Here is a 55,668-nt window from a genome sequence, read left to right on the forward strand (position 1 = left end):
ATGGAAGTCACGGCGATCAGACTGCACCCTGGCAGCAAGAGTCCGGAGCAACCGGACTTCGCGGTAAGCTGCCGGGACGCCGCCGGGGAGATGATGGAAATGAGTTTCAATGAGGGAGATTTGGGGTTTGGAGCGGATGGCGCCGCGCCGGCGCGATGAGAACCTGTTTACGATCTTGCGAGCAAGAGCGAGACAAGGTGAAAGCAGCTGAGGAAGCGGAATGTACGCCTGGTGCATGAGCATTTTCAAGCGGTTTTCAATGCCCCTTTCTATTCATTCCGCCGACGCACAGCAGACCGTAAACAGGTTCTACAAGGCAGCGGTTAGCGGAACCTGCGTTGGTTCAGGTCCAGCAGTAGGGCGACGGCGATGACAGCCGCCGGAAAACAGCAGAGCGCTGAAAATGCTCCTGGGCTTGGTCGCGCCGTTCCCCTTGGGCGAACAGATGCTGGGCGGCCTGATCCGCGACACGGTGACGGACGAGGAGGACAGCCAGCGGCTGCTGGACGGCAACGCGCGGGCCTTCTTCCATCTATAGCGTGGCTCAGCTCAGCAGCCAGCCCAGCAACAAGCCGCCAAACAACAGCCATTTCAGCGCGTAATAGCCAAGACGGCTCTGCGCCTTGATGCGCTTGCCAAACAGCCGCACCGCCTGCACATAGCGGAACAGGCGGTTGAGCGCGCCGGTGCGGTCACCGTCCTGATTGGGGGAACTGGCGGCGCCCAGCAGCAGGCGGCTGATCAGGCGGTTGACCCACGCCGCAAGCCGGAAGCGCATTGGGCGCTCGATATCGCAGAACAGGATGATGCGCTGCTCAGCGGTGGCGTTTTCCGCGTGGTGCAGATAGGTTTCGTCGAACATCACCGCCTCGCCGTCGCGCCAGCTGTAGCGTTCGCCGTCCACCTCTATGTAGCAGGCCTCGTTTTGCGGTGTGGACAAGCCCAAATGGAAGCGCACCGAACCAGCAAAGGGGTCGCGGTGGCGCACTAGCCGGCTGCCCGGCGGCAAGCTGGCGAACATCGCCGCCTTGACCGAGGGAATGCTTTGCAGCAGCCCGGTGGTGTACGGGCACAGCTTGGCCGCCGACGGGTGCGGCTGGTCGTACCATTTCAGGTAGAAACGCTTCCAGCCGGTCTTGAAAAATGAATTGAAGCCCAGGTCGTCGTAACGATCGGATGCCTTGATCGCGCCGTCGTCGGACAAGGCCAGCGCCTCGGCGCGGATACGTTGCCAGTTATCGTTCAGCGTCCGCAGCTCCGGAAAGCGCTGCAGCGGCAAATAGGGGCGCGCGGGTAGGGTGGAGAACAGGTAGCAGAAGCAGTTGATCGGCGCCATGAAGGTAGAGTGGTCGGTCAGCTGCCGCCAGAACCCCAAGCGTTGACGGCCGCGATAATGGATGTAGACGGTGCAGAGCGCAAAAAGAAGGAGGATGGATAGTTTGATGTACGGCATTTTTGCTCTAGCCCTTGAAATAATATGCTTAATTTCAAACAAAAACAGAATTTAAACGACTGGCCATTGGTTTAGTTGAGTAGGATATGACCAGGTTTGGCGGTCGCCACGCAAAGCGGCTGCCCTCCGCTCCAAAACAGCCGAAACTGGCTGCCGCCGTCGCCCCATACGACCGACGCGGGCCCAGGGCGCTGCCTAGAATGGTTCGAGCGAGAACGGCCCCGCGCCGTCCCCATCAACCATCCGGTTGCTGGGCCGCCTGACCAAGGAGCCTGCCCATGCATTTCACCCATGCGATCACCCGCCTGCCTGCCGACACCGTGGCCGGCGGTTTGACCACCGCCAATATCGGCGCACCGGACCCGGCGCTGACGCGCTCCCAATTCCGCGATTACGTGGATATCCTGTTGCGCCTGGGTTTGACCGTGAGCACCTTGCCGGCACAGCCCGATTTCCCCGACGCCCATTTCGTTGAAGACACCGCGGTGTTGATGCCGGAACTGGCGGTGATCACCCAGCCGGGCGCGCCGGCCCGCCGCGGCGAGGTGAGCAGCATCGCGCCCTTGGTGTCCCGCTTCCGCCACGCGGTGTGGATGAACGGCGACGCGCGCATGGACGGCGGCGATGTCTTGATGATAGACAAGCGTTTCTTCGTCGGCCTGACCAGCCGCACCAACGAGGCCGGGATCAGCCAGTTTGCCGCCGCGGTGGAAAAGTTCGGTTACGTCGTCACCGCGGTGGAAGTCAGCGCCGGCCTGCATTTGAAGTCCATCGTCAACTACGTGGGCCGCAACACGCTGATCTTGTCCGAGGACCGCGCCGACGATCCGGTATTCCACGGTTATCAGCAGATCGTGCTGGCCAAGGACGAGGAATACGCCGGCAACACCTTGTGGATCAACGACACCCTGATCACGCCAAGCGGTTACCCCGACACGTTGCGTAAGCTGAAGACGCTGGGCCTGCCCATCATCGAGACCGACACCAGCGAAATCCGCAAGATGGACGGGGGCTTGACCTGCATGTCCCTGCGTTTCTAAGAACCTGTTTACGATTTGCTGCGCGTCGGCGATACGGCGTTGAAAGCGGCTTCAAAATGCTCATGTACCGTGTGTACACTCCGCTTTTTCAGCCATTTTCGCCTTGTCTCGCTCTAGCTCGCGAGATCGTAAACACGTTCTAAAAGCAGCGTCGTTTCATTCGCCACTGGCCGCAGAGCCGGGGAGATTCAGAACCTGTCGCCGACGCGTAGCCGGCCATGAACAGGCTCTCAAGGAGAAAAAGATGAAAACCATCAAGATTGCGCTTTTGCTGGCGCTGAGCGCAGGCCCTGTACTGGCCAAGGACATCAAGCAGATCCGCTGGGGCGTGGACGGCGGCTACCCGCCGTTCGACGTGCTGGCGCCCAACGGGGAGATCACCGGCTTCGATCCGGACATCGCCAAAGCCGTCTGCGCCGAACTCAAGGCTCGCTGCGTCTTCGTCAAGCAGCCGTTCGACAGCATGATTGCCGCGCTCAACGCCAATAAGTTCGACGCCGTCATCGCCTCGTTGAACGTAACGGCGGAACGGCTAAAACAGGTGGACTTCAGCGATAAATACTACACGTCCGCCTCTCAGCTGGTGGCGCGCAAGGGCAGTCCGTTGCGGCCCACGCCGCAGTCGCTGGCCGGCAAGACGGTGGGCGTGCAGTCCGGCTCGGTGCATGAGCAGTACGCCAAGGCCAATTGGGGGGGCGGCAAGGTGAAGATTGTTACCTACGCCAATCAGGACAACGTCTATCTGGACCTGGCTTCCGGCCGCATCGACGCCGCCTTGCAGGACAATATCCAGGCCGAAACCAGCTTTCTACGCACCGAGCGCGGCAAGCAGTTCGCTTTCGCCGGCTCTAAACTGGGCGAATCCAACCCGGTGGCCATCGCGGTGCGCAAGAGCGATCCGGAACTGAAGGTGGCGATCAACCGCGCCATCGCCGCCATCCGCGCCAACGGGGTGTATGAAGGCGTGCGCAAGAAGTACTTCGGTTTCGATATTTACCACTAAGAACCTGTTCAAGGTCTGCGGCGCTTCGTGAGACTTGCAACGGTGAGGGCAGCTTCGAAATGCTCATGTACCACTTGTACATCCCGCTTTCTTCGCAGTCTTCGCCTTGTCTCCCCCTTGCTCGCTAGGCTTTGAGCCGCGTGCATACGTCCGTTTCCCCGGCCGGCGTCCGCCGGCCGTTTCACAAGGAGGGCGGCCATGGTGGCGTCCTATTTGCCCCTATTGCTGACCGGGGCCTGGCTCAGCCTGCGCGTGGCGCTGGCCGCGCTGGGGCTGGCGCTGCTGTTCGGCCTCGCCAACGCTTGCGTCAAGCTGTTTGGCCCGCGCTGGCTGCGCGCGGCGTCCATTGCCTACACCACGGTGATTCGCGGCATTCCGGAGCTGGTGATGATGTTGCTGCTGTTCTATGGCGGCGAGAAGGTCTTCAATCTGTTGCTGGCGGTGTTGGGGTTGCCCGCGGTGGAGTTCGACAAATTCCTGGCGGGGGTGCTGACCATAGGTTTCATTTTCGGCGCTTATTACACCGAAACTTTCCGCAGTGCTTTCCTGGCGGTGCCGCGCGGCCAGTTGGAGGCCGGCGTCGCTTACGGCATGCGGCCGTGGCAGCTGTTCCGGCGCATCCTGTTTCCGCAGATGCTGCGCCACGCCTTGCCCGGCATCAACAACAACTGGCTGGCGTTGATGAAGTCGGCGGCGCTGGTGTCGTTGATTGGCCTGGAAGACATGGCCTGGCTCGCCGAGCAGGCCGGCCGCGCCACCCAGATGCCTTTCCTGTTCTATTTCCTGGTCTGCCTGGTCTATTTGCTGTTCACCGCCGCTTCCGGGGGCGTGTTCCGCTGGCTGGGGCTGCGTTACAGCCGCGGCTTGCTCTGAGGGGAAAACAATGACGCTCGACGAAATCCTGCGCGCTTTGCCCGGCTATCTGTGGGGAGACGGCGGCCAATGGAGCGGCCTGGCGGTTACCGCAAAGCTGTTCCTGATCTCCGGCGGCTTGGGCATGCTGCTGGCGGTGCTGCTGGCCTTGCTCAGGGTCTACGGCCCGGCGCCGTTGCGATGGGCGGTGGCCGCGTTCAGTTATTTCTTTCGCGGCACGCCCTTGTTCATGCAATTGATGCTGATCTACTACGGCGTGTCGCAATTCAGTTGGGTGATAGACGGCTGGCAGGCGGAAGACCCGTTCTGGCTGCTGTTTCGCGACGCCACCTTCTGCGCCGTGCTCGCTTATGTGTTGAACACCGCGGCCTACGCCCAAGAGATTCTGGCCGGCGCGCTCGCGGCCTATCCGCGGGAGGAAATCATGGCGGCGGAGGCCTTCGGAATGTCGCGGGCGCGAACCATACGCCGCATCGTGCTGCCCGGCGCGCTACGGCGCGCGATACCGGTGCTCAGCAATGAAATGGTGTTTCTGCTGCACGCCACCGCCTTGTCGTCCACGGTGACGCTGCTGGACGTCACCGGTGTGGCGCGCGCCTTGTACGCGGCCACTTACGCGCCGTTTTTCCCGTTCCTGATGGCGGCTGCGATCTACCTGGGCTGCACCTTCGCGTTGCTGGCGAGCTTCCGCCAGGCGGAGCGGCGCTGGCTGAAATTCCTGCAGCCGCGCTCAGCCTAGAGGGGCGGCGCTGCGCTTGATCTCCTGCAGCTCGGTGATGGTGATGATCTTGTCGATCTTGAAGGCGGAACTGGCCAGCCATTGTTCGGCCAGCTCGCGGTACTGCTGGATGTCGCGGCAGCCGATGCGAACCTGAAAATCGAAGCTGCCCGCCACCAGCCAGGCATCCAGCACGGCCTCGCTGCGCTGCAGCTCTTTGATGAAGGCTTGTTGCGACAAGGCGTGATCGGCCAGCGCCACCTGGGCCGCCACGATGACGGGGTAAAGCGGCGCCGGCAATTGCACCACGGCGCGGTAGCCGCGGATCACGCCGGCTTTTTCCAGGCGGCGAACGCGCTCCAGGCAGGGGCGCGGCGTCAGGTTGACCTGCTCGGACAGCCGTTGAAAGGACATGCGGCCGTCTTCTTGCAGGGCGGCGAGAATTTTCAGGTCTATGCGGTCCAGGCTCGGTTTCTTCTCATTCATGGCGGGCTTCGGGATGGGTGGGGCTGTCCGTTGATTTGAGCCTTGGCGGGCGGTGGTGTCAAGGCGGCGCGACCACCATGGGTTTTTCAATTGAACGGCATGAAAAAGGAAGGCGCTTTATGGAAATCGTCAGCCGGGTTTTGCCGCAGGCCAGCATAGGCCTGCGGCGCGAACTACTGAGTCTGCACTACGGCCGGCGCGGCGACGGGCCGAAGGCTTATTTGCAGGCCAGCCTGCACGCCGACGAGCTGCCCGGCATGCTGGTGATCCACCATCTGCGCCGGCTGCTGGACCAGGCCGAGGCGGGCGGCCTGCTGCGCGGCGAAATCGTGCTGGTGCCGGCGGCCAATCCCATCGGCCTGGCCCAGGCCTTGTTACAGCAGCAGCCGGGGCGTTTCGAACTGCGCAGCGGCGAAAACTTCAATCGCCGTTTCACCGATTTCCACCCGCTGCTGCTTGCCGGTTTGGAAGCCGGTCTGGGTCACGATGCCAACGTCAATCTACGGACGGTGCGCGCCCGGATGCGCGCCGCGCTGGACGCGCAAACGCCGGTGACGGAGCTGGACGCTTTGCGTCTGGAGCTAAGCCGGCTGGCGCTGGACAGCGATCTGGTGCTGGACCTGCATTGCGACAGCCAGGCGTTGCTGCATTTATACGCCGACGCGCCGTTTTGGCCGGCGCTGGAGCCGCTGGCGCGTTATCTGGGCGTGGCCGCGGTGGTGTTGAATGAGGCGCCGGGCGGCACGACCTTTGAGGAATCCTGCGGGCAGAGTTGGTGGCGGCTGGCTGGCGAACTGGGGCCGGCGCAACCGCTGCCGCTAGGCTGCGTGGCGGCCACGGTGGAGCTGCGCGGGCAAGGCGATCTGGACCACGGCCAGGCGCGGCGGGACGCGGAGGCGCTGTACGCCTATCTTCAACTCCGGGGCCACATCGGCGGCGCCGCGCCGGCTGTGCCGCCGCCGGTGCCTGAGCCGTGGACCTGGCGAGGCATGGCCAGCGTGAGCGCGCCCACGCCCGGCCTGGTGCTGCGCCATTGCGCGGTTGGGGCGGAGGTCAAGCGCGGCCAAGCGCTGCTGGAACTGATAGACCCGCTGGAAAACCGCGTCACGCCGGTGCTCAGCCCGGCTGCGGGCCTGCTCTACGTCAGTCACCCGCTGCGCTACGCCCAGGCCGGCATGGAGTTGTGCCGCATTCTGGGCCGGGCAGACGCCGGCGCGCGCGTGTCGCTTGCTTGAAAGTTAGCGTCATGTTTACGGCATGGCCGGAACGCGTACTGTCAGTAGAATGATTTGCCGCCCGCGGGCGGCCATGCAACCACCCACCCAAGAGTCGCCCACCATGCAAGCCCAAGCTATCGCCGCCGCAGATGCGGCGCCGCAAGAAAATCTGGAGCCGCTCTGGCTCCGCGCGAGACAAGGCCAACTGGCGCGCGCCGTTGTGATGGTGCGTCCTCACGACTTCGCCTTCAATGAGCAAACCGGGGCAGACAACGTGTTCCAGCACCGGCTGCAACTGCCGGCGGCCCAGATCACCGCGCTGGCGCTGGCCGAATTCGACGCCATGGCGCAGCGGCTGCGCGATCACGGCGTCGAAGTGCTGGTGCTGGAGAAAAGCCCGGACGGCTATCCGACGCCGGACGCCGTGTTTCCCAACAACTGGTTCACCACCAGCGCCGACGGCAGCCTGCACGTCTATCCGATGCACACGCTGAACCGCCGTCGGGAGCGGCGAGTGGAAGAGCTGTGCCAGTTGCTGTTGAACCATGGTTACGACGTGGAGCAAGTGGTGTGGGCCGGCCATCCGCTGGAAGAGGAGTTGATTTTGGAGGGCACCGGGGTGATGGTGTTCGATCACCCGCGCAAGCGTGTGTACGCGGCGCGTTCACAGCGCTGCCACCCGAGCGCCTTGTATCGTTACGCGCGCCGGCGCGGACTGGAGGCGGTACACCTGTTCGATACCGTGGACAGCCGCGGCGTCCCCATCTACCACACCAATGTGATGATGAGCGTGGGCGAGGGCTTCGCGGTGATCTGTTCCGAAAGTCTGCACCGGCCGGAGCAGCGGCGGCAAGTGCTGAGCGCGCTGGGTGAGCATCACGAGGTGATAGATATCAGCCTGGCCCAGGTTGAACGCAGCTTCTGCGGCAATATCCTGCAGCTGCGCGGGGCCGGCGGCCAGCCGCTGATCGCGATGTCGGAGCAGGCTTGGAACGGCTTCACGCCTGCGCAGCAAAAAGTGCTGGAGCGCCACGGCCAGCCGGTGGTGAACCCCATCCCCACCATTGAAGCAGTGGGCGGAGGCAGTTGCCGCTGCATGCTGGCCGAATTGTTTCTGCCGCGCGTCCGCTAGCGGCTGTCCCGGCAACGGCCAGCGACACTCTGTGCTGGCCGTGAGGGAGCGTCAAGGGTTTGGGACAGCTGGCGTAGTTGGGCGGCAGGGGGGACGAAAGTCGATGGGGAAAAGGGAGTCATTGCGGTCTCCAAGTCAGCGCTTGGAAACCTGTCCGGCGATGCTTGGACAGGCGCGTGACAAGGTTGGAAGACGGGCGTACACGATTAAAGACCGGTAACTCACTAGGCGTTCCCTGCCACGGCCTATCCGAATGGACACAGCGTGGCAGCAGACGTGGTTGCGCCAAAGCGGACACAACGAGTCTGTAATCAAGTGTGATTGAGCGTCCAAACCCTGCGCGGCGTGATTGGGCGCTGCGCGACACAAAGGGTACTGAGGCAGGGTGGAGTATCAAGCTGCTGGTTGTGTGGATTTTCCAGGTTGAAGGCGTGGAAGTGCTTGTCTTCGACGCGCAGTGGAGTTCGCATGTCGAGTGCCAAGTTCAAATTCTGCTTGCCTGCATGAGCCGCCACGGCGTAGCCAAGAAACTGTTAATATTCTCGTCATTTTTTAAGGGGAAAAGACATGACGGATATTGACTTCACCGCTGACCACGCCGCGCCGACATATAAATTGAATAGTCCGGCGGCGGTAGCGATTGCTACTTTTATTGGCTCCAGCTTGGCAGGCGCTTGGCTGATGGCGGAAAACTGCAAGATGCTGGGGCAGCGCGATCAGTTGAAGAAGGTCTGGGGTTTGGGTGTCGGCCTGCTGTTTGCGATGCTGGCGCTTAGCCTGGTTTTGCCCGACAGCGTGCCTGGCATGGTTTTTACCGTTGCGCAGACGGTGGTCATGCAAATGCTGGCCAAGCAACGTTTTGAGACGACGCTGGCCGCGCACGGCGCAAGCGGCGGCTTGGTGTTTTCCAAATGGCGGGCAGCCGGAATTGGCCTCTTGTTCGCGCTGGCGCTGCTTGCGGTATTGATCGCCATCATCGCCGCGATGATGCAGTTGAGCGGTTTGACGTTATCGGAGTTGTTGGCAGCGGCCGGCATGTAAGCGTGGCCTAGATGGGTTTCAGGGCGCCGCCCGGCGGCGCCCTGGAGCGGGCTTACTTCACGCTTACGCCGGTAAACTCATAGTCGCCGAACGGGCTGATCTTGAAGCCGATCACTTCCTTGCGCATAGGCTGGTTGACGATGGAGTGGGCGATGGTGGTCCACGGCAGGTCGCGTTTGAAGATAGTTTGCGCCTGCGAGTACAGCTTGGCGCGTTCGGCCTGATCGTTCAGGGTGCGCGCCTTGACCACGAGCGTGTCGAACTCTTTGTCGCAGTAGCGCGAGTAGTTGGAACCGTTCACCGCCTCGCAACTGAGCAGCACGCCCAGGAAGTTGTCCGGGCTGGCGTAATCGCCGGTCCAGCCCATCAGGCCGGCATCGTGCTCGCCGCGCTTCATCCGCTTCAGGTATTCGCCCCATTCATAGGACACGATCTTGGCCTTCACGCCTATCTTGGCCCAGTCCGACTGGATCATCTCCGCCATCAGCTTGGCGTTGGGATTGTACGGCCGTTGCACCGGCATCGCCCACAGGCTGAGCTCGAAGCCGTTGGGGTAACCGGCCTTGGCCAGTAGCGCCTTGGCGGCGGCCACATTGTAGAGCGCGTTCTTCAGGCTCTTGTTGTAGGACCACAGCGAGGACGGGAAGGGATTGCTGGCGGCCTGGCCTTGGCCCTGGTAGACCGCGTCTATGATGGCCTGGCGGTTGATCGCCATGTCCAGCGCTTGACGCACCTCGCGTTTTTTCAGCTGCGGCTTATCCATGTTGTAGCTGAGGTAGCCAATATTGAAGCCGGGCGCGGTCAGCATCTTCAGCTTGGGGTCGGTCTTCATCACCGCCAGATCGCTGGGGCGCGGGTAGGACATGATCTGGCACTCGCCGGCTTTCATCTTCTGGTAGCGCACCGAGGGATCGGTGGCGATGGCGAACACCAGATTGTCCACCTTGACCGCGCCCTTGTCCCAGTACGCCTTGTTGCCGGCGTAGCGGATTTGCGCGTCTTTCTGGTAGCGCTTGAAGATGAAGGGGCCGGTGCCCACCGGCTTTTGGTTGATGTCGGCGGCGCGGCCGACCTTGAGCAGTTGGTCGGCGTATTCCGCGGACAGGATGGAGGCGAAGGGCATGGCGATCTTGATCGCCAGGTCGGCGTCCGGCTCCTTCAGCACGAAGCGCACCGTTTGCGCGTCCACTTTTTCCACCGCGCTGACGTTGCTGGCCAGGCCGGTGTCCACCGCGTAAGGGAATTCCGTGTTGTAGGCTTTGCGGAAGGGGTGGTTCTTGTCGAACATGCGCATGAAGGTGAACACCACGTCGTCGGCGTTGAAGTCGCGCGTCGGCTTGAAATAGTCGGTGGTGTGGAACTTCACGCCCTGGCGCAGCTTGAAGGTGTAGATCTTGCCGTCCGGCGAGGCGCTCCACGAGGTGGCCAGGCTGGGAATGGCCTTGGTCGAGCCTTTTTCAAAGCCCACCAGGCGGTCGAACATGGCGTGGCCGGCGGCGTCGAAGGTGGTGCCGGAGGTGAACTGGGCGGAATCGAAACCGTCCGGGCTGGCTTCGGAACAGTAAACCAGGGTGCCGGCGGCCTGAACGGATACGGCGAAAGCGGCGCAGCAGGCCGCGGCCAACAGTTTCGGTTGGGTCATTTTCATTTCTATTTCCCTATTTGCAGAGCGATGAAGGGCGGCGAGCGCCTTCTTCGAGAGTGCTTGGCAGGCCCTTTAGGGCTTTCTATTTGTTTATCTGTCCAATTCCCGCCGTTTGGCGAACCGACATGCGTTTGGGTGGAGTTCAACGCAGGGAACGGCGGCCGAGGAGGGCGCGGAAGACTTTGCCAGCATATAGATTGTTCGCCCGGCGTCAATCGTGCGCTGCGGCGCGGGCGCGTCCGCATTCGCAATGCGCCGTTTCGATGGCGTCGCTTTATTTTAAAAACCTCATTTAAAAACAGTTATTTGTGTCAGTTTTTTGCCGTTTCTGCGGTGCGGCGACAGGCATAAGATAGGAGAGCCTGCAAAAGGGCGTTTTTGTTTTCTCTTAAGCCAAGGAGAGCCAAATGCAAGCCAGCACGCAAGAAGCGGTGGTCGTGGTCAAACCCCGCAATCCGCGTCCGGTCCTGGTACCGGTTCACTTGTAATCGGGTATCGCGGGGCTGCCGTTTCAGGCGTAAAGCCCTGACCGACCCGGATTCCGCGCCGCCGGCTTGCCGGCGGCCGCGCCTATCTTTCAGAGGAGACGTCCTCGTGTCCCATCCGTCCGATCTCCGTTTTTGCCTGAACGGCGAGGTCATTTCGCAGGCGCCGCTGGTGGTCAAGACCGCCGGCGACGAGGAGTTGGAAATTTCCGCAGGCCTAGCCAACGCGGAGGAGGTCAGCGCGCTGATGGCTAGGCTGGCCGGGGGCTGCAGCCAGTTGGACGCGGAGCGTCTTCTGCCGCGTCAATCCGCCGACGAAGTGCGGCGTCTGCTGGTCAGCCTGGAAAACTATGGTGTCATCCGCCCGCTGGCGCCGGCCCGCGGCAAGACTGGGCTGGAGGTGCTGCTGGAGGTGGAGGACCTGTCCAACCGCCTGTTGTACCAAACGCTGTACCGCAATCCATTCTGGACCCACTGCCAGAACGCCAGCCAGCCGGGGGACATCCCGGAGCGGGTGTTCCATGGCATGGTGATTGAAAACTATCACTTTTTGTTCCGCGAAAGCTATTTCGACGCGCCGGTGCTGTCCTATGTGCCCAATACTCAGGTGCGGCTGGCGATGAACGCTTTCTTCGCCGAGGAATACGGCCACGACGAGCTGCTGTTGCAGGCCTTGAACCGCATCGGCGTCAGCCGCGAGGATCTGGCGCACACCGTGCCCCTGCCGCAGACCATGGCGCTGTGCAACGCGCTGGCGTATTGGTCGCACAACGATCCGCTGTTCTTCTTCACCACGCTGGGCATTCTGGAAGGCAAGGACATTCGTCAGGACTCCTTCCTGGACGCCGCCTACCGTTTGGGTGTGGACGCGGAGTTTCTGCGCCCGGTGAAGGCGCACTCGGACATCAATCTGAAGGGCGAGCACGGCAGCCTGACCCGCAAGATATTTGCGCAGATTCCGGTGGTGGATCAGGAAACGGCACGGCGCTTGTTGGCGCAAACCCATTTGTTCGTCGAACTTTACGACGCTTTCTACAGCGCGGTCTGGCGGCACTATCTGCACGCCGACACCTTGCTGCGCCGCATCGAGCACTACTGAGGAGGCAATATGCACGGACCCAGCACCCATGACCTGTTCCGCTTTCCGGCGCTGCGGCCTGGGGTGGAAATCCAGCAGCAGGACGGCGGCGTGGCCTTGCTGTACCGCGAGCAGTCCTGCGATTTGCAAGTGGCCGACGAAGGCCGTCTGCAATTACTGGCCTTGCTAGACGACCTGCAGCGCGCGCCGGCCAGCATGGCCGCGTTGCGCGCCGCGCATCCCGAACTGGCGGGGACGATTCCCGGTCTGCTGGAAGAGCTGGACCGCCTGGGCCTGGTGACCGAGGCGAGCTTTGAATTGCCGGACGACGCGCTGTCCGGCTGCGAATTCAACACCCGGCTGCGCAACTTGGCGCAGCGGGCGATGCGCAAGCGCGGCCATTCCCGGCTTTACGGCATGTTGTCCGACGGCAGCGCGCCGCGCAATGTGCTGATCGGCTACGCGCTGGAGTATTACTATCTGGTGCGCGCGGCGCCGGGCCTGATCGCTTCGGCGCTGTCGCACGCGGACAGCCGGCAGAATCAGCGCAGCATCCAGCGCTTCCTGGTGTCGGAACTGGATCACGACCAGATGCTGGCGGAAAGCCTGGCGAGCGTGGATATGGAGGTGGAAGGGCTGGACCACCTGCAGCCGCTGCCGTCCACCTTCGCCTTGTGCGCGGCGCTGGGCGTGTTCGCGCGTCAGCATTTGTTGTCGTTCAAGAGTGTGTTGTTTCTGTTCGAAATGCCCGGCGACGAGTTCAACCGCGCGCTGGTGCGTTGCTGCGAGCGCGCCGGGCTGGACAAGGGCTTTTGGGAGCCGCTGCTGCGCCACGCCTACCTTAACGACACGCTGGGGCACGACGACATCACCGCAGAGTTGTTGCAGGACATCAGCGCCATCAGCCGCGAGGAGCAGCTGGTAGTGGAGAAAAACCTGGTGCTGACCATAGAAACCATGGCGTTGCAGGATGAGGAAATCGTTGATTACTACAGCCGGCCGGACGCCTTGATGCCGCGGCTGTATTTGTAAGCCCCCGCAGTAGCCCCCGAGACGGCAGTCAAGGAGAGAGCGATGGAAGCCTGGCAAGTCACCCATTATCGCGCGCCGCATCTGGTGCCGTTCAGCGCTCACCTGGCCGACGACGGCCAGACCGTGGTGCTGGCGGCGGATGCCAAGGAGTACGAAATCCAGTTTTCCGGAGTGGAAGGCGGCCGGGTGCTGGACAGCGTGCTGGCCATGGCCAATCCGGACGCGGAGATTTGGTTTGACATCCACGCCGGTTCGGCGCCGTCCTGGCAGCTGTCGCTGGCGGAGCAACTGGACGCCTTGTCGCTGATCCGGGACGCGCCGGCGGACCCGGCGGCGCTGGAGCGGCAGCGCAGGCAGTGGAGCGAGTTGATCCGGCGCTGCGTAGACAAGTTGTTGGCGGCCACCGCCGCGGACGCGCGCGGCGCTTACGCGCCGGTGGTGCTGAGCATGCTGCGCTTGCTGGATGAGCCGGCGCCGCGGGCCGACGCTTTTTGCATTGACGATGTGGGCGCGCCGGAGTGGCGTGACAATTTCGCGCTGCAAACCTTCTATCTGCAAAAGCTGTATCTCGCCGACAACCTGCCGCAGGCGCTGACGCTGTGGCGGCGGGTGCTCAACGGCTTTGCCGACGGCGCCGGCTTTGTCGGGCTCAGCCGCCGGGAGGCTCGCGCGGAGGAAGACCCCGCCAGCGACGGCTTCTACTGCCTGGCGCATCTGGAAGCCTATTTGCTGTGCCTGGCGGACTTGCTGCTGCTGGCGCCCAAGCCTCAGGCGCGGCGTAGGCTGCTCAGCCGGGAGCCGGCGTCCACGGTGGACAGCGGCGTCAACTTCATGCGTCGCGCCGAGCAGTTTGCGCTGGACGGCCTGGCTCAGCTGGGCGAATCGCGCTACGTAAGCCGGGTGAACGCCGAGGACGCCGGCTTCGGTCCCTTGGTGCAAGGCTTGTTCATCGAGCAATACCATGTCACTCAGCGCTTCGTCGAAATCATCGCGCCGTTGATGACCAAGCGGCTGCGCAGCCCGCTGAAGCAACGCGTTTACCGTTACTTCCAGGAAGAGTTGGGCCATGAGGTCTACGAGCGCGCCACCTGCGAAGCGTTGGGGGTGCCGCCGGCCTGGCTGGATCAGGCGTTGCCGTTGCCGCTGTTTCAGGCCTATGTCGACGCCTTCACCGTGCTGGGCCGCTACGATCCCATCGGCTATCTGAGCTCCATCATGGTGACCGAGGGCATGCTGGGCGTGGACAACCCGGTACACGAGCGGCTGGAATCTCTGGTGGAGTTTCGCGCCGATTACCAGCGCGTGGCCAAGCGCCACGACGATCTCAACGTCGAGCTTAACCACGCGGCGTTGTCGCGGTTGTTCTTCCGCGAAATCAGCGCCTTGTCGCCGCTGACGCAGCAGCGTGCGCTAGCCAATCTGGCGTATCTGCTGGAGCTCAATCTGCGGGCGATGGACCAGGTGGCGGATTTTTACGGCCCGCAGTCGCAACTGGCCGTCTGCTCGCTGGACAGTTATGCCGTCGCCGGCTGAGCGCGAGGCGACGCAAACGGCCTACGCGGCCAGCGTCAACCCGGCTTGGCTGGACGTGTTGCGGCAATGCGGGCTGGACGCCCGGCCGCTGGAGGCAGAGGGCTGCTGGCTGCGGCTGGAGGACGGCCGGCGTTGGCTGGACTTCGTCGCCGGCTACGGCGCGGCGGTATTGGGCCATCGGCCGCAAGCCTTGCTGGCCGGCTTGGCCGAAGACCTGTTCGATCCCGCGCCCAATCTCCATCCGCTGGGGTTTTCCGGCTTGGCCGGCGATCTGGCGGCGGAACTGCTGGCGCTGGCAGGCTTCGCCGACGGCAAGGTCCTGTTCGCCAGCACCGGCGCCGAGGCGGCGGAGGGCGCGCTGAAGCTGGCGCGCATGGCCAGCGGCCGCCGGCGCGCGCTGAGTTTCGACGGCGGCTTCCACGGTCTTACGCTGGAGGCCACCAGCCTGGCGGGCAGCGATTTCTGGCGGCAGGGGCTGCCGAGGAGCGAGGACTGTGCGGTGCTGCCCTGGGGTGATCTGGCCGCGGCTGCGGCCGAGCTGTCGCGCGGCGACGTGGCCGCGGTGCTGTTGGAGCCGGTGCAGGGCAGCGCAGGGGCGCGCGCTTGGCGCGGCGAGGCCTTGTTGGAGCTGGCTGAACTGTGCCGCCGCCATGGCGCGCGGCTGATTTACGACGAGGCCTTGTCCGGCCTGGGCCGCTGCGGCGCCTGGTTTGCTTACCAGGCGCTGGGCGCGCCGGCGCCGGATATGCTGATTGCGGCCAAGGGCCTGAGCGGCGGCGTGCTGCCGGTGTCGGCGCTGTTGTTTCGCGAAGATATTTACCAGGCGGTGTTCGCCCGGCCCGGCTGCGCCAAGATCCACGGTTCCACCTTTGGGGGCAACCGGCTGGCGTTGTGCTGCGGACTGCGCATGCTGAGCCTGCTGCGCCAATTGGACGCGCCGGCGCGGGCGCGGGAGCGCGGCGAAGCTTTGCGGCGACGCTGGCGCGGAGCCGGGCTGGAGGACTTTGAGCTGGAGGGCGTGGGGTTGATGCTGGCGCTGCGCGCCGGCCCGGCGGCGCAAGAGCGGCTGGGCGAGGGCGCGGCCGGCCTGCTGTGGTTGCAATTGCTGCAAGAAGGGGCGCTGACGGCGCCGGCGGCCCACGACGCCGCCGCGTTGCGCTTGCTGCCGCCGCTGAACGTGGCGGAGACGGAGTTGGATTTTTTCCTGAAAGCTTGCCGGCGCGCGATCGCCGCGCTGGAGCAAGAGGCGACGACATCATGAAGATAGGACACGTATTGCTGGCGGTGCTGGTGGCGGCCATCTGGGGCCTCAGCTTCATCGTGGTGAAGATAGGCTTGACCGAGTGCCCGCCGCTTTTGCTGGCGGCCTTGCGCTTCGTGGTGGTGTTCGCCGCCGGGGCCTGGTGGTTTTCGCGGCCGTCCTTGCCCTGGCGCTGGTATTTGCGCGCCGGGCTGTGCCTGGGGGTGATCCAGTTCGCCTGTCTGTTCTCCGCCATCAAGCTGGGCATGCCGGCCGGCATCGTGTCGGTGCTGGCCCAGTTGCAGGTGTTCATCACTTTGCTGCTGGCCAGCCTATTGCTGGGCGAGACGCGATCCAGGTTGCAAAAGGCGGTGATGGCGCTGGCGCTGCTGGGCGTGCTGCTATTGGGCTACGCTCGTTATCATGACGCCTTGCCCTTGCTGCCGCTGGCGCTGGCCTTGATCGGCTCGGCCGGCTTCGCCTGGGGCAATGTGGAGCTCAAGCGGGCCGGCAAGGTGGACATGTTCGCCTTCACCGTATGGATGAGCCTGGTGCCGCCGCTGCCTCTGCTGCTGCTGTCCTTCGCGCTGGAGGGCGGCCCGGCGGCGGCTTGGGCCGCGTTGGCCGGCTTCGGCTGGACCGCCACGCTGGCGCTGTTGTTCCTGGCCTTGATCGGCACGCTGTTCGCGCTGGGCAGTTGGGGCAAACTGCTTAGCCTGTATCCGGCCACGCTGGTGGCGCCGTTTTCGCTGCTCAGCCCGGTGTTCGGCCTGCTGGGCGGCTATTTGATCCTGAACGAGCGCTACGACGCGCTCAGCATCGTCGCGTCGGCCTTGATCGTGGCGGCGCTGGCGCTGAACACCTACGCGGGCAAACTGGGCGTCTTGCGCGCATGGCTGGCGCGGGTCCACCTGAGCAAGGGAGCCGCGCCGCGATGAGAAAGCCGGAACTGGACATCTCCACCGACAAGCACAGGCTGGACGTGGCGCTGATCCATGCTTTTCTGCATGATCACGCCCCCTGGGCGAAGGGCATTCCTCGCGCCACCGTGGAGCAGGCGATTGCCGGCTCGCTGTGCTTCGGCGCGTATCTGGACGGACGGCAGGTGGGCTTTGCCCGCGTGGTGACCGATCTGGCCACCTTCGGTTATCTATGCGATGTGTTCGTGGTGCCGGAATGCCGCGGGCGGGGTTATGCGCGGCAGTTGATGCAATGCGTCGCCGCCGAGCCGGCCTTGGCCAGGCTGCGGCGCATCGTATTGGTGACTTCCAACGCGCATCCGGTGTACCGGCCGTTCGGCTTCGCCGCGTTGGAGCATCCGGAACGCTATATGGAGCTGCACCGGCCGGATGTCTATCAGGGCTAGCCGGCCAGCGCGTCCAGAGACTCCGGCAAGACCTGGCCTCCATCAACGATCAGAGTTTGGCCGGTGATGAATCCCGCCTCCTTGCTGGCGAAGAACAGCGCGGCGTTGGCGATGTCGTCGACGCTGCCCAGCCGCCGCAGCGGCACCGCCGCGGCCATTTTGTCCAGGTAGTCCTCGCCCAGCTCGCGTAAACCTTCGGTCAGCACATTGCCCGGCAGCACCGCGTTGATGGTGATGTCGTCACGCGCCAGCTCCAGCGCCGCGCTGCGCATGAAGCCCAGTTGCGCCGCCTTGCTGGCGCCGTAATGGCTCCAGCCGGCGTAGCCGGTGACCGGGCCGGTGATGGAGGAGGTCAGGATAATGCGGCCGTATTCAGCTTGACGCAGATAGGGCAGCGCCGCCTGCACGCAGAGGAAGTTGCCGCGCACATTGGTGTGCTGCACCTGGTCCCACTCCTGCGCGCTCATGCTCTCCAGCGGCGCGGACGGGAACACGCCCGCATTGCAGCACAGCACGTCCAAGCCGTTTTGCGTCGCGGTGTCCGCCATCAGGCGGGCGACATCCTCGGGGCGGCCCACGTCGGCGATATGGCCGGATGCGTTCCGGCCTTCGGCGCGCAGGAGGGCCAGCGCGGCGTCCAGCTTGTCCCGGCTGCGGCCGCTGATGGCCACGCGCGCGCCGGCGCGGGCGAAAGCCCGGGCCAGGCCCAGGCCGATGCCGGCGGTGCCGCCGGTGATGAGTACGGTTTTGTCCTTAAGCGGGGTCAACATGGGTAGGTCTCCTTGAACGAGTGAGAAGAGAGGCGATGGCGTTTGTTTGAACCTGTTTTCAATCTGCTGCGCGTCGGCGATACGGTGTTGAAACCCGCTTCGAAATGCGGATGTACCACTTGTACATTCCGCTTTCTCAGCCGTTTTCGCCTTGTCTCGCCCTTGCTCGCGAGGCTTTGAACAGGCTCTTAGCGCAGTTCGGGGTGGCCGCGCAGCCGCTCCGCCATCAAGTCGATGAAGGTCCGGGTTTTGGCCGAGGCCAGTCTGCCTTCTTGATGCAGGATGTGGATGGGCTGGCTGGCGTCGTCGTATTCGGCCAGCACCTGTTGCAATTGGCCGGCGGCCAATTGCGGCGCCACTTGGTAAGACAGCAGGCGGGTAAGGCCCAGGCCCGCCACCGCCGCGGCGATGGCCGCCTCGTTGTTGCTGACGATGAGCCTGGGCTTGAGACGCACGCTCAGCGGTTTGCCGCCGTCGCTGAAACGCCATTCGTGGCTGGAGCCCACGCCGCGAGAGGCGATCAGCGAGTGCCGCTGCAAGTCCGCCGGCGAGCGCGGCGCGCCGCGCTGAGCGAGATAGGCCGGCGCCGCGCAGACCACCCGCCGCACTTGGCCTACGCGCAGAGCGTTCAGGTTGGAGTCCGGCAAATCGCCGATGCGGACGGCCACGTCCACGCCTTCTTCCAGAAGGTTGACCACGCGGTCCAGCAGCAAGGCGTCCACCGTCACCTCGGGATGGCGCAGCAGGTAGTCATTGATCCCAGGCATCACGTAGCGCAGGCCGAACAGCGCCGGCGCGGTGATGGTCAGCAAGCCGCGCGGCGGCGCATTCCCGCCGGAGGCGGCTTCGTCGGCCTCGTCCGCCGCGGCGATCACACGGCGAGCGTCTTCCAGATAGCGCTGGCCGGCCTCGGTAACGCGCACATGCCGCGTGCTGCGGTTGAGCAGGCGGGCTTGCAGCCGCGCCTCCAACGCCGCCACCGCGCGCGTAGCCGCCGGCGGCGACATGCCCAGTTTACGCGCCGCGCCGGCGAAGCTTTCCGCTTCCGCCACCGCGATGAATACAGTCATCAAATGCAATCGATCCATATTTTTTGCCGTGATTGTTGCAACGGACGAAACAGCGCATTCTGGCTTCGGGGCCGGGCGGCGGCAAGTGGCCGTTGGGACGGCGCGGGCGGCCCCAACGCGCGCGTACCTTATAGGGCTGGGCGAAGGAGCGCGGCCAAATTATCTATTTTGTTTGATGTGAACAAAAAGAAAGATTGCTTTTTCAATGCTTTGCCCTTTCTCTTTAAGTGTTGTCGTGAACATTAGAAAATTTGCATGTTCGATACAAACAGTGTTATAACTTATTAGGTTTTTCATCAGGCGCACACCGCGCCACTCAAAATCGACGGTTTCGCGCCGTCGAGCCTCGCGTTTAAACGCACCTCATGTCCGGCCCGCGCCGGATGTCTATTTACTGGCAGCTCTCTAGTTGTCGCGATCATTACAGCGGATCGCCGTGGCCTTGCCGGCCATTGCTTTCGCCAAGGAGGACGCAGATGCACAAAAGAGCGTTTAGCAAGCGCAGCATGATCGGGCTGATCCTGGTCGCCGTAGCGGCGGCGGGATTGATTTACGGTGTAAGCCCAGCCGTATGGACCGAGTACCGGGAAGATCTAATCTACCTGGGCCGGCAACATCTTTATCTGGTGGGCGTCTCCATGGCGCTGGCCCTGGCCGTGGGCTTGCCCAGCGGCGTGTTGCTCAGCCGCCAGCGGCTGCGGGGCAGCGCCGAGCACTGGATGCAGATTTTCAATATTGGCAACACGTTGCCGCCCATGGCGGTGTTGGCGCTGGCGATGGCCCTGATCGGCATCGGCGACGCGCCGGCCATCGTGGCGCTGTTCCTGGCGTCATTGCTGCCCATTGTGCGCAACACCTACGCCGGCCTGGCCGGCCTGCAGCCGGCGCTGCTGGAAGCCGCCGACGCGCTGGGCATGACCCCGCGTCAACGGTTGTGGCGGGTGGAACTGCCCAACGCCTTGCCGGTGATACTGACCGGCGTGCGGGTGGCGCTGGCCTTGAACGTCGGCACCGCGCCGCTGGCCTTCCTGATTGGCGCCAGCAGCTACGGTGAGCTGATCTTCCCCGGCATCTATCTGAACAACCATACCGCGCTGCTGCTGGGCGCCGGCGGCACCGCGCTGATCGCGCTGACGCTGGACATGACGCTGGCCGGCCTGGGCCGTCTGGCCGCCGCCCGCGGCTTGGCCTGATTCGAATACCCCCCTGTCGCCCGTTCCGGCGGGCGCTCGCACGGAGGACATCTATGACTCAAGCACTTTTCTTCTCGCCCTGGCGCAAGCTGGCGCGTCGCGCGCTGACGCTGGCGGCCTTGCTGAGCGCCGCGCCGGCCTTTGCCGCCGGCCTGGTGTTGGGCAGCAAGAACTTCACCGAACAGCACCTGCTGTCCGATATCACCACGCAGTATCTGGGCAGCAAGGGTTACCAGGTCACGCAAAAGGCGGACCTGGCGACGGTGATCCTGCGCAACGCGCTGGAGAACCGCCAACTGGATCTGGTGTGGGACTACACTGGCACCGGCCTGATCATTCATCACGGCATCCAGAAGAAAATGAGCAACGAGGAGGCTTACGCCACGGTCAAGAAGCTGGACGAGCCCCTGGGGTTGATCTGGCTGAACCCGGCTCCGCTCAACAACACCTACGCGCTGGCGATGAAACGCGAGCGCGCCGAGGCCGAGGGCGTGCGCACGCTGTCCGATCTGGCGCGGCGGGTCAATGAAAACAACGGCGGCTCCAAGCGCTGGCAGTTGGGTTTCGACATGGAGTTCGCCGGACGTCCTGACGGCCTCAAGCCGATGCAGCAGCTCTACGGCATGGAGTTGAGCCGTCCGCAAATCCGTCAGATGGATCCGGGCCTGGTGTACAACGCCATCCGCGACGGCTTCGTCGACGCCGGCCTGGTCTACACCACCGACGGCCGCGTAAAAGGCTTTGATCTGGTGGTGCTGCAGGACGACATGGGTTATTTCCCGGCCTACGCCGCCACGCCGGTGGTGCGCCGCGACACGCTGGAGCGCAACCCCGGCCTCGCCGACGAACTGAACAAGCTGGCGGCGTTGCTGGACAACGACACCATGTCCGAGCTCAACGCCAAGGTGGACATCGAACACCGTCCGGTGAAGGAAGTCGCCAGCGAGTTCCTGCGCCAGCGCGGCCTGATCTAAAGGAGGCCGCATGGAAACCCTATTGCAAACCTGCCAGTTCATCTGGCAAAACCTGCCGCAAATCGCGGTTTTGGCCGAGCAGCACCTGAGACTGGTGGGCATCGCCGTTGGGCTGGCGGTGCTGCTGGGCGTGCCTTTGGGCGTGCTGATCGTGCGCTTCCAGGCGCTGGCCGGCCTGGTGCTGGGCCTGGCCACCGTGGTGCTGACCATTCCGGCCATCGCCTTGTTCGGCTTGATGGTGCCGCTGTTTTCCATGATCGGGCAGGGCATCGGCGCGGTGCCGGCCATCACCGCCGCCTTCCTGTATTCCCTGTTGCCCATCGTGCGCAACACCCATACCGCGCTGACGCATCTTGAACCCGGCGTGCGCGAGGCCGGCCGCGGCCTGGGGCTGACCTTCTGGCAGCGCTTGCGCTGGGTGGAACTGCCGCTGGCCACGCCGCTGATCTTTGCCGGCATCCGCACCGCGGTGGTGCTGAACATCGGCGTGATGGCGATAGCCGCCATCGTCGGCGCCGGCGGCTTGGGCACTCTGATATTGCACGGCATCAGCCAGAGCGACATTCGCAAGCTGATTGCCGGCGCGGTGGCGGTGAGCGTGCTCGCCGTCGCGATGGATTGGTTGCTGCTGCGCGCTCAGCGCGCGCTGACCCCGAAAGGAATTCGTTGATGATTGAACTGCAAAACCTCTGCAAGCAATTTACCCAGAAAAACGGCCAGGTCTTCCAGGCGGTGGACAATGTCAATCTGCATGTGCCGGAAGGCGAGATCTGCGTGTTGTTGGGCCCGTCCGGCTGCGGCAAGACCACCACGATGAAAATGATCAACCGCTTGATCGAACCCACGTCCGGCAAGGTCTTGATCAACGGCGAGGACACCGCCGGCATCGACAGCGTGACGCTGCGCCGCCAGATCGGCTACGTGATCCAGCAAATCGGCCTGTTCCCCAATATGACCATTGAGGACAACATCACCGTGGTGCCGCGGATGCTGGGCTGGGACAAGAAGCGCTGCCGCGAGCGCGCGCGCGAACTGATGAGCATGGTGGCCCTGGATCCCAACCGCTTCCTGCAGCGTTATCCGCGCGAGATGTCCGGCGGCCAGCAACAGCGCATCGGCGTGATCCGCGCGCTGGCGGCCGACGCGCCGGTCTTGCTGATGGACGAACCCTTCGGCGCGGTGGACCCGATCAACCGTGAGCAGATCCAGAACGAGTTCCTGCAAATGCAGCGGCAGTTGGGCAAGACCGTGATGCTGGTCAGCCACGATATCGACGAAGCGATCAAGCTGGGAGACCGCATCGCGGTGTTCCGTCAGGGCCGCATGGTGCAGTGCGCCGGCTCCGACGAGATTCTGGCGCGTCCCGCGGACGATTTCGTCGCCAGCTTCGTTGGCCAGGACCGCACGCTCAAGCGCCTGCTGCTGGTGCAGGCCGGCGAAGTGGCCGATCAGCAGGAAACGCTGACCGCGCGTCTGGATACGCCGCTGGCGGCCGCTTACGCCCTGATGGACGACAACGACCTGATGCATTTGACCGTGGTGGACGAAGACGGCCAGCCGCTGGGCTTTGTCCGTCGCCGCGACGCGCGCGGCGCGGACGGCGTGTGCGCGGACAAGATCAAGCCGGTGAGCGTGACCGCGGCGGCGGGCGAGAACCTGCGCGTGGTGCTGTCCCGCTTGTACGAGCACAACCTGACCTGGATGCCGGTGCTGGACGGGGACGGCCGCTATAACGGCGAAGTGTCGCAAGACTACATTGCCGGTTATTTGAATTCGGGCCGCACCTCGGCGCGCGGCGCGCGTCAGACAGCCCGCTGACGCGGGCGGGCGGAGAGTCAGACCGACGGCTCTCCGTCCGCCGGGTCCGCTTCCCGCACGTGGGTCAGTAAATCGCCTGGCTGGCAGCCCAACTGCCGGCACAGCGCGTCCAGCGTATCCAGGCGCAGGCTTTTGACTTTGCCCAGTTTCAGTAGCGACAGATTATGCGGCGTGATGTCGATGGCCCGCGCCAGATCCTTGGATTTGATCTTGCGTTGCGCCAGCATGATGTCCAGCGTGATCACAATAGCCATGCCGGTCTCCCCAGGGCTTGTAATGTCTTTTCCAACAGCGGCTTATCAGGCTTATGGGGGAAAACATACTCCGCTACGCCGCTTCATGGCAATGCGGACGGTTGCGCTTGCGCTGAGTAGTTTTACCCATGGGCAAGCGGGGTGGCCGGTCCTATGTTGGTAAGGCGGTGTTGCATATCCACTGCGCCCGGAATATGGGCGGATGCGGCCAAATCATCGTCATGCGGTAATTAATCATTGTTTTTGTCTGTTTGAGTGGAAACCGGTGGATTCACGCGCGGGCCGGCTGCTCGCCGCGCTTGTCTAACCCGATTCCGGCTCCTTATAGTGATGGCCATGCAGATGTTCAGCGCCGCGGCGACAGCGGACAAAGAGGGGGCTCTTGGCATTTTTTGCGGCATATGGCCGCGCAGGAAGTGGAGGACGCGGACCATGGCGATCCGGACAGTAAGTGAGTTGCGCAAGCGGGCTGCGGCCGGCGAAACCCTGGATTTTCTGTTTTTCTGGGGGCATAGACCTAAACATGAACACAGTGTTTGCAAGAGCTGTTTGAGTCAGTGGTTCCCCGCTGGTTTTGAACTTGACGGAGTGGGGTATGCCAGCGCCGAGCATTACATGATGGCGGAAAAAGCGCGTTTGTTCGAAGACGGGGAGATTCGGAGCGGGATACTGGCCGCGGCCACGCCGGCCGAGGCCAAGGCCTTGGGACGCCAAGTGCGGGGCTTCGACAGCGCCTTGTGGCGGCAGTGCAGCTGCGAGGTGGTGATGCGGGGCAATCTGGCCAAGTTCGTGCAAAACCCGGCGCTGGGGGACTTTCTGCGCGGCACCGGCGACGCCATTCTGGTGGAGGCCAGCCCGGTGGACTGCGTCTGGGGCATAGGCTGGGCCGAGGACGACCCGCAGGCCAGTCTGCCGGACATGTGGGACGGCAGCAATCTGCTGGGCTTTGTGCTGATGGAAGTGCGCGAGCGCTTGCGCTAGCGCCGGCGGCGAACAAGAAAAACCCCCTGTCGGTTTCGACAGGGGGTTTTTGTTTGGCGCGCGCTTACCGCTGTTCGGCGTGGTAGGCGGTGACGCGTTCCACTTCTTCCTTGGAGCCCAGGAACACCGCCACCCGCTCGTGCAGCTTCTGCGGCTGGATGTCCATGATGCGCTGATGGCCGTTGGTGGCCGCGCCGCCGGCCTGTTCCACCACGAAGGCCATCGGGTTGCCTTCGTACATCAGGCGCAGCTTGCCGGCCTGATCCGGGGTGCGCGCGTCGCGCGGGTACATGAAGATGCCGCCGCGGGTCAGGATGCGATGCACCTCGGCCACCATGGACGCCACCCAGCGCATATTGAAATCGCGGCCGCGCGGTCCGGTGCTGCCGGCCAGCAGTTCGTCTACATAGCGTTTCACCGGCGCGTCCCAGTGACGCATATTGGACATGTTGATGGCGAATTCGCCGGTGCTTTCCGGCACTTTCATGTCCGGGTGAGTCAGCACGAAAGAGCCTTGTTCGCGGTCCAGCGTGAAGCCGTGGACGCCGCTGCCGAAGGTCAGCACCAATAGAGTTTGCGGGCCGTACACGGTGTAGCCGGCGGCCACTTGCTCAGTGCCGGGCTGAAGGAAAGCGCTCTCGGTGGCGTGGTCGATGCCCTGGGGGCAGCGCAGGATGGAGAAGATGGTGCCCACCGAGATGTTGACGTCGATGTTGGATGAGCCGTCCAGCGGATCGAACATCAACAGGTACTCGCCCTTCGGGTATTCGCCGGGGATGTGGTAAGGCAGCTCCATTTCCTCGGAGGCCATCGCCGCCAGGCTGCCGCCCCATTCATTGGCGTCCAGCAGGTAGTCGTTGGCGATCACGTCCAGCTTTTTCTGCGCCTCGCCCTGTATGTTGCCGGTGCCGGCTTCGCCCAGCACGTCGGCCAGCGCGCCCTTGTTTACCGAATAGCTGATGGCCTTGCAGGCGCGGCCAACGGTTTCGATCAGCAGGCGCAGCTCGGGCGGCAGCGTGCCGGCCTTGCGTTGCTGTTCGATCAAAAAGCGGGAGAGGGTGATGCGGCTCATGGCAATCCTTAGCTTTGGGTGGGTGCGCGAAACAAATGCTCGATATGCCGGCTGCGCCGGCTTGACCGCCTTATTATAACGGATAAGCGTCTTGAGGTCGTCATGCCCCTGGCGGCGCGGCGGGGGGCGGAAATGGCCGGCAGGCGACGCGTGAAACGGCTATGAATAAAATCGGGTTCACGCGGTACGGGGAAAGATCATGGCTAAGGGTTTATTGGCGCTGCTATTGCTGCTGGCGGCATGGCAGGCGCGGGCGATCACCATTTACACCGAAGACTGGCCTCCCATCACTTTCCAACACAACGGCGTGCCGGACGGCATGGCGGTGGAAGTGGTGCGTGAAGTCCAGGCGCGGATGCACGACAACAGCGCCATCGACGTGGTGCCCTGGGCGCGCGGCTATAAGGAGTTGCTGACTACGCCGGGGGTGATGCTGTTCACCGTGGGGCGCAACGACACACGGGAGAAGCAGATGACGCTGTTGGGGCCCATCGCCATTTCTCAGACCGTGTTGCTGGCGCGAAAGGGCGAAGCGGCCGGCTTGCTGGCCTTGGGCAACGGCATCTATCACCGGCCGGTGGGCGCTTACCGCGGCAGCATTTTCGCCGACGCGGCGATTGCGGCCGGTTTTGTGGAGGTGGACCTGGCGCCTACCCCGCAGATCACCGCGCAGAAGCTGCTGGTGGGCCGCTACGATATGTGGTCGGAAGGCGGGTTTGTCGTCGCATCGGTACTGAAAGACATCCATCAGCCGCCGGAAGCGGTGGAAGTGGTGCGAGTGCTGGAAACGCTGGAGTTGTATCTGGCGTTTTCCCGCGGCACCTCGGCGGCGGAGGTGAAGCGCTGGCAGACCGCGTTCAGCGCCGTCAAGAAAGACGGGAGCTTTAAACGCATCTACAACAAATGGCTGCCGCGCGACGTTGCGCCTATGGATGTCAAACTGATTGGTCTGCAGCCTGGTTCCGGGCGTTGATCTCGTTCATGCTCGCGCGGCTTTGAACATGCGTTCAGATTGCGTCGGGGCGGGTGGCCTCGTTCTCCAGCCAGCGGCAGAACGCGGCAACGGCGGCATCCTCCGCCGCCGCGCGCGGCGCCACCCAGCAGTAATCGCGCACCGTGGCCACCGGCGCCGGCAACGGCGACAGCAGCACGCCCGCGTCTATCTGCGCCTGTGCCATTGGCATGGGGCCCAGCACCACCCCCAGGCCGTCCATCGCCGCCTGCAAGGCCAGCGAGAAACTATCGAAGTGCAGGGCGCTGGCCGGTTTCAGCCCCGGCACTCCGGCCAAGGTCAGCCAGCGCGGCCAGGCGGTGGGGCGGGTGTCGGCGTAGAGCAGGGTGTGGCGCGCCAGATCCGCCGGGCTGGCGATGGGCGCGGCGGTCAGCAGCGCCGGGCTGCACAGCGGAAGCTCCCATTCTTTCAGGAAGGGCTTGGCGATATGGCCGGGCCAATCGCCGGGGCCGCGGCGGATGGCGATGTCGAACGGGCTGTCCAGCCGGCTGATGTCGCGGTCCGATGTGGCCAGGTGCAGTTCCAGTTCCGGAAACTGCTCGCGAAAACGGCTCAGCCGCGGCAGCAGCCAGTACATGGCGAAGGTGGGCGTGGAATTGATGCTGACCCGGCGCCGGCTATCCGCTTGCAGCAGTTGGGAAGTGGCGTTGGCGATCAGGTCCAGGCCGTCTTGCACTTGCACCAGATAGCGCCAGCCGGGGTCGGTCAGCTTGACCCTGCCGCCGCTGCGCTCGAACAGCGGCACGCCCAGCCAATCCTCCAATTGCTTGATCTGCTTGCTCACAGCCCCATGGGTGACGAAGAGTTCGCCAGCGGCGGCGGAAAAGCTCTCCAGCCGGGCCGCTGCCTCAAAAATACGCAGAGTGTTGAGAGGGGGGTAAGTGCTCATGCTGTGATTTTAACTCACAATCTATGTTGCGATAACTCGTTTGAAAGCGGACGGCTAACAGCGTAATCTTCAGGCATGAAATCAAGGCCGCGCCAATGGGTGTTGCAGCGCGGCCTTGGTGGCCGCAGCCATAGCCTTACCCCATTGTCCCGCAGCGTCGGAGTCCCGGCCTTGCCGGGGACGCTGCCAACAACCCAAGCCATAAAGGTCTAAAGTCATGCTGGAAGCTTACCGTCAACACGTGGCCGAGCGCGCCGCGCTGGGCATTCCGCCGCTGCCGCTGTCCGCCAAGCAAGTGGAAGCGCTGGTGGAACTGCTGAAAAATCCGCCCAAGGGCGAAGAAAGCACCCTGGTTGAACTGATCACCCATCGCGTGCCGCCGGGCGTGGACGACGCCGCCAAGGTCAAGGCTTCCTTCCTGGCCGCCGTGGCCGAGGGCGACGTCCAATCCCCGCTGATCTCCCGCGAGCTGGCCACCCAGTTGCTGGGCACCATGCTGGGCGGCTACAACATCAAGCCGCTGATCGACCTGCTGGACGACGCCGCCGTGGCCCAGATCGCCGCGGACGGCCTGAAGAAAACCCTGCTGATGTTCGACGCCTTCCACGACGTGAAGGAAAAAATGGACAAGGGCAACGCCTTCGCCAAGCAGGTGGTGGAGTCCTGGGCCAACGCCGAATGGTTCACCAGCCGCCCGGCGGTGGCTGAGAAGATCACTGTCACCGTGTTCAAGGTCACCGGCGAAACCAATACCGACGACTTGTCCCCGGCGCCGGACGCCTGGAGCCGCCCGGACATCCCGCTGCATTATCTCGCCATGCTGAAAAACGCCCGTCCCGGCATCACTCCGGAAGAAGACGGCAAGCGCGGCCCGATGCAGTTCATCGAGGACCTGAAGAAAAAAGGCCACCTGGTTGCCTACGTAGGCGACGTGGTGGGCACCGGCTCCAGCCGCAAATCCGCCACCAACAGCGTGATCTGGGGCACGGGCGAAGACATCCCCTACGTGCCGAACAAACGCTTCGGCGGCGTGTGCCTGGGCGGCAAGATCGCCCCCATCTTCTTCAACACCCAGGAAGACTCCGGCGCGCTGCCGATCGAAGTGGACGTGTCCAAGATGGAGATGGGCGACGTCATCGACATCTACCCGTATGAAGGCAAGATCGAGAAGGCCGGTCAGAAGATCGCGGACTTCGCGCTCAAGTCCGAAGTGATTCTGGACGAAGTGCGCGCCGGCGGCCGCATCAACCTGATCATCGGCCGCGGCCTGACGGGCAAGGCGCGTGAAGCGCTGGGCCTGCCGGCGTCCACCGAGTTCCGTCTGCCCAAATCCCCGGTTGATTCCGGCAAGGGCTTCAGCCTGGCTCAGAAAATGGTTGGCCGCGCCTGTGGCCTGCCGGAAGGCCAGGGCGTGCGCCCGGGCACTTACTGCGAACCGAAGATGACGACCGTCGGCTCGCAGGACACCACCGGCCCGATGACCCGCGACGAACTGAAAGACCTGGCCTGCCTGGGCTTCTCCGCCGACCTGGTGATGCAGTCCTTCTGCCACACCGCCGCTTATCCCAAGCCGGTGGACGTGAAGATGCACAAAGAACTGCCGGCCTTCATCTCCACCCGCGGCGGCGTGTCGCTGCGTCCGGGCGACGGCGTGATCCACAGCTGGCTGAATCGACTGCTGCTGCCGGACACCGTGGGCACCGGCGGCGACAGCCACACCCGTTTCCCGATCGGCATCTCCTTCCCGGCCGGCTCCGGCCTGGTGGCCTTCGCCGCCGCCACCGGCGTGATGCCGCTGGACATGCCTGAATCGGTGCTGGTGCGCTTCAAGGGCAAGATGCAGCCAGGCGTGACCCTGCGCGATCTGGTCAACGCCATCCCGCTGTACGCGATCAAGCAAGGCCTGCTGACCGTGGCCAAAGCCGGTAAGAAAAACGTCTTCTCCGGCCGGATTCTGGAAATCGAAGGCCTGCCGGAGTTGAAGGTGGAGCAAGCCTTCGAGCTGTCCGACGCCTCCGCCGAGCGCTCCGCCGCCGGCTGCACGGTGCACTTGGACAAGGCGCCCATCATCGAATACATGACCTCCAACATCACCCTGATGAAGACCATGATCGCCAACGGCTATCAGGACGCCCGCACGCTGGAGCGCCGCATCAAGGCGATGGAAGCCTGGATCGCCAACCCGCAGTTGCTGAAGGGCGACGCCGACGCGGAATACGCGGCGGTGATTGAAATTGACCTGGCCGACATCCACGAGCCCATCGTGGCTTGCCCGAACGACCCGGACGACGTGAAAACCCTGTCCGACGTGGCCGGCGCCAAGATCGACGAAGTGTTCATCGGCTCTTGCATGACCAATATCGGTCACTTCCGCGCCGCTTCCAAGCTGCTGGAAGGCAAGCGCGACATCCCGGTAAAACTGTGGGTAGCGCCGCCAACCAAGATGGACGCCGAACAGCTGACCGCGGAAGGCCATTACGGCACCTTCGGCACCGCTGGCGCGCGGATGGAAATGCCGGGCTGCTCGCTGTGCATGGGCAACCAGGCGCAGGTGAAGGAGGGCGCCACCGTGATGTCCACCTCCACTCGCAACTTCCCCAACCGTCTGGGCAAGAACTCCAATGTTTACCTGGGTTCCGCCGAACTGGCCGCGATCTGCTCCCGTCTGGGCCGCATCCCGACCAAGGAGGAATACATGGCCGACATCGGCGTGCTCAATCAGAAGGCCAGCGAAGTTTACCGCTACATGAACTTCAACGAGATCGCCGATTACCAAGAGCTGGCGGACACCGTGAAGGTGTAATCAAATCAATGATTTGATTGTCTGAGTCCTGGAGAGGCGTCCGGAGCGTATCATTGAATACCCCTGGACGTACCCCCAAAAGAATACCCCGCGCAAGCGGGGTATTTTTATTGGATGCAAGCCTGATTTAGCGCAGCGGCATTCGATAGAACACCACTCTCTCCGTCTCCTCGAAGCCCAAGCGGGCATGCATGCTTTGTGAGGCGAGATTGTCCAGCGGCGCGTCGGACGCTAGTTCCATGCAGTCGTGCTCCAGGCCCCAAGCTTGTACCGCCGTCACCAATTGTCGGGCGATGCCGTTTCGCCGGCAGGCGGGCAACACGAAAATGCCTTCCAGGAAGGCGACCGGGCTGTTGGCGCAACCATTGACGTAGTCGTGCCGGATCGCGGCATCGGCGAAGCCCACGGCCTGGCCGGCGGCGTCCCGCGCCAGGAAGGCGGCAAGATGGCCCGACGCGAGAATGGCCTCGCCGTCTTGGTAGTGGCTGGTGGGGGCATGGTGCGGCCAGAGTTGTTGGCGCAGCGCCACCCAGTCTGGCAGGGCGGCGCGGTCCAGTTTTTGAATCGGCATCGGTATTCCTGTGCCGGCGCGGAGGCGCCGGGAAAAACAAAGGGCCGGCATGGCCGGCCCGCTGTGTGGTCGAAGGCGGCGTGTCAATCGGCTTCGCCGCAGAGCTCGCAAGGTTGATCTGTTTCGCCATGGATGGCCAGGATGCCGACATCGCTGGCGCAGTGCTCGCAGAGGGTGAGCAAGGCTTGGGTGTTTTCCAAGGACTCTTGGCTCATGCTGCTCACAACTCGATACTGTTGCATGTCTCAGCCTTTCATTGCTTGGATGGAGCCCGTACCCTAAACCGTTATGGCGCGGGTCGCCATACTCAGATAGGACAGGTTGCAGGCGGCGGCGTGTCATAAAAGCGTCACTGAACGCCGCCGCGGTTTATCAGGCGGTGGTCAGCACCACCACCGAGGAAATCACGACCGCCATGCCCACCCAGCCCAGCGGCTTGAGCCGCTGGCCAAAAAAGATGCGCGCGCCGATGGCGGTGCCGATGATGCCCAGCGCGCCCCACAGCGCGTAAGCCACGGCAAGGTCGATGCCCCGCACCGCCTGGCCCAGAAGGGCGAATGCCACCCAAACCATGGCGATGGCGCCGAAGCCCCAGGCCTTGTTGCGGAAGCCGTTGGACTTTTCCAGCATCAGGTTGGCGGCCACTTCGATCAGGGCCGAGGACACCACGAATAAATAGAATACGGTTTTCATGCGCTTTGCTCCTGGGCTTGTTCATCGGCTTCGCCGGACACCACGCAGGCAATGCCCGCCACGGACAGACCCAGTCCGATGATTTCCTGAGTCAGCAAGGTTTCGCCAAACAGATAGACCCCGATCAAGGCCAGGCCGGCCAGGCCCAGGGCTTCCCAGGCGGCGTAAGCCACGCCCACGGAGATGGTGCGGATGGCGAGAGACAGGAAGTAATAGGACAGCGCCAATGCCGCCGCCATTACGCCATAGCCCCAGTAGCTTTCGGTGCGGGCGGCGTAAGCCATGAAGGATGTGCCCAAGATCTCCGTGCCGATGGCCACCAACAGAAAAGCCCAGCCCAGCCAGGGGTGGGGAGAAGATTGAGTTTGCATGCTACGCTCCTGTGATTGGAAATCCGGAAGCCACATGCGCTAGAGGCGCAACAACGCTCCGCGAAAAGCGCGGATGACGCCGTCAGCAAAGACAGTCGGTCGCTTAGACCGCCCCGTAAAACCGTTTGGGGCAGAAGGGTTGTTTATCGCATTGAAGCGCAAGATAAGCGCCAAAATGGCGTGGCGCTTATGGTGGCTGTTTGAAATTTTGAACAAATATAACACATCGCTAATGGATGTTCAATTTAATTGATAGCAAAAACTTTCAAATGCTATTTGCAAGCAGCCAGCCGGACGTTGTAGCGGCGCGCCAGACGAGGCAACGTGCCGTCGTGGCACAGCGCGTTCAAGGCTTGGTTGAAGTCCGCCACCATGCCCGGTTTGACTGACTTTAACGGGAAACCGTAGAGGTAGGTCAGCGGTTGGATGGTGGCCAGCGGGCGGAGGCCGCTCAGCGCTTCGCGGCGGATGATATAGCGAGTAACGTCTTCATTGGCAAAAGCCACCGCGTCCGAGCCGTAACGCATGGCGGCCAATTTCTTTAACACTGTTTCCTGGTTGTTTTCCACGGAAATGTTCATATTGGGCAGGCCGGCAATCAGCTTGTCCAAGGCGTTCTGCGTCACCGATGGGCCGTATACCGCAATGCGGTGGTTTTGCAGATCCTGCGCTTGCTGGTAGCGGAAGGTGGAGCTGGCGGTGGCGAACAGGCCGTAGCTGCTGTTGTACACCGGCGCGCTCAAGGCCAGCGATATCCTGCGCTCCGGCGTGTCCTGGACTGGAAAGATGCCGTCCACCTTGCCTTCCTCTGCCAGCAACAAGGCGCGGCGCCACACCATGGCCTGAACTTCGCAACTCCAGTTCAGCCGCTGGCATACCGCCACCAGCGTGTCCACCATCAGGCCCTGCGGCAGGGGTTTGTCGGTCACTTCTATGAAAGGCGGGAAATCCTGGGTGACGAAGTGCAGGGTGGCCGCGTCGACATGGAGCGGCAGAGACAAGGCCAGCGCGGCGCTGCTCAGCAATTTCAGCATGTGCGGGCTTCTCCCCAATGAACGGCGCTGGACCGGCGGCCAGGTTCGGATGCCTTGTTACATTATGGTTGAGTTTCCATGCCGGTTTAACGCTTTATCGGCCAGCCAGGCGCTTTCTTGATGCGGAGAGCGGGGAGCCGCCTGGCCGGCGCGACTTGAAACGCGTTCACGATCTTGCAAGCAAGAGCGAGACAAGGCGAAAACGGCAGAGAAAGCGGAGTGTACACGCGGTACATGAGCATTTCGAAGCCGTAATCACCGTGTCGCGTCTCACGAAGCACAGCGGACCGTGAACAGTTTCTTAATAGCCCATCGTGGCGCCGTCCGGGTTCCGCGGGTCGGAGTAACCGTACAAGCCGCCGTCGCGCAGTTGTATGGTTTGGGTCCGGCCCATGCTGGGCTTGAGCGAGATCTTGTAACCTTGCTCGCGCAACAGCCGCAGCGTGTCCGGACTCAGGCCTTTTTCCACTCTCAGCTCATCCGGCAGCCACTGGTGGTGAACTCGCGGCGTGGAGGCGGCTTCGGCCGGATTCATGCCGAAATCGATGGCGTTGACGATGGTTTGCAAAGTGGTTGTGATGATGCGAGCGCCGCCAGGGCTGCCGGTCACCAGCCAGGGTTTGCCGTTTTTCAGCACCAGCGTTGGGGACATCGACGACAAGGGCCGTTTGCCGGCCGCCACTGCGTTGGCGTCGCCGCCGATCAGGCCAAAGGCGTTGGGCACGCCCGGCTTGACGGAAAAGTCGTCCATCTCGTTATTGAGCAAAATGCCGGTGCCGCCGGCAATGATGCCGCTGCCGAAGTTCAGGTTCAGCGTGTAAGTCACCGCCACCGCGTTGCCTTGCTTGTCCACAATGGAGTAGTGGGTGGTCTGGTCGCTTTCATAGGGCTGCGGCTTGCCGGGCTTGATCTCGGCGGCGGGCCTGGCCTTGACCGGGTCTATCGTTGTTGCCAATTGGTCGGCGTAGCGCTTGGAAGTCAGTCCGGCCTGCGGCACTTTGACGAAAGCCGGGTCGCCCAGGTATTCGGAGCGGTCGGCGTAGGCCAGCTTCATCGCCTCGGCCAGATAGTGGATGGTTTGCGCGCTGTTGGGGCCGTAATCGGCCAGCGGATAGCGTTCCAGCAAATTCAGGATCTGGACGATGTGGATGCCGCCGGAGCTGGGGGGCGGCATGGACACCACTTGGTAGCCGCGGTAGCTGCCGCTGACCGGCGCGCGCTCTTCCACCTTGTAGCCAGCGAGGTCAGCCTTGTTGATCAGGCCGCCGTGGCGCGCCATTTCCGCCACGATCTTGTCGGCGATGCTGCCCTGATAAAAGGCTTTTGGCCCTTGTTTCGCGATCAGGCGCAGAGATTGTCCCAAATCGCGTTGCACCAGCTTTTCGCCTGCGCGCAGCGGGCGGCCGTCGCGGAAAAACACCGCACGGCTGCTGTCCCATCGGCCCAGATTGTCTTTTTCCACTTCCAGCATTTCCGCCAGCGTCTGCGACACCGCGAAGCCTTGCTCTGCCAACTTCACCGCCGGAGCAATCACCTTGGCCAGCGGCAGGCTGCCCCAGCGTTGCTGGGCGTGAGCCAGCCCGGCCACCGTGCCGGGCACGCCCACCGCCAGGTGGGTGTACAGCGACCGGCCGTCAACCACCTTGCCCTGAGCATCCAGATACATGTCGCGGCTGGCCTTGGCCGGCGCGATCTCGCGGAAATCCAGCGCAATGTTGCGGCCGCTCTTGGCGTCGTGCAAAACCATAAAGCCGCCGCCGCCCAGGTTGCCGGCGTTGGGCAGCGTCACCGCCAGCGCAAAGCCCACGGCCACCGCGGCGTCTACCGCGTTGCCGCCCTGGCGCAGGATGTCCAAGCCCACTTGGGTGGCCAGGCCTTGCTCGGTGGCCACCATGCCGTTGCGAGCGTAGACCGGGTGGAAAACATCGTAGTCGTAATCGTATTTGACTTGCGGCGCCGCCGGCGGGCTCAGCGCCAGGGCGGGGGCGTTGAAGCCCAGGCTCAAGCTTAGGGCCAGGGCGCTCAGCAGCAGTCTTGGGCGGGGACGGAATGGCGTCATGATAGTTCTCCTTTGTTGTTTGTGTTTTATGAATGTTGTGATTGCGAGAACATTCTACGGTGCCGGCGCAAGTCGCAAAAGCCTGATTTTCCATGCCAAATGATTTGAAAACTCCAAGGAAGCAAGCCTATAAAGAATCGAGCTTCATAAGTGATGAATCTAGGGGGTTACCATGAGCATATCCCAGCGCTTGCTGCTGACCTTGGCGGTTGCCTTGCTCGGCTTGTTCGTTGTCGGCGGCTTCGGGCTGCTCCAACTGCATCGCGCCAACGAACGCTTCGATTATCTGCAGATCAATTCCTTTCCCAGCATCCAAACTTTGGATCAGGCCCTGCAAGCGCAAACCGATATGCGGGTGCTGACCTATCGCCACGGCATCAGCGAAGACGCCAAGGTCAAGGCGGACATCGAAGCCAGCATCGCCGAGCTGGACAAGCAGATGGACACGGCGTTGGATCGTTATCAGAAAGAACTGGTGTCCGACGACGAAGACCGGCGGCTGATAGAAAAGGACCGCGCGGACATACGGGTCTACCGCCAGCAGCGCGACAGCGTGTTCAAGATTTCGCGCGAGCAGCCGCCGGAAATCACCCGCAAGGAGCTGGTGAACGGGCCACTGCTGCCCGTGGCCAAGGCCGTGGTCAAGGACATCAAGGACCACATCGACTACAACTACAAGCTAGCCAAGCAGCTGTCCGCGGACAACGCCGTGGCCTACGAGCAGGCCTTCGTCTCCTCGCTGGTGGCCATCGTGGCCGCCTTGATCCTCAGCGGCGCGCTGGGCATCGCCTTGTTCCGCAGCATCCGCAGCAGCCTCAACCAGATAGGCGAAACCCTGGATCAGGTCAGCGCCAGCAAGGACTTCCGTCTACGCGCCCAAGTCTTGCGCAAGGATGAGATTGGCCGCACCGCCGCGGCGTTCAACCGCTTGCTGGAAGACCTGCAACACAGCTTCCGGGGCATACGCGACAACATTTCCGAGATAGACAAAGCCACCTCCGGCCTGGCGGCCAACACCAATCAGATTGCGCGCAGCTCGGAGGTGCAGAGCGAATCCGCCGGAGCCATGGCGGCGGCGGTGGAACAGATGACGGTGAGCATCAACCATGTGGCCAGCAACGCGGTGGAGGCGCGCACCCAGGCGCAGCAGGCGGGCAGCATGGCCAACGAGGGCGGGCAGGTGATTTCCGCCACCGTGCTCGGCATTTCCGAGGTGGCGGGCGCGATCAGCGACGCCTCGCATCGCATTGGGCAATTGAAGGAGGATAGCGCCACCATCGCCTCGGTCATGGGAGTAATCAAGGACATTGCCGATCAGACCAACCTCTTGGCCCTGAACGCGGCGATCGAGGCGGCGCGCGCCGGTGAAACCGGCCGAGGCTTCGCGGTGGTGGCGGACGAAGTCCGCAAACTGGCCGAACGCACCGCCAGCTCCACCACGGAAATCGCCACCATCATCAACAAGATGCAAAGCAGCACGTTGGAAGCGGTGCAAAGCATGGAAAAAGTGGTGGAACAAGTGCATCAGGAAACCGACAACGCCCGCGAAGCCAGCAATGTGATTGAAAAGATTCAGGACAGCAGCGGCCAGGCGATGGAGCTGGTCAAGGACATTTCCGGCAGCATCAACGAGCAAAGCAGCGCCAGCAATACCATTGCTCAGAAGGTGGAGCAGATCGCGCAGATGGCGGAAGAGAACGCGTCCGCCTCCAGCGCCTCGGCGGACGCGGCGGAGCAATTGCAACAGCAGGCCAAAAACATCCTGGACACCGTGACCCAATATCAAGTGTAAAGCCGCGCCGCCGCTGATTTGTATGTTAAGTGGATATTCTTATTTAGTACTTTATTCTGTTTTCTCGCTATGCCTATAACAAAGCTACATGCGGCATCGGGTGAAGAAACGGAGAATAAGGATGAATATCTCACAGCGGCTTATGCTGACCTTGATGGTGGCCATGCTGGCCTTGATCGGCGTCGGCAGTTACGGCCTGTGGCAATTGCACAGCGCCAATGAACGTTTCAACTATTTGAAAAACAACACGTTCCCCAGCATACAAGCGCTGGATCAGGGCTTGCAGGCCTTAACCAAGATACGCGTCGCCGCGTATCGCCACGGCATCGCCGTCGACGCCAAACGCAAGGCGGAGGCCGAGGCGCAGATCGCCGAAAGCGATAAAGCGCTGGATCAGGTGTTGGCCGTTTATGAAAAAGACCTGCTGTCCAATGACGCGGACCGCAAGCTGTTGCAGCAGGACCGGGCGGATCTGCAAACCTACCGTAATAACCGGGAGAGCTTTTTGAAAGCTTCGCGCGAGCATCCGGGCGCGGAGGCGCAAGCGATGTTGGTGGCAGGGCCGGTTCCGGACTCCGCCAAGGCGCTGGCCAAGGACCTCAACGACCATATCGACTTCAACTACGCATTGGCCGACAGCCTTTCAAAAGACAATGCCGCCGCTTACAGCATGGCCTTCGGCAGCTCCGTGGCGGTGATCGCGGCTTGTTTATTACTGAGCGGCGGCCTGGGCTGGCTGTTGTTCAGCCATATCCGTCTGAGCCTGCATCAGATTCGCTCCACCATGTTCAATGTGAACCAGCAAAAAGACTTCACCTTGCGGGCGCCGGTGGGGCGCATGGACGAGGTGGGGGAAACCGCATCCGCCTTCAACCAATTGCTGGAGAATCTGCAACGCAGCTTCCGTGACATCCGCGATAGCATCGGCGCCATTGACGGCGCGATGTCCGGCCTGGCCAACAACACCCATGAGATTGCCCGCAGTTCGGAAATGCAAAGCGAATCCGCCGCGGCGATGGCGGCGGCGGTGGAGCAGATGACGGTGAGCATTAATCATGTCGCCTCCAGTGCGCAGGAGGCGCGGGGTCAGTCGCAACAGGCCGGCGAGATGGCGACCGAAGGCGGCCAAGTGATCTCCGCCACCGTGCGCGGCATCACCGAGGTGGCCGGCGCGATCACCGACGCCGCGCAGCGCATTGGACAATTGAAAGAAGACAGCGCCACTATCGCCTCGGTGATGGGTGTGATCAAGGACATCGCGGATCAAACCAATCTGCTGGCTCTGAACGCGGCAATCGAAGCGGCGCGCGCCGGCGAGATGGGACGCGGCTTCGCCGTGGTGGCGGACGAAGTGCGCAAGCTGGCGGAACGCACCGCCAGTTCCACCACCGAAATCGCCGCCATCATCAACAAGATGCAGGGCAGCACGATGGAAGCGGTGCAGAGCATGGAAAAAGTGGTGGAACAAGTGCACCAGGAAACCGACAACGCCCGCGCCGCCAACGACGCCATAGACCAGATACGGAACAGCAGCGGCAAGGCGATGGAACTGGTGCGCGATATTTCCAACAGCATTGCGGAACAGAGCGTGGCCAGCAACACCATTGCTCAGCGCGTGGAGCAGATTGCCCAGATGGCGGAGGAAAACTCTTCGGCGTCCAGCGGCTCTGCGGACGCCGCTGGGCAGTTGAGCCAGCAAGCGCGGGTGATTTTGCAGACGGTGTCGGCTTATCAGGTGTAAGGGCGGCCCGCCCGTCAACACGTTCCAAGGGCGGCGCGGCGGAAACGCCGGCGCCGCCCTTGGACGAAGCCGCAGGCCTATTCAAGGCCTTGGCGGAGTTGCGCGTCAGGCTTATTCAGCTTGCTGCTTTTCGGCCTTGTCCCGCTTGGCGCGTTTTTGTTCCTTCTTCTTGGTCGGCTTGTCGGTCATCGGATGCTTCAGCACCTTGGCGGCCAGCTTTCTAGCCGATTTAGTGGCCTTCTTCTGTCCGCGTACCTTGTCCGCCAACGCCGCCAGTTTTTTTGCGGCGCGTTTGATCTTGGCCATTCAGACTCTCCTTTACGGATTGATGAATCGAACCCCCATGGTACTGCGTGGGGGGGAATAAACACCGGGCCTTTCAGATCGTTGACAGCGGGGAGATGAACGCGAATGCAGTTAGAACCTGATTACGATCTGCCGCGCGTCGTGAAGCGTTTACGGTGAGCGCGTCTTCAAAATGCTCATGTATCACGCGTGCATTCCGCTTTCTCAGCTGTTTTCGCCTTGTCTCGCGTGATCGTAAACACGTTTTTAGGGGCGCGGAAACCAGGGGGGAGGTGAAAATGACAAGCATTTCGGCTGGGCGAGTCACCCGCCTGTGGTTTTTATCCGGCACCAAGAGGGAGGGTGAATGGATCAAACAGGTGACTCGCGCAGCCGCCTTGCCAGCGTTGCACAGACAAGGATTTCAGGCTTTTTACCATAGATTGCCCACGCCAGCTATCGTCACATTCCCTATTGTGGCGTCGAGGAGTGGCCCGGACAAGGATGATCCGGGCGCTAAGAGCTTGTTCAAAGCCTGCCGCGCATCGGCCGGATGGTTTAGACAAGGGCGTTGAAACCGTCTTCGAAATGCTCATGCACCACTCGACCATTCCGCTTTCTCAGCCGTTTTCGCCTTTGCGCGCGAGATCGTAATCACGTGCTTAGGGGCGTTGGGCTTGCGCCTCCGCGTCGCTTTCGTGCACATGGGTGCCGACGGCGATCAGCACTTCCAGTTGATCGAAGAAACCTGCCCAGGCGCCGCGTTGCGGGCTGAAATCGAACAAGTTCATATCATGGGCGATGCGAGAGAGCAGGCCGTGGCCGGCGTGGTCCGGGTATTGGCGGAACAGATCAACCAGCGCACTGCCGTAGCGTTCGCCCAGCGCGTAGGCCTCCGAAAAGTCCCGGCACCGAGGTACGCGCCAGTAATGCGGATGGCTGCGGTCCGGCGAGGAGCCTACAAAGGGCAGTTTGGCTTCGCGGGCCTCCAGCAAGCGGTAGAAGGCGCGCAGTTCTTCTTTGGATTTACTCATGGCGGGCCTCCTGGTTGAAACAGGCAAGCGCCGATGCGGGGGAAAACCGGGAAACGGAGCGGGATACGCGCCTAATGGATGTCGACATTGCTACCTCCTCAAGCGGATGCCGGCCTGGCCGCGGGGCGCGGCTAGGCGGGCGCATGACAAGGTTGGACTACCGGACGATACCCCGAAACCGGCGCACCCATGGGGTGCCCTCGCCATGGCCCGCCCGAATAGGCAAAGCAGTAGCGAGACAGAGCGCGGTGAGGCCGCAGTCTGCCGGGGTATCGTGTATCGGGAGTCCAAGCCCGAGCGCCGCAGTTGCAGCGGCGCGGGGCTATTGTTGGCGAGGCGGGCGCGTGCTGTCAATGCAGGGACGGCAAGGATGAAAAAACCGCCCCGCGGACCAGGCCGGCGGGGCGGGGGATGAAGCCGCTTGATTGTAGAACCTGTTTTCCGCCGACGCGCAGCGGATGGTAAGCCGGTTCTTAAAGTTTGAAGGCGAGGGTGGTCTGCTGTAGCCGCTCCGCTACCACCGCCAGCTCGCGGGTGGCTTGAGAGAATACATCTACCGCTATGCCGTTTTCCTTGGACATTTGGGCGATGGCCTCCACGCGGCCGGCCAGATCGGTGCTGGCCTGGCGCTGCTCCTGCATTGCCATGGCGATGTCGCTGATGGCGCCTACCACGCCTTCCGCGCTTTGTTCCACCGAGCTAATGGTGGTGGACACATGTTCCGAGGACTCCACGACCTGGCTGACGATGTGGCGGCTGTTGCGCATGCTGTCCACCGCCTCCTTGGCCCCGGCCTGGATCTTGGCAATCATCTGAGTGATTTCGGTGGCGGAGCCGGTGGTGCGTTCCGCCAGCTTGCGCACTTCGTCCGCCACCACGGCGAAGCCTCGGCCCTGTTCGCCGGCCCGCGCGGCCTCAATGGCGGCGTTGAGCGCCAAGAGATTGGTCTGGTCCGCCACTTCCTTGATGACGGTGGCGATGCTGCTGATCATCTGCGCCTGCTCGGACAAGGATTCCAGGTTGTTGGCGGAAGCGGCCACGCTGTCGTTGACCTTGCGCACCTGTTGGGTGGAGTCCTGCACTTCCTTATTGCCTATCTTGGCCTGGCTGCCGGCTTCGCTGGCCTGGGAGTCCGCCAGCGAGGCGTTATTGGAGCATTGGTCGATGCTGACGGTCAGCTCTTCGATTGACGCGGCGGCGCTGGAGGTGGCGTTGACCTGCTGGCCGATGCTGGCGCTGACTTGTTCGGTGGAGGCGGCCAGTTGCTCGGCGGTGGCGGCCACGCTGGAAGCGGAATTGATGATGTCGCCCACGGTAACGCGTAGTTTTTTCTGGGTGTCGGACAGCGATTGCATCATCTGGGCCACTTCGTCCTTGCCCTGTACTTCGATCTCGCCGGTCAGGTCGCCGCTGCCCAGCTGGAACAGTGCCGCCATGCCTTTTTTCAGGCTGCCGACGATGCCGTTTTGAATCATCACGCCCAAGGCCAGCAGCACGATGATGGCGGCTACCAGCACGCCGATGACCACGTTGCGCGCGCGTTCATATTTGGCCGCGGCGTCTTTCAAAGCCTGGTCAGCCGACTTGACGTTGATGTCGACGATCTGGCTCATGATGTCGTCGGCGATCTGGAATTTGGGCCGGCATTCGGTACGCATCACTTCCAGCGCCTTTTTGTTGCTGACGCCGTCGCCGGTATCGGCGTAACTGAGGTCGCGCGCTTTTTTACAGGCTTCCTCCATGGCCGGCCAGGCGGCGTCAAAGCGCTTAAGCGCGTCCACTTCCGGCGGGGTGAGTACGGTTTTGCGATAGAGGTCCATCAGCCGGTTCATTTCCGCTACGTACTTGCTGCGGTTGGCCGAGCCTTCGTCCTTGCGCTTTTTGTCGGGTTCGGAAATGAAGCGATAGTCGGAGCGGCTGACATAGATGGCGTATTGGTTGGCCACCGCCACCCAGTAGACGGACATCAATAAATTGTCGTGCATATCAATGGTGAGGTCGTTCATATCCGACGTGCTTCTGACGCCCACTCCACCAATAATCACGCTGGCCAGCACGCCAAGCACGATCAGCCCAAATATCTTGACCTTGATGCTGAACTGCGCAAGAAAGTTTCCCATCACTCGCTCCCTAAACTTCCGCCGATGACCACACATTGTTTTCTAGCTACTGTTATAAGTGTGTAGTGCAGCTGTATGCATCTTGCAATGCTTGATGTTGGATATTTTTCAGTAGCTCAATACTTATTAAAATAATTGTTTTGAGTGACCAGCATGAGTGGGCGCGAAGATTGAAATTACGCCGTCAGCGCTTATCTTTGAAACTGAGGCGCGGACAATGGGCGTGGGGAACGGGGCTTGCGGCCGGTGGTCTGAGTTAGCTTGTTCACGGGGCAGTTAAAAGCGGCGGGCCGAGCGCCCGCCCGATAAAGAAGCATATCCTATGAAAGCCATTACCGTAGCCACTTACAACATCCACAAGGGCATGTCGCCGCTGAACCGCCATGTGCGGCTGGGCGATATGGCTTCCGCGCTGGAGTCCATCGACGCCGATGTGCTGTTCTTGCAGGAGGTGCAAGGCAAGAACATCGAGCGCGCCTTGCAGCATGCAAGCTGGCCCAAGCTGCCGCAGCATCATTTCCTGGCGCGCCGGCTGGATCACAAGGCGGCTTACGGCCTGAACGCGGCGTATGAGCACGGCCATCACGGCAATGCCTTGCTGACGCGTTTCCCCATCAATACCTGGTGCAACCGCGATATTTCGGTCAACCGCTTCGAAAGCCGCGGCCTGCTACATTGCCAACTGACGCCGGCGGGCTGGAAGCGGCCGGTGGTGACGCTGTGCGGCCATTTCAATTTGCTGGCGCGGGACCGGCGCAAGCAGTTCCTGGACCTGGCGCGTTATGTGCGCGAGAACGTGCCGGAGGATGCGCCGCTGATTTTGGCCGGCGATTTCAACGATTGGCGGGAGGAAGCCACCGACCATCTGATGGACAGCTTGGGCTTGGTGGAGGTGTTCGATCAGTTGTTTGGCCGCCATGCGCGCAGCTTTCCGGCGCGGATGCCGATGCTGCCCTTGGACCGGATCTACGTGCGCGGGTTGAAGCCCCTGGAGGCGGAGGTGCTGAAGGGCGCGCCGTGGTCCCGTTTGTCCGATCATCTGCCGCTGTCCGCCAGCCTGGTGCCGGCTTAAAACCTGTTCACGAAGCGCGGCAGGCTTTGAACGGGTTCTGAGGGCCGGCGCTATTTTCTGAACGTCAAAACCAACAGGGCTCCGCAATGCGGAGCCCTGTTGGTTTGCGTGGAGCCGGGTTCAGAGATGGAAGCGTTCCACCACGTTTTTGAGCTTGCTGGCGTGGCCGTTCAGTTCGCTGAGGGTGGCGCTGGCGTCTTGCGCCACTTCCGAGGTGCTGCGGGTCATGCCGTTGATGTGCTCGGTGGTGTGGGCAATATTGCCCACGGCGGTGGATTGCTCGCGGGTGGCGTGGGTGATCTGGGTAAAGGTGTCCACCACTTGCCGCATCAGGCCGCCGATGTTTTCGATCTCGCTGGCCGCGCCCTGGGCCAGGTCCACGCTCTGGTCCACGGTGGAGCGGGCTTGCTGCATGCTGGCGACGGTGCCGGCGGTTTGCTGGCGCATGCCTTCGGTCATATTGGTGATTTCGGTGGTGGCCTGGGCGGTGCGCTCGGCCAGCTTGCGCACTTCGTCGGCCACCACGGCGAAGCCGCGGCCCATTTCCCCGGCGCGGGCCGCTTCGATGGCGGCGTTGAGCGCCAGCAGGTTGGTTTGATCGGCGATGTCTTTGATCACGTTGACGATGGAGCTGATCTCCTCGGAACGGGTGCCCAGGGAATGCAAGGTGTCGCTGAGGGTGGACATGGCCTGGGAAAGTTTGCCCACTTCGGCGGACACTTGGTGCATGGCCTGGCGGCCGCGTTCGGCGCTGTTATTGGCCTGGGAGATGATGGCGTTGGCGTCGGCGGTGGTGTCGGCCACATGGGTGACGCTGACGGTGATTTGCTCAATGGTGGCGGCGCTGGAGCTGATGGCTTGGTTGACCTGGTCCGCGTCTTCGCTGATCCGGCTGGTGGTCTGGTGCAGAGAGCCGACGGCGCTGACCAGTTCTCCGGCGTTGTTGTTGACTTCGCCTATCAGCCGGCGCAGCCGCTGGTTCATCACGCCGATTTGCCCCAGCGCGCTGGCTTCCGGCGCTTTGGGCACCTCCACCGCTAGGTTGCCGGAAGCGATTTCCTGCAGCACGCCTTCAATTTCAGTGACGGAGCCGCCCAGCTGGGTATGGATCTGGCGGCGACCCAGCAGGATCAGCAGCAGGATTTCGCCCACCAGCAGCACGATGGCGGTAAGGAACTGCAACTGGGCATTGGACAGCCTGTCCTTGGCCTGCGCCAGAGCGGCGTTGGTGCGCTGGTCCAGCAACACGAAGAAGTCGTCGATGGGCTTCATGATCTGGGCTTTGAATTGGTGGTATTCCTTGCTGTGCACCAGTTTGCGCGCCAGTTCCATGTCCGGCTGTCCGCTGACGGTGTACTGGCCCTGGGCGTCGGCGAACTTGCCTTTGACCGCGTTCATCGCCCGCACTTCCAGCTTGACCAGACCGTCGGAATTAGCTTGAGCCTCTTTGAGCTTGGCGAACTCGGCGTCGGTGAAACCGGCTTGTTGCATCAGGGTTTGCAAGGGCACGGTTTCGCTGTCCGGCCTGGGTTTTTCCTGGCCGGCGGCGACAAAGTCCCAGTAGATGCGGTTGTATTCCTGCGGGCGCGGCGCCTTGCCGTTGCGGATGTCCAGCACGCGGTTGTATTGCTGCTCATAGCCGGGGTCGCCGGTGACGACATAGGTGCGGCCCAGCCGGGTCAGGTCGTCCGAGCTTTGTCGCAGCTCGGAAGCCAGCAGGTAGGAGTGGTAGCGGCTTTCGCTGGCGGCGCTCATCACGTCCACCGCCTGGCGCATGGAAACAAAGGTGTAGATCACGCCGATAAAGGTGAGCGCGATGAGCAGCAGCAGGCCGGTGATGGCCTGATTTGCGCGTAGGTTTTTCATGTTGGAGATGTCCTCTCAGTGCGGCTGAACGATGTGTTGATGGCCGGTCAATGACGGGGCGCATGGCCCGCGGGGACGCGGCCGGCGGCGCTGGTTTCTCCTCTTGCAGGGGGAGCGGGGGCGGCATGGAAGCGCTGGATCTGGGCGTGTACTTGGTCCGCATGGCCGCGGCTGTCCGCCGAGATGGCGGCGAGCTCTTCCACCAGGCTGGCGTTTTGTTGGGTGGCGGCGCTCAGTTGCTGGATGGTGGCGTTGATTTGGCCGACGCCTTGCGCTTGCTCATTGGCGGCGATGGCGATTTCCCGGATCAGGCTGGCGGTTTTTCCGCTGGAAGCAACGATGGCGGCGAGTTGCGCGCCGGCTTGCCCGGCAAGCTGAACGCCGCTTGTGGTCATGCCGCTGATTTCCCTGGCGGCTACCTGGCTGCGTTCCGCCAGCTTGCGCACTTCCTGGGCCACGACGGTGAAGCCGTTGCCTTGCGCGCCGGCGCGGGCGGCCTCGATGGCGGCGTTGAGCGCCAGCAGGTTGGTTTGGTAGGCGATGTCGTCGATTACCGAGATGTGTTCGGCGATGCGCTCCATGCTGCGCACGGTGCGTTCGACGATTTCGCCGCCCTGGCGCGCGTCGTCCGCGGCCTGGGCCGCCATGGTTTCGGTGAGCGTGGCGTTGTGGCTGCTTTGGTTGATGGCGGAGGAGATCTGTTCCAGCGAGCAAGCGGCCTCGGCCAGGCCGGCCGCCTGTCCGCTGGTATTGAGGGAGAGTTGCTGGGAGCTGTGGCTGATCTGGGCCGACATCATCGACAGATGGCCGGCGCCGCGCTGGGAGTCCGCTATCGCGCGGCTCAGCGTGGTGACGGTCTGGAGTATGGCCTCCGCCAGGCTGTCCGCCGGGTAACCGCCCGCATCAGTTGGGTGACGCGCAGCGGCTCGTCTCCCAGCATGGCGAACAGGCGGCGGTAAATGCTCCAGAACATCAGCAGACCCAGCGCGCAGCAGGCCAGCATCAGCCCGATGACGATGGCCAGCCATAAGCCAGCCTGGGTTTGAGCCTGGGCGACGGCTTGGTTGGTGCGCTGTTCCATCAACTGGTAGAACGCGTCAACCGGCTGCATGATGGCGGCTTTGTCCAGATGATATTGACGGTCATGCAGGATGCGTCTGGCCAGCTCGGGGTCGGGCGGCCCTTGCCGGGTGAAGCCGCCCTGGCCGTCGGCGAAGCGCCCCTTCATCGCGTTCATCGCCACGGTTTCGGTTTTGACCAGACGATCCGAATTGGCCTGGGCCAGCCCGAGCTTGTCGAATTCCTGCTGAGTGAAACCGGCCTGCCGCATCAGCTGTTGCAGGGGGACGGCCGGGCCGTCCGGCTGCGGCTTGCTGTCGTTAGCGGCCATGAAGTCCCAATAGATGCGATTGTAGTGCTCAGGGCGCGGCAGCTGGCCGTTGCGGATGGCCAGCACGGCCCAGTATTGCCGTTCATAGCGAGGGTCCCCTGTTTCCGCGTAGGTGCGAACCAGGCGGGTGAGGTCGTCCGAGCTTTGTCGCAGCTCGTTGGCCAAGAGGTAGCTTTGATTGCGTTGCGATTCCACCTGGGCTTGCAGGCCCAACTCATGCCGCAGGCGCAGGGTGCAGAGCAGGAGCAGCAGCAAGAGCACGGCGAAGACGCCGGCGCTGGCCGTCAGCAGGGATTTGATGCTCAGTTTCATAGGCCTCCCGCCATGCTGCATTTGCCCTGTCCGCGCCGCCGCGCGCCAGGACTGGTTACTGTTTTGTATAAAACAATCTGTTTCTTGACTACTTTTAGTGTGGACACTTAAGTAAAAACATTGAGTGAACACCCGCTTGGCGTTTGGTCTGGGGGCGGAATGACCTTGCATGTCGAAACCGGCGAGGGTTGGGCCAAGGCCAGCCTGAGCGGCGAATTGAGCATTTACACGGCGGAGCAACTGAAAAGCGACTTGCTGCCGCTGCTGGCGCACGAGGCGGTGTCGCTGAGTTTTGCCGGGGTGACGGAGGTGGACGGCTGCGCGGTGCAATTGCTGCTGGCGTTTGGGCGGGAGTTGCGGCAGCTGGAACTGCTGGCGGACAACCCCTTGGTCAGCGAGGCGTTTCAGTTGCTGGGCGTGGCCTTGGCCGCGCCGCCGGCGGGAGGCGAGGATGGACTGGAGTAAGGCCAGGGCGATTTTCCTGGAGGAATCCCGCGAGCTGTGCGACGCGCTGGAAGGCGCGCTGCTGGACCCCGCGGTGTTTCCCTCCGACGCCGAAACCTTCAACCTGTTGCTGCGCACCGCGCACACCATCAAGGGCTCCGCAGGTACTTTCGGTTTCGACGCGCTGGTGGCTTTCGCCCATGCGATGGAGAGCGTGCTGGAATGGCTGCGCCGCGGCAAGCTTGCGTTGGGCGAAGACCTGGTCAGCCTGTTATTGAGCTGCAACGATCATTTACGACGAATGCTGGAGGCGGTGGAGGCATCCGCGCTGGATGCGGAGCCGGTTTGGCCGGATGGGGCCCCGCTGTTGCAGCGTTTGCAGCTGTTCCTGCTGGACGGGGCGGCCTGCGCGGTGGCAGGCGAAGACGCGCTGGACGCCGCCGCCACGCCGCTATGGCAATTGTCGCTGCGTTTTTATCCCGATTTGTTCCGAGACGGCTTTGATCCGTTGTCCTGCTTGCGCTTTCTTAGCCAGTTGGGCGTGCTGCGAGAGGTGGAGTTGGTCTGGCCCCCGCTGCCGGCCTTCGCGGAGTTGGAGCCGACGGATTGTTTCATCGGCCTGGAGTTGAGCCTGGAGTCCAAGGCCGGCCTTGAGCAGGTTCGCGATGCTTTCGAGTTTGTGGCCGAGGGCAGCTTGCTGGGCATTCTGCCGCCTCACGCGCCGCTGGCGGCGTTCCGCTCGCTGGCGGAGCGCCTGGGCGAGTCGATAGAGCCGCAGCTGTCGCGCTGGGTGGCACGCGGGGCCTTGACGGCGGCGGAGGCGGAGCGGGTGCGCGAGGCGCCCTGGCGGGCGAGGGCGGAGAGCGAGGCGCGCGGCGAGCCGGGTGCGGCGACGGGCAGGGCTGCCCGCGGCGACAGTCACTATATCCGGGTGGAGGCCGGCAAGCTGGACCGGCTGATCAACCGGGTGGGCGAGCTGGTGATTGCGTCCGCAGGCACCAAGCTGATTGCGCAGAACCGTTGCGACGCCGAGCTGTTGGAGTCGGTGGCCATCATCAACACGCTGGTGGAAAGCATACGCGACGACGCGCTGACCTTGCGCATGGTGCCGGTGGATGAGGTGTTCTGCCGTTTCCCGCGCATGGTGCGTGAGGTGTCGCGGCAATTGGGCAAATCCATACAGCTGACGATTCAAGGCGCGGACACCGAGATCGACAAATCCATGGTGGAGCGCTTGACTGATCCGCTGATGCACTTGGTGCGCAACGCGGTGGATCACGGGCTGGAGACGGCGGCGGAGCGGCGGGAGGCCGGCAAGCCGGAAACGGGCAAGGTGACGTTGAACGCCTTTCACGACGCCGGATCGGTGGTGGTGGAGATCCGGGACGACGGCCGCGGCATAGACCGCGACAAGGTACTGGCCAAGGCGCTGGAGCGCGGTTTGCTGAGCGAGGGCCGCCAGTTGAGCGAGCAGGAAACCCTGCAGCTGATTTTCCTGCCCGGCTTTTCCACCGCACACGCTTTGAGCGATCTGTCCGGCCGCGGCATGGGTCTGGACGTGGTGAAGCGCAATATCGAGCTCTTGCGCGGCGAGATCGAAATCTTTTCCCTGCCGGGCCAAGGTACGACGTTCCGGCTGCGGCTGCCTCTGACGCTGGCCATCATCGACGGCTTCCGGGTGGAGGTGAACGATTCGTCGCTGGTGATGCCGCTGGACATGATGATCGAGTGCGTGGACATGCCGGAGGAGGCCATGCGGCAGAACGCGCGTCAGATCAATGTGCGCGGCGATTGGCTGCCGTTCGTGTCCTTGCGCGAGCTGTTCAATCTGCCGCCGGCCGCGCAGCCGGAGTACGTGGTGATTGTGCACTACGGGGAAAACCGCGCCGGCGTGGTGGTGGACCGTTTGATGGGAGAAGTACAGGCGGTGATCAAACCCTTGGGCGAGATTTTCCGATCGCTGCGCGGCATCAGCGGCTCCACTATCCTGGGCAACGGCAAGCCGGCGCTGGTGCTGGATATTCCGCAGTTGATTCATCACGCCTGCCGCCGCGAGCGCAGGCGGATTCGCCAGTCCAGCGAGGCGCAGGCGAGCGACGTTATTTAGCGCGCTTGCGCGCGCCGGGAGGTAGGCCATGCAGTGGTTTCACAATGCGCAGGTCAAGACCAAGCTGGGTCTTTCGTTTGGCGTGGTGCTGTGCTTTTTGCTGGCGCTGGGCTTTGTCAGCTACACCGCCACCGAGCGCATCACCATGGTGATGGTGAATCTGTTCGATAATCAGCTGACGCCGATAAAAGATATCGGCAACGCGGCGCGCTACGCCATGGCGAGCAACCGCTCCTTGTACCGCTATATCGCCGAAACGGATACCAAGATGATGGACGCGGTGGAGCTGGAAATGGCGGGCTTTGACAAAAGCATGAACGCCAGCCTGGACACTTACCGCAAGACGGATTTGACGCCGCCGGAGGTGGACGCGCTGCGTCGCTTTGACGCCGCCTGGGCCATTTACCAGCCCTACGCCACCGAGGTGAAACGGTTGTCTTACACCGACCGCGGCGACGGCGAGAACAACAAGCTGGCGCTGAAGCTGATGGCGGAGAAGGGCTGGCCAGCCTTTCAGGCCGTAGACGCGGTGCTGACCGAACTGGTGAACCTGAACGCCAAGCTGGCCGACAACTCATTGGTGGAAACCAAGGTCATCAGCACGGACGCCTTGCGGATGTTGGTGGGCATCGCGGTGGCGGCGGTATTGTTGAGCATTGCGCTGGGGGTGATGGTGACGCGCAGCCTGCTCAAGCAACTGGGCGGGGACCCCTCCTATACGGTGCAGGTGGTGAGCCGGGTGGCGGCAGGGGATTTGTCCGTGCCGGTGAAGCTGCATCCGGACGACACCTCCAGCCTGTTGTATTCGATCAAGTCCATGGCGCACCGATTGTCCGAGACGCTGTCCGAGGTCAGCGCGATGTCGGAGGCGATAGGCTCGGCGTCCGAAGAGGTGTCGTCCACCGCCAATTCCCTGGCGCAAACCTCGTCCGAGCTGTCGTCCAGCATTGAGCAGACCAGCGCCTCGGTGGAGGAGATGGCGGCCACGGTGACGCAGAACGCTGACAATGCGCGCGTAACCGAGGGCATTGCGTCCAAGTCCGCGTCCAGCGCGACTCAGGGCGGTAGCGCGGTTAGCGATATGGTGCACGCGATGAAGGAGATCGCGTCGCGGATCACGGTGATCAACGATATCGCCAACAAAACGGATTTGTTGGCCATCAACGCGGCGATCGAGGCGGCGCGCGCCGGCGAGCACGGCAAGGGTTTCGCCACGGTGGCGGTGGAGGTGAGAAAGCTGGCGGAGCGCAGCCAGGTGGCGGCCAGGGAGATAGGCGATCTGGCCAGCCGTTCCGTGAGCGTGGCGGAAAAGGCCGGCACGCTATTGCAAGAGATGCTGCCCGGCATAGACCAGACCGCCAGCCTGGTGCAGGAGATTTCCGCCGCCTCGCGCGAGCAGCGCTCCGGCATCGATCAGATCAACAGCGCGGTGACGCAGATCAGCAGCGGCATGCAGTCCTCGGCCACTTCCGCCGAGGAGTTAAGCTCCACCTCCGAGGAATTGAGCTCCGCGGCGATGCAGTTGCAGGAGCTGATGCAGCAATTCAAGCTGCGCAATACCCGAGGGCGCAAGTCCCGCATGGTGCACATTGGCCACTTGCACGCCGGCAAGGCCGCGCCGCCCCCGCCGATGGACGACGATGACGATCTGGACCTGAGCGTGGACGAGGATAAGTTCTCCAAGTATTGAGAGGAGCGCGGCGATGAGAAACAGCGAGCAGCCGGCCGGCCAGGACAGCGGGGGCCAGAAATTCCATTGCGTCACTTTCATCCTGGGCGAGGATTTGTTTGGCATCCAGATCAACTTCATCCGGGAAATCATCGAGTTCGACGGCATCACCGAGGTGCCGATGATGCCCAATTTCGTGCGCGGCATCATCAATCTGCGCGGCGCGGTGGTGCCGGTGATCGATTTGTCGGTGCGCTTCGGCCGCGGCCAAACCGCCCTGAAGGCGTCCACCTGCGTGGCCATTTTGTCGCTGCCGGGACTGGAGGGCGGTTACGCGGACATCGGCATCCTGCTGGATTCGGTGTGCGAGGTGCTGGAGATCCCGCAAAGCGAGATCGACCCCTCGCCCAGCTTCGGCTCCAATATCCGCAGCGACTTCATACAGGGCATCGCCACCATCAATCAGCGCTTCGCCATTTTGCTGAATGTGCGCCAGGCGCTGTCGGTGTCCGAGCTCAGCGAGATGGCGGAGGCGGTGACTCAACAGTTTCTGAGCGACGACATCGAGGCGCTATAGATGCTTGCCCTGGAGGAGTCGCTGCTTGCCACGCCCTTGCTGACGGATGGGGAGTTTTTCCAGCTGCGCCGCTTCATCTACCAGACCGCCGGCATCTCCATGCCGGTGAGCAAGCGTTCGCTGATTCAGTCCCGGCTGGCCAAGCGCATCCGCCATTTGCGCCTGAACAGCTACGCGGCTTACTGGCGCTTGATTTCGGACCCGGCCAACGAGGCGGAACGGCAATATGCGATCAATCTGCTGTCCACCAACGAAACCTATTTTTTCCGGGAACCTGAGCATTTTTTCTGGCTGCGGCAAAAAGCGACGCGCCTGCAGGGCAACGGCGAGTTCCGGGTGTGGTCCGCGGCCTGTTCCACTGGCGAGGAACCGTACACGGTGGCGATGGTTTTGGCGGAGGCGCTGGGCTTGCAGGGCAACTGGCGGGTGTACGCCTCCGACATCAACACCCGGGTTACCCTCCTGGCCCGGCGCGCGGTCTACTCGGTGGAGCGCGCGCGCAAGACTCCGCCGGAACTGTGGCGGCGTTATTTTCTGCGCGGCCGCGACGAATACGCCGGCATGGTGAGAGTGGCGCCGGCGCTGGCGAAGAAGGTGAGCTTCTCCAATTTGAACCTGCTGCACGCTTCTCACTTCGCCCATAGCCATTTCGATGTGATTTTCCTGCGCAATGTGCTGATTTACTTCGACGAGGCCACCAAGCTGAGAGTGCTGCTGTCGCTGTGCGACAAACTGCGGCAGGGCGGGCATTTGATCATCGGACATTCGGAATCCATCCGGCACCTGACGCTGCCTCTGGCGCAAGAGGCGCCGTCGCGTTACCGGCTGGATTCTCACCTTGCGAGCGGAAGAATCGATGAGCATCAATGTTCTGATAGTTGACGACTCCGCGGTGGCGCGCGAGATGCTGAGCCAAATGCTGGCCACCGCGCCGGACATCAAGCTGCTGGGCGCGTCGCCGGACCCCATTTACGCGATGAATCGGATGAAAATCCGCTGGCCGGACGTGATCATTCTGGATCTGGCGATGCCGCGAATGGACGGGCTGACCTTTTTGCGTCAGGTGATGGCGGAGCGGCCCACGCCGGTGGTTGTTTGCTCGGCCTTGACCACCGAGGGCGCGCGGGTGTCGCTGGAGGCGATGAGCGCCGGCGCGGTGTCCGTGTTGCTCAAGCCGCTGGTCAACGCGAAGACGAATTTCGCCGAGAACGCCAAACGGCTGGTGGACGAGGTGTACGCGGCGGCGGGGGTGAGGGTGGAAGCGCTGAAGCAAGCGGCGCCGTCCGGCTATCCGGCGCCCAAGCTGACCGCCGACGCCATCCTGGACGCGCCGCCGGAGCGCCGCCGGCCGGCGCAGGGCACGGAGCGCGTTATCGCGCTGGGCGCGTCCACCGGCGGCACCCAGGCGCTGGAGTTCCTGCTGCAACGCTTGCCGCCGCACTGCCCGGGCATGGCGGTGGTGCAGCACATGCCTGAGGGGTTTACGTCTATCTTCGCCAGCCGCCTCAATGAACTGGCCCAGGTGGAGGTGAGGGAGGCGAGAAACGGCGACGTGGTCAGCGCCGGCAAGGTGTTGATTGCGCCGGGGGGCCAGCATTTGTTGCTGCACCGCCGGCAGAAACAGTTTGTGGCCGAGGTCAAGGGCGGGCCGCCGGTGTCGCGGCACCGGCCATCGGTGGACGTGCTGTTTCGTTCGGTGGCCGTGAGCGCCGGGGCGAATGCGGTGGGGGTGATTCTTACCGGCATGGGGGACGACGGCGCGCGCGGCATGCGCGAGATGCACGACGCCGGCGCGCGCACGCTGGCCCAGGACGAGGCCTCCTGCGTGGTGTTTGGCATGCCGCAGGCGGCCATTGCTCGCGGCGGGGTGGACGAGGTGATGTCTTTGGAGCGCTTGGCGAGGTTGTTGCAGGGTTTGCGCGCCTGAGAGCCTGTTGACGATCGTAAACACGTTCTGAGACCCGTGAAGCTGCTTGCCACCCGCCGGGCGTCGGGGATACGCAGGGCCTGAAGATAGATACAGCGGCGATAGGTGTTTTTACGTAAACACCATGGTTTGCCGACGCTTATTTATAAAATATCCTTTAAAAACAAAGCGGGGACGAGTCGCTTTATCTGGAGAAAAAGCGATTATGCACTTGCTATGTGCAAACTACCAAAGCCCCTCGCATTGATTCGCGTTTAATTGGCGTTATCATCACTTTCCATATTCAGCGCTCGCCGCCGCAACGGGCCGCATGTCCCCGCGCGCCGCCGCCTGTCTATCTTTCCCCGCTCGCTCCGCACCACTTTGCGGCGTCGTCATCGCCTCTTGTCGATTACTGAATGATCCACTGCCTGGACTTGCGGCGCCGGTCCGGCGCGTCCCGGATACACCGCCGGCGGGGAGTTGTTTTTGGAATGAATGTCGAGGGAATGCATCCGTATGAGTGTCTTGAACAAGGACTGGGGCTTGCGGGCCAAACTATCCGCCGCTTTTACTTTGGTGAGCTTGCTGATTGTGGCGGTTTATTCGATCTACGCCTATCGCAGCACCGTGGACTCCGAAATGAAAGGCGTGGATCAGACCTTGCTGACCGCCGCCTACGCGGCGCGCCAGATGGTGGGCGAGAATTTCCACGATCAATTGCCGGACAGCAATCCCAATAGTCAGGTCACCACCAAGCAACTGACCGATTTTGCGAGGGACAGCGGCTTGGCTTACGCGTATTCCACCATTCAGCGCGGCGGCCGCGTGCTGTACACCAGTTCTTCCGCCAGCCCGAACGAGGTGAAGTCCGGTCAGTACCAGCAGTGGTTCCTGGCGGAATACAAGGATGTGCCGACCGGCCTGGCCGCGGCCTTCAATAGCGGCAGCGTCCAGTACGAGGAGTACCAGGGCGAGTTCGGCCTGTTCCGTTCGGTGTTCGTGCCGTTCACCTCGGCCAGCGGCATGCGCTACGTGGTGGGAGTGGACACCTCCTTGCAAAAAGTGGAGGCCTTGCGCACTCAGGTGTTGTGGCAAAGCGGGGCGGTGGGCCTGGGCCTGTTGCTGATGTCCCAGCTGGTGGCCTTGCTGTTGGCCAATCGCATGGTGCAGCCGGTGAATGAGTTGAACGTGGCCTTGCAACAGCTGGCCGGCGGCGACTGGAACCTGGCGCGCAGCATGCCGGTGCGCAGCCGAGACGAAGTGGGCCGAATCGCGTCTTCGTTCAACACCTTCATGGAGGCGCTGCGTCAGCGCCTGCTGGAGATCCGCGGCGAATCCGACGCGGTGCAGAGCGAGTCCCAGCATATAGATCAACTGGTGGGCGGCGTGGCCGCGCGTTCCGGTCAGCAGGCGGAAGACGTGCGCGGCAGCGCGGCGGCGGTGGAAGAGCTGGCGGTGAGCATCGCCCATGTCTCGGAAATCGCCGAGGACGCGGCCAAGCTGATGTCTTCGTTCGAAGGACAGACCCAGACCACGGTGCAATACATTCAGAACGCGGTGGAGGGCATGCGGACGGTGCAGCAGGAAGTGACCCAGCTGGCGGGCAAACTGGATCAGCTGGATTCGCGCACCAATGAGATCAATATGATTGTGGCGGTGATCAAGGATATCGCCGATCAAACCAATCTCTTGGCTCTGAACGCGGCGATCGAGGCGGCGCGGGCCGGCGAACAGGGACGCGGTTTCGCGGTGGTGGCCGATGAGGTGCGCAAGCTGTCCGAGCGCACGGCCAATGCGACGGTGGAGATAGGTTCGATGATTGATTCCGTGCAGCAGGATTCCGCTTCCGCCATCTCCGGCATGCGCGCGGCGGTGAACCGCGTGGACGCCAGCGTCAATCACGCCGGCGAGGCCCAGGACACCTTGCAGGGCTTCTCGGTGCAGATTCAAGGCGTGTCGCGCGGCATGGGCGATATCTCCGCGGCGGTGCGCGAGCAGGCCAACGCCTCCCAGCACTTGGCCGGCAGTGTGGAGTCGGTCAGCAGCTCGGCCGAGGAAAACCGGCTTGCGGCGGAAGAAGCGCAGCAAGGCGTGGTCAATCTGTTGGAGCGCGGGGTGTCGCTGCGCGGGGTGGTGCAGCAGTTCACTCTCTAGAACCTGTTTACGATCTACCGCGCGTCGGCGAACTGATGAAAACGGTTTCAGGTCGCCGCCGGCAAGCCAGCCGCCCTCCGGGGCGGTTTTCTTTTTGTTCTCGAAATGACATTGACTTAAAATGCCTTGTCGCAATAGCAAAAGGAGGCAGGCGATGAGCCAGGAGCCGCCGCACGCCGGCGCGGATTCGACGCGCGGGCCTTTGATCATCGTCGCCTCCAGCGGCACCGGCGGGGACATGCAGCCTTTCATCGCGCTGGCGCGCGGTTTGAGCGCTCGCGGTCACCGCG

53 protein-coding genes (2 of these 53 only partly in view) are annotated in these 55,668 nt (G+C 62.9%); 33 read left to right on the top strand and 20 right to left on the bottom strand.

Annotated elements, in window-relative coordinates; translation table 11 throughout:
- Together DXT74_RS14395 and DXT74_RS23045 are read left to right on the top strand one after the other, a co-directional pair.
- Positions 1-159, top strand: the final stretch of a protein-coding gene (locus DXT74_RS14395; RefSeq protein WP_194426293.1) for a hypothetical protein. The gene continues 420 nt to the left of window position 1, outside the view; only the last 159 of its 579 coding nucleotides appear in the window; its start codon lies off the left edge, out of view; it ends in the stop codon at positions 157-159.
- 244 nt (positions 160-403) lie between these two features.
- A complete protein-coding gene (locus DXT74_RS23045; RefSeq protein WP_255524767.1) occupies positions 404-538 on the top strand; it encodes a hypothetical protein in 135 nt (44 codons plus the stop codon).
- A 6-nt stretch (positions 539-544) separates the two neighbouring features.
- On the opposite strand, the gene DXT74_RS14400 is transcribed toward DXT74_RS23045, so the two are convergent.
- Positions 545-1,453 (bottom strand): aspartyl/asparaginyl beta-hydroxylase domain-containing protein, encoded by a 909-nt coding sequence (locus DXT74_RS14400; RefSeq protein ID WP_196783765.1) that lies wholly within the window; start codon positions 1,451-1,453, stop codon positions 545-547.
- Positions 1,454-1,731: 278 nt separating this feature from the next.
- Here DXT74_RS14400 and DXT74_RS14405 point away from each other — a divergent pair, with 278 nt between their 5' ends.
- The 4 genes from DXT74_RS14405 (at position 1,732) to DXT74_RS14420 (ending at position 5,108) form a co-directional block, all read left to right on the top strand.
- Entirely contained in the window at positions 1,732-2,493 is a 762-nt protein-coding gene (locus DXT74_RS14405; protein ID WP_043631687.1) for a dimethylarginine dimethylaminohydrolase family protein, read from the top strand.
- Between the two features lie 244 nt (positions 2,494-2,737).
- A complete protein-coding gene (locus tag DXT74_RS14410; protein ID WP_194426294.1) occupies positions 2,738-3,496 on the top strand; it encodes a transporter substrate-binding domain-containing protein in 759 nt (252 codons plus the stop codon).
- Positions 3,497-3,694: 198 nt separating this feature from the next.
- Positions 3,695-4,369 carry an ABC transporter permease gene (locus tag DXT74_RS14415; RefSeq protein ID WP_081555805.1) on the top strand — a complete coding sequence of 225 codons (675 nt, stop codon included), beginning with the start codon at positions 3,695-3,697 and terminating at the stop codon, positions 4,367-4,369.
- 10 nt (positions 4,370-4,379) lie between these two features.
- Complete coding sequence (locus tag DXT74_RS14420; RefSeq protein ID WP_019101900.1) at positions 4,380-5,108, top strand: ABC transporter permease; 729 nt, start codon at positions 4,380-4,382, stop codon at positions 5,106-5,108.
- Here DXT74_RS14420 and DXT74_RS14425 read toward each other — a convergent pair.
- Complete coding sequence (locus DXT74_RS14425; protein ID WP_194426295.1) at positions 5,100-5,573, bottom strand: Lrp/AsnC family transcriptional regulator; 474 nt, start codon at positions 5,571-5,573, stop codon at positions 5,100-5,102. The two genes, DXT74_RS14420 and DXT74_RS14425, sit on opposite strands and share 9 nt — an antisense overlap.
- A gap of 119 nt (positions 5,574-5,692) precedes the next feature.
- On the opposite strand from DXT74_RS14425, the gene DXT74_RS14430 reads away from it, so the two are divergent.
- The 3 genes from DXT74_RS14430 (at position 5,693) to DXT74_RS14440 (ending at position 8,963) form a co-directional block, all read left to right on the top strand.
- Positions 5,693-6,808, top strand: a complete 1,116-nt coding sequence (locus DXT74_RS14430; protein ID WP_194426296.1) for a succinylglutamate desuccinylase/aspartoacylase family protein — start codon at positions 5,693-5,695, stop codon at positions 6,806-6,808.
- Between the two features lie 103 nt (positions 6,809-6,911).
- Complete coding sequence (locus DXT74_RS14435; protein ID WP_194426297.1) at positions 6,912-7,922, top strand: arginine deiminase-related protein; 1,011 nt, start codon at positions 6,912-6,914, stop codon at positions 7,920-7,922.
- 567 nt (positions 7,923-8,489) lie between these two features.
- The gene (locus tag DXT74_RS14440) at positions 8,490-8,963 is read left to right on the top strand and encodes a hypothetical protein (protein ID WP_194426298.1); all 474 of its coding nucleotides are present in this window, start codon (positions 8,490-8,492) and stop codon (positions 8,961-8,963) included.
- 52 nt (positions 8,964-9,015) lie between these two features.
- Here DXT74_RS14440 and DXT74_RS14445 read toward each other — a convergent pair whose 3' ends face one another.
- Positions 9,016-10,611: an ABC transporter substrate-binding protein gene (locus DXT74_RS14445; RefSeq protein WP_194426299.1), complete on the bottom strand. Its 1,596-nt coding sequence runs from the start codon at positions 10,609-10,611 to the stop codon at positions 9,016-9,018.
- 591 nt (positions 10,612-11,202) lie between these two features.
- Here DXT74_RS14445 and DXT74_RS14450 point away from each other — a divergent pair.
- From DXT74_RS14450 to DXT74_RS14475, 6 genes are read left to right on the top strand one after another with little or no spacing between them, the layout of a single operon-like run.
- Positions 11,203-12,192, top strand: coding sequence for an iron-containing redox enzyme family protein (locus DXT74_RS14450; RefSeq protein ID WP_114152946.1), 990 nt, complete (start codon positions 11,203-11,205; stop codon positions 12,190-12,192).
- Between the two features lie 9 nt (positions 12,193-12,201).
- Positions 12,202-13,203 carry a hypothetical protein gene (locus DXT74_RS14455; protein ID WP_194426300.1) on the top strand — a complete coding sequence of 334 codons (1,002 nt, stop codon included), beginning with the start codon at positions 12,202-12,204 and terminating at the stop codon, positions 13,201-13,203.
- Between the two features lie 42 nt (positions 13,204-13,245).
- Positions 13,246-14,736: a hypothetical protein gene (locus DXT74_RS14460; RefSeq protein ID WP_194426301.1), complete on the top strand. Its 1,491-nt coding sequence runs from the start codon at positions 13,246-13,248 to the stop codon at positions 14,734-14,736.
- Positions 14,720-15,997, top strand: a complete 1,278-nt coding sequence (locus DXT74_RS14465; RefSeq protein WP_194426302.1) for an aspartate aminotransferase family protein — start codon at positions 14,720-14,722, stop codon at positions 15,995-15,997. The genes DXT74_RS14460 and DXT74_RS14465 overlap by 17 nt, the downstream gene beginning before the upstream one ends.
- The gene (locus tag DXT74_RS14470) at positions 15,994-16,914 is read left to right on the top strand and encodes an EamA family transporter (protein ID WP_043590646.1); all 921 of its coding nucleotides are present in this window, start codon (positions 15,994-15,996) and stop codon (positions 16,912-16,914) included. The genes DXT74_RS14465 and DXT74_RS14470 overlap by 4 nt, the downstream gene beginning before the upstream one ends.
- On the top strand, positions 16,911-17,342 hold the full coding sequence (locus tag DXT74_RS14475) for a GNAT family N-acetyltransferase (RefSeq protein WP_043590648.1): 432 nt from the start codon (positions 16,911-16,913) through the stop codon (positions 17,340-17,342). Before DXT74_RS14470 ends, DXT74_RS14475 begins: the two co-directional genes overlap by 4 nt.
- Here the strand turns inward: DXT74_RS14475 and fabG are convergent.
- Entirely contained in the window at positions 17,339-18,112 is a 774-nt protein-coding gene (gene fabG, locus DXT74_RS14480; RefSeq protein WP_194426303.1) for a 3-oxoacyl-ACP reductase FabG, read from the bottom strand. The genes DXT74_RS14475 and fabG overlap by 4 nt on opposite strands.
- Positions 18,113-18,300: 188 nt before the next feature.
- A complete protein-coding gene (locus tag DXT74_RS14485; RefSeq protein ID WP_231138185.1) occupies positions 18,301-19,182 on the bottom strand; it encodes a LysR family transcriptional regulator in 882 nt (293 codons plus the stop codon).
- A gap of 476 nt (positions 19,183-19,658) precedes the next feature.
- On the opposite strand from DXT74_RS14485, the gene DXT74_RS14490 reads away from it, so the two are divergent.
- The 4 genes from DXT74_RS14490 to DXT74_RS14505 are packed head-to-tail and all read left to right on the top strand — an operon-like array spanning position 19,659 to position 23,167.
- Positions 19,659-20,375 (top strand): ABC transporter permease, encoded by a 717-nt coding sequence (locus DXT74_RS14490; protein ID WP_019101917.1) that lies wholly within the window; start codon positions 19,659-19,661, stop codon positions 20,373-20,375.
- 53 nt (positions 20,376-20,428) lie between these two features.
- A complete protein-coding gene (locus DXT74_RS14495; RefSeq protein ID WP_052051979.1) occupies positions 20,429-21,349 on the top strand; it encodes a glycine betaine ABC transporter substrate-binding protein in 921 nt (306 codons plus the stop codon).
- 10 nt (positions 21,350-21,359) lie between these two features.
- A complete protein-coding gene (locus tag DXT74_RS14500; protein WP_019101919.1) occupies positions 21,360-22,019 on the top strand; it encodes an ABC transporter permease in 660 nt (219 codons plus the stop codon).
- Positions 22,019-23,167, top strand: a complete 1,149-nt coding sequence (locus DXT74_RS14505) for a betaine/proline/choline family ABC transporter ATP-binding protein (RefSeq protein WP_081555795.1) — start codon at positions 22,019-22,021, stop codon at positions 23,165-23,167. The genes DXT74_RS14500 and DXT74_RS14505 overlap by 1 nt, the downstream gene beginning before the upstream one ends.
- Positions 23,168-23,184: 17 nt before the next feature.
- Here DXT74_RS14505 and DXT74_RS14510 read toward each other — a convergent pair whose 3' ends face one another.
- The gene (locus DXT74_RS14510) at positions 23,185-23,421 is read right to left on the bottom strand and encodes a helix-turn-helix transcriptional regulator (RefSeq protein WP_081555794.1); all 237 of its coding nucleotides are present in this window, start codon (positions 23,419-23,421) and stop codon (positions 23,185-23,187) included.
- Between the two features lie 549 nt (positions 23,422-23,970).
- Between DXT74_RS14510 and DXT74_RS14515 the strand changes: the two genes are divergently transcribed.
- A complete protein-coding gene (locus DXT74_RS14515) occupies positions 23,971-24,402 on the top strand; it encodes an NADAR family protein (protein WP_231138186.1) in 432 nt (143 codons plus the stop codon).
- Positions 24,403-24,466: 64 nt separating this feature from the next.
- Here DXT74_RS14515 and DXT74_RS14520 read toward each other — a convergent pair whose 3' ends face one another.
- The gene (locus tag DXT74_RS14520) at positions 24,467-25,474 is read right to left on the bottom strand and encodes a class 1 fructose-bisphosphatase (RefSeq protein WP_019101924.1); all 1,008 of its coding nucleotides are present in this window, start codon (positions 25,472-25,474) and stop codon (positions 24,467-24,469) included.
- 199 nt (positions 25,475-25,673) lie between these two features.
- On the opposite strand from DXT74_RS14520, the gene DXT74_RS14525 reads away from it, so the two are divergent.
- Complete coding sequence (locus tag DXT74_RS14525; RefSeq protein ID WP_194426307.1) at positions 25,674-26,447, top strand: ABC transporter substrate-binding protein; 774 nt, start codon at positions 25,674-25,676, stop codon at positions 26,445-26,447.
- A gap of 34 nt (positions 26,448-26,481) precedes the next feature.
- Here the strand turns inward: DXT74_RS14525 and gcvA are convergent, their stop codons facing one another.
- Positions 26,482-27,375: a transcriptional regulator GcvA gene (gene gcvA, locus DXT74_RS14530; protein WP_194426308.1), complete on the bottom strand. Its 894-nt coding sequence runs from the start codon at positions 27,373-27,375 to the stop codon at positions 26,482-26,484.
- Positions 27,376-27,592: 217 nt separating this feature from the next.
- On the opposite strand from gcvA, the gene acnB reads away from it, so the two are divergent.
- The gene (gene acnB, locus DXT74_RS14535; RefSeq protein WP_081555792.1) at positions 27,593-30,178 is read left to right on the top strand and encodes a bifunctional aconitate hydratase 2/2-methylisocitrate dehydratase; all 2,586 of its coding nucleotides are present in this window, start codon (positions 27,593-27,595) and stop codon (positions 30,176-30,178) included.
- Positions 30,179-30,305: 127 nt separating this feature from the next.
- Here acnB and aac(6') read toward each other — a convergent pair whose 3' ends face one another.
- The 6 genes from aac(6') to ggt form a co-directional block, all read right to left on the bottom strand.
- Positions 30,306-30,749, bottom strand: a complete 444-nt coding sequence (gene aac(6'), locus DXT74_RS14540; protein ID WP_081555791.1) for an aminoglycoside 6'-N-acetyltransferase — start codon at positions 30,747-30,749, stop codon at positions 30,306-30,308.
- Between the two features lie 83 nt (positions 30,750-30,832).
- The gene (locus DXT74_RS23050; protein WP_254894676.1) at positions 30,833-30,964 is read right to left on the bottom strand and encodes a hypothetical protein; all 132 of its coding nucleotides are present in this window, start codon (positions 30,962-30,964) and stop codon (positions 30,833-30,835) included.
- A gap of 157 nt (positions 30,965-31,121) precedes the next feature.
- Positions 31,122-31,442: an SMR family transporter gene (locus DXT74_RS14545; protein WP_043631726.1), complete on the bottom strand. Its 321-nt coding sequence runs from the start codon at positions 31,440-31,442 to the stop codon at positions 31,122-31,124.
- Positions 31,439-31,813 carry a multidrug efflux SMR transporter gene (locus tag DXT74_RS14550; protein WP_043631729.1) on the bottom strand — a complete coding sequence of 125 codons (375 nt, stop codon included), beginning with the start codon at positions 31,811-31,813 and terminating at the stop codon, positions 31,439-31,441. The genes DXT74_RS14545 and DXT74_RS14550 overlap by 4 nt, the downstream gene beginning before the upstream one ends.
- 272 nt (positions 31,814-32,085) lie before the next feature.
- Positions 32,086-32,847, bottom strand: a complete 762-nt coding sequence (locus DXT74_RS14555) for an ABC transporter substrate-binding protein (RefSeq protein ID WP_107731838.1) — start codon at positions 32,845-32,847, stop codon at positions 32,086-32,088.
- Between the two features lie 301 nt (positions 32,848-33,148).
- Positions 33,149-34,906, bottom strand: a complete 1,758-nt coding sequence (gene ggt / locus DXT74_RS14560; protein ID WP_114152938.1) for a gamma-glutamyltransferase — start codon at positions 34,904-34,906, stop codon at positions 33,149-33,151.
- 172 nt (positions 34,907-35,078) lie between these two features.
- On the opposite strand from ggt, the gene DXT74_RS14565 reads away from it, so the two are divergent.
- Entirely contained in the window at positions 35,079-36,698 is a 1,620-nt protein-coding gene (locus tag DXT74_RS14565) for a methyl-accepting chemotaxis protein (protein ID WP_043590660.1), read from the top strand.
- A gap of 121 nt (positions 36,699-36,819) precedes the next feature.
- Positions 36,820-38,439 (top strand): methyl-accepting chemotaxis protein, encoded by a 1,620-nt coding sequence (locus DXT74_RS14570; RefSeq protein ID WP_194426309.1) that lies wholly within the window; start codon positions 36,820-36,822, stop codon positions 38,437-38,439.
- A 111-nt stretch (positions 38,440-38,550) separates the two neighbouring features.
- Here the strand turns inward: DXT74_RS14570 and DXT74_RS14575 are convergent, their stop codons facing one another.
- The 3 genes from DXT74_RS14575 to DXT74_RS14585 form a co-directional block, all read right to left on the bottom strand.
- The gene (locus DXT74_RS14575; protein WP_043631761.1) at positions 38,551-38,745 is read right to left on the bottom strand and encodes a hypothetical protein; all 195 of its coding nucleotides are present in this window, start codon (positions 38,743-38,745) and stop codon (positions 38,551-38,553) included.
- 641 nt (positions 38,746-39,386) lie between these two features.
- Positions 39,387-39,758 carry a hypothetical protein gene (locus DXT74_RS14580; RefSeq protein WP_194426310.1) on the bottom strand — a complete coding sequence of 124 codons (372 nt, stop codon included), beginning with the start codon at positions 39,756-39,758 and terminating at the stop codon, positions 39,387-39,389.
- Positions 39,759-40,231: 473 nt separating this feature from the next.
- A complete protein-coding gene (locus DXT74_RS14585; RefSeq protein ID WP_052370257.1) occupies positions 40,232-41,878 on the bottom strand; it encodes a methyl-accepting chemotaxis protein in 1,647 nt (548 codons plus the stop codon).
- Between the two features lie 322 nt (positions 41,879-42,200).
- On the opposite strand from DXT74_RS14585, the gene DXT74_RS14590 reads away from it, so the two are divergent.
- Positions 42,201-42,950, top strand: coding sequence for an endonuclease/exonuclease/phosphatase family protein (locus DXT74_RS14590; protein ID WP_043631767.1), 750 nt, complete (start codon positions 42,201-42,203; stop codon positions 42,948-42,950).
- A gap of 120 nt (positions 42,951-43,070) precedes the next feature.
- Here DXT74_RS14590 and DXT74_RS14595 read toward each other — a convergent pair whose 3' ends face one another.
- Genes DXT74_RS14595 through DXT74_RS14605 form a run of 3 tightly spaced genes read right to left on the bottom strand, consistent with a single transcriptional unit; the run spans position 43,071 to position 46,518 of the window.
- Entirely contained in the window at positions 43,071-44,816 is a 1,746-nt protein-coding gene (locus DXT74_RS14595; protein ID WP_081555785.1) for a methyl-accepting chemotaxis protein, read from the bottom strand.
- A 47-nt stretch (positions 44,817-44,863) separates the two neighbouring features.
- Complete coding sequence (locus DXT74_RS14600; protein WP_194426311.1) at positions 44,864-45,613, bottom strand: methyl-accepting chemotaxis protein; 750 nt, start codon at positions 45,611-45,613, stop codon at positions 44,864-44,866.
- Between the two features lie 44 nt (positions 45,614-45,657).
- Positions 45,658-46,518 carry a hypothetical protein gene (locus tag DXT74_RS14605; RefSeq protein WP_194426312.1) on the bottom strand — a complete coding sequence of 287 codons (861 nt, stop codon included), beginning with the start codon at positions 46,516-46,518 and terminating at the stop codon, positions 45,658-45,660.
- Between the two features lie 159 nt (positions 46,519-46,677).
- Here DXT74_RS14605 and DXT74_RS14610 point away from each other — a divergent pair, with 159 nt between their 5' ends.
- The 8 genes from DXT74_RS14610 to DXT74_RS14645 form a co-directional block, all read left to right on the top strand.
- Complete coding sequence (locus DXT74_RS14610; RefSeq protein ID WP_194426313.1) at positions 46,678-46,983, top strand: lipid asymmetry maintenance protein MlaB; 306 nt, start codon at positions 46,678-46,680, stop codon at positions 46,981-46,983.
- Entirely contained in the window at positions 46,970-49,069 is a 2,100-nt protein-coding gene (locus tag DXT74_RS14615; RefSeq protein WP_194426314.1) for a chemotaxis protein CheA, read from the top strand. The genes DXT74_RS14610 and DXT74_RS14615 overlap by 14 nt, the downstream gene beginning before the upstream one ends.
- A 28-nt stretch (positions 49,070-49,097) precedes the next feature.
- Entirely contained in the window at positions 49,098-50,759 is a 1,662-nt protein-coding gene (locus DXT74_RS14620) for a methyl-accepting chemotaxis protein (protein WP_194426315.1), read from the top strand.
- A 13-nt stretch (positions 50,760-50,772) separates the two neighbouring features.
- Positions 50,773-51,315 (top strand): chemotaxis protein CheW, encoded by a 543-nt coding sequence (locus tag DXT74_RS14625; protein WP_043631780.1) that lies wholly within the window; start codon positions 50,773-50,775, stop codon positions 51,313-51,315.
- Positions 51,316-52,197 carry a protein-glutamate O-methyltransferase CheR gene (locus tag DXT74_RS14630; RefSeq protein WP_043631784.1) on the top strand — a complete coding sequence of 294 codons (882 nt, stop codon included), beginning with the start codon at positions 51,316-51,318 and terminating at the stop codon, positions 52,195-52,197.
- On the top strand, positions 52,172-53,242 hold the full coding sequence (locus DXT74_RS14635) for a chemotaxis response regulator protein-glutamate methylesterase (RefSeq protein WP_043631787.1): 1,071 nt from the start codon (positions 52,172-52,174) through the stop codon (positions 53,240-53,242). The genes DXT74_RS14630 and DXT74_RS14635 overlap by 26 nt, the downstream gene beginning before the upstream one ends.
- A gap of 498 nt (positions 53,243-53,740) precedes the next feature.
- Positions 53,741-55,378 carry a methyl-accepting chemotaxis protein gene (locus DXT74_RS14640; protein WP_194426316.1) on the top strand — a complete coding sequence of 546 codons (1,638 nt, stop codon included), beginning with the start codon at positions 53,741-53,743 and terminating at the stop codon, positions 55,376-55,378.
- Positions 55,379-55,532: 154 nt separating this feature from the next.
- Positions 55,533-55,668: the start of a glycosyltransferase gene (locus tag DXT74_RS14645; RefSeq protein ID WP_194426317.1), read on the top strand. Its footprint extends 1,184 nt past the window's final position; the window shows 136 of its 1,320 coding nt (coding positions 1-136); the start codon lies at positions 55,533-55,535; its stop codon lies off the right edge, out of view.

The organism is Chromobacterium sp. Rain0013, from assembly GCF_015291765.1.
GTDB classification, from domain to species: domain Bacteria; phylum Pseudomonadota; class Gammaproteobacteria; order Burkholderiales; family Chromobacteriaceae; genus Chromobacterium; species Chromobacterium haemolyticum.

Bases quoted from the DNA above. Each gene is read 5' to 3' on its own strand.
- DXT74_RS23045 (WP_255524767.1), top strand. From the start codon at position 404: ATGCTCCTGGGCTTGGTCGCGCCGTTCCCCTTGGGCGAACAGATGCTG.
- DXT74_RS14400 (WP_196783765.1), bottom strand. From the start codon at position 1,453: ATGCCGTACATCAAACTATCCATCCTCCTTCTTTTTGCGCTCTGCACC.
- DXT74_RS14405 (WP_043631687.1), top strand. From the start codon at position 1,732: ATGCATTTCACCCATGCGATCACCCGCCTGCCTGCCGACACCGTGGCC.
- DXT74_RS14410 (WP_194426294.1), top strand. From the start codon at position 2,738: ATGAAAACCATCAAGATTGCGCTTTTGCTGGCGCTGAGCGCAGGCCCT.
- DXT74_RS14415 (WP_081555805.1), top strand. From the start codon at position 3,695: ATGGTGGCGTCCTATTTGCCCCTATTGCTGACCGGGGCCTGGCTCAGC.
- DXT74_RS14420 (WP_019101900.1), top strand. From the start codon at position 4,380: ATGACGCTCGACGAAATCCTGCGCGCTTTGCCCGGCTATCTGTGGGGA.
- DXT74_RS14425 (WP_194426295.1), bottom strand. From the start codon at position 5,573: ATGAATGAGAAGAAACCGAGCCTGGACCGCATAGACCTGAAAATTCTC.
- DXT74_RS14430 (WP_194426296.1), top strand. From the start codon at position 5,693: ATGGAAATCGTCAGCCGGGTTTTGCCGCAGGCCAGCATAGGCCTGCGG.
- DXT74_RS14435 (WP_194426297.1), top strand. From the start codon at position 6,912: ATGCAAGCCCAAGCTATCGCCGCCGCAGATGCGGCGCCGCAAGAAAAT.
- DXT74_RS14440 (WP_194426298.1), top strand. From the start codon at position 8,490: ATGACGGATATTGACTTCACCGCTGACCACGCCGCGCCGACATATAAA.
- DXT74_RS14445 (WP_194426299.1), bottom strand. From the start codon at position 10,611: ATGAAAATGACCCAACCGAAACTGTTGGCCGCGGCCTGCTGCGCCGCT.
- DXT74_RS14455 (WP_194426300.1), top strand. From the start codon at position 12,202: ATGCACGGACCCAGCACCCATGACCTGTTCCGCTTTCCGGCGCTGCGG.
- DXT74_RS14460 (WP_194426301.1), top strand. From the start codon at position 13,246: ATGGAAGCCTGGCAAGTCACCCATTATCGCGCGCCGCATCTGGTGCCG.
- DXT74_RS14465 (WP_194426302.1), top strand. From the start codon at position 14,720: ATGCCGTCGCCGGCTGAGCGCGAGGCGACGCAAACGGCCTACGCGGCC.
- DXT74_RS14470 (WP_043590646.1), top strand. From the start codon at position 15,994: ATGAAGATAGGACACGTATTGCTGGCGGTGCTGGTGGCGGCCATCTGG.
- DXT74_RS14475 (WP_043590648.1), top strand. From the start codon at position 16,911: ATGAGAAAGCCGGAACTGGACATCTCCACCGACAAGCACAGGCTGGAC.
- fabG (WP_194426303.1), bottom strand. From the start codon at position 18,112: ATGTTGACCCCGCTTAAGGACAAAACCGTACTCATCACCGGCGGCACC.
- DXT74_RS14485 (WP_231138185.1), bottom strand. From the start codon at position 19,182: ATGACTGTATTCATCGCGGTGGCGGAAGCGGAAAGCTTCGCCGGCGCG.
- DXT74_RS14490 (WP_019101917.1), top strand. From the start codon at position 19,659: ATGCACAAAAGAGCGTTTAGCAAGCGCAGCATGATCGGGCTGATCCTG.
- DXT74_RS14495 (WP_052051979.1), top strand. From the start codon at position 20,429: ATGACTCAAGCACTTTTCTTCTCGCCCTGGCGCAAGCTGGCGCGTCGC.
- DXT74_RS14500 (WP_019101919.1), top strand. From the start codon at position 21,360: ATGGAAACCCTATTGCAAACCTGCCAGTTCATCTGGCAAAACCTGCCG.
- DXT74_RS14505 (WP_081555795.1), top strand. From the start codon at position 22,019: ATGATTGAACTGCAAAACCTCTGCAAGCAATTTACCCAGAAAAACGGC.
- DXT74_RS14510 (WP_081555794.1), bottom strand. From the start codon at position 23,421: ATGGCTATTGTGATCACGCTGGACATCATGCTGGCGCAACGCAAGATC.
- DXT74_RS14520 (WP_019101924.1), bottom strand. From the start codon at position 25,474: ATGAGCCGCATCACCCTCTCCCGCTTTTTGATCGAACAGCAACGCAAG.
- DXT74_RS14525 (WP_194426307.1), top strand. From the start codon at position 25,674: ATGGCTAAGGGTTTATTGGCGCTGCTATTGCTGCTGGCGGCATGGCAG.
- gcvA (WP_194426308.1), bottom strand. From the start codon at position 27,375: ATGAGCACTTACCCCCCTCTCAACACTCTGCGTATTTTTGAGGCAGCG.
- acnB (WP_081555792.1), top strand. From the start codon at position 27,593: ATGCTGGAAGCTTACCGTCAACACGTGGCCGAGCGCGCCGCGCTGGGC.
- DXT74_RS23050 (WP_254894676.1), bottom strand. From the start codon at position 30,964: ATGAGCCAAGAGTCCTTGGAAAACACCCAAGCCTTGCTCACCCTCTGC.
- DXT74_RS14545 (WP_043631726.1), bottom strand. From the start codon at position 31,442: ATGAAAACCGTATTCTATTTATTCGTGGTGTCCTCGGCCCTGATCGAA.
- DXT74_RS14550 (WP_043631729.1), bottom strand. From the start codon at position 31,813: ATGCAAACTCAATCTTCTCCCCACCCCTGGCTGGGCTGGGCTTTTCTG.
- DXT74_RS14555 (WP_107731838.1), bottom strand. From the start codon at position 32,847: ATGCTGAAATTGCTGAGCAGCGCCGCGCTGGCCTTGTCTCTGCCGCTC.
- ggt (WP_114152938.1), bottom strand. From the start codon at position 34,906: ATGACGCCATTCCGTCCCCGCCCAAGACTGCTGCTGAGCGCCCTGGCC.
- DXT74_RS14565 (WP_043590660.1), top strand. From the start codon at position 35,079: ATGAGCATATCCCAGCGCTTGCTGCTGACCTTGGCGGTTGCCTTGCTC.
- DXT74_RS14570 (WP_194426309.1), top strand. From the start codon at position 36,820: ATGAATATCTCACAGCGGCTTATGCTGACCTTGATGGTGGCCATGCTG.
- DXT74_RS14575 (WP_043631761.1), bottom strand. From the start codon at position 38,745: ATGGCCAAGATCAAACGCGCCGCAAAAAAACTGGCGGCGTTGGCGGAC.
- DXT74_RS14580 (WP_194426310.1), bottom strand. From the start codon at position 39,758: ATGAGTAAATCCAAAGAAGAACTGCGCGCCTTCTACCGCTTGCTGGAG.
- DXT74_RS14585 (WP_052370257.1), bottom strand. From the start codon at position 41,878: ATGGGAAACTTTCTTGCGCAGTTCAGCATCAAGGTCAAGATATTTGGG.
- DXT74_RS14590 (WP_043631767.1), top strand. From the start codon at position 42,201: ATGAAAGCCATTACCGTAGCCACTTACAACATCCACAAGGGCATGTCG.
- DXT74_RS14595 (WP_081555785.1), bottom strand. From the start codon at position 44,816: ATGAAAAACCTACGCGCAAATCAGGCCATCACCGGCCTGCTGCTGCTC.
- DXT74_RS14600 (WP_194426311.1), bottom strand. From the start codon at position 45,613: ATGATGTCGGCCCAGATCAGCCACAGCTCCCAGCAACTCTCCCTCAAT.
- DXT74_RS14605 (WP_194426312.1), bottom strand. From the start codon at position 46,518: ATGAAACTGAGCATCAAATCCCTGCTGACGGCCAGCGCCGGCGTCTTC.
- DXT74_RS14610 (WP_194426313.1), top strand. From the start codon at position 46,678: ATGACCTTGCATGTCGAAACCGGCGAGGGTTGGGCCAAGGCCAGCCTG.
- DXT74_RS14615 (WP_194426314.1), top strand. From the start codon at position 46,970: ATGGACTGGAGTAAGGCCAGGGCGATTTTCCTGGAGGAATCCCGCGAG.
- DXT74_RS14620 (WP_194426315.1), top strand. From the start codon at position 49,098: ATGCAGTGGTTTCACAATGCGCAGGTCAAGACCAAGCTGGGTCTTTCG.
- DXT74_RS14625 (WP_043631780.1), top strand. From the start codon at position 50,773: ATGAGAAACAGCGAGCAGCCGGCCGGCCAGGACAGCGGGGGCCAGAAA.
- DXT74_RS14630 (WP_043631784.1), top strand. From the start codon at position 51,316: ATGCTTGCCCTGGAGGAGTCGCTGCTTGCCACGCCCTTGCTGACGGAT.
- DXT74_RS14635 (WP_043631787.1), top strand. From the start codon at position 52,172: ATGAGCATCAATGTTCTGATAGTTGACGACTCCGCGGTGGCGCGCGAG.
- DXT74_RS14640 (WP_194426316.1), top strand. From the start codon at position 53,741: ATGAGTGTCTTGAACAAGGACTGGGGCTTGCGGGCCAAACTATCCGCC.